The 57,003-nt window shown below is 49.6% G+C and carries 56 protein-coding genes and 2 tRNA genes (1 of these 58 only partly in view); 29 read left to right on the top strand and 29 right to left on the bottom strand.

Going from position 1 to position 57,003, the window contains the following annotated elements; all coding sequences use genetic code 11:
* From AB7S66_RS00625 to AB7S66_RS00545, 17 genes are all read right to left on the bottom strand, one after another.
* Window positions 1–17 carry the 5' portion of a hypothetical protein gene (locus tag AB7S66_RS00625; RefSeq protein WP_428517447.1) on the bottom strand. 1,144 nt of this gene lie to the left of the window's left edge, so only the first 17 of its 1,161 coding nucleotides appear in the window; it begins with the start codon at window positions 15–17; the stop codon falls past the left edge of the window.
* A gap of 28 nt (window positions 18–45) precedes the next feature.
* A complete protein-coding gene (gene coaE, locus AB7S66_RS00620; RefSeq protein ID WP_428517446.1) occupies window positions 46–651 on the bottom strand; it encodes a dephospho-CoA kinase in 606 nt (201 codons plus the stop codon).
* Entirely contained in the window at window positions 651–3,491 is a 2,841-nt protein-coding gene (gene polA, locus AB7S66_RS00615; RefSeq protein ID WP_428517445.1) for a DNA polymerase I, read from the bottom strand. The genes coaE and polA overlap by 1 nt, the downstream gene beginning before the upstream one ends.
* Window positions 3,484–4,266, bottom strand: a complete 783-nt coding sequence (locus AB7S66_RS00610; RefSeq protein WP_428517444.1) for an MBL fold metallo-hydrolase — start codon at window positions 4,264–4,266, stop codon at window positions 3,484–3,486. Before AB7S66_RS00610 ends, polA begins: the two co-directional genes overlap by 8 nt.
* On the bottom strand, window positions 4,263–4,592 hold the full coding sequence (locus AB7S66_RS00605; protein ID WP_428517443.1) for a hypothetical protein: 330 nt from the start codon (window positions 4,590–4,592) through the stop codon (window positions 4,263–4,265). The genes AB7S66_RS00610 and AB7S66_RS00605 overlap by 4 nt, the downstream gene beginning before the upstream one ends.
* Before the next feature lie 96 nt (window positions 4,593–4,688).
* Entirely contained in the window at window positions 4,689–5,324 is a 636-nt protein-coding gene (locus tag AB7S66_RS00600; RefSeq protein ID WP_428517442.1) for a hypothetical protein, read from the bottom strand.
* A gap of 54 nt (window positions 5,325–5,378) precedes the next feature.
* A complete protein-coding gene (locus AB7S66_RS00595; RefSeq protein ID WP_428517441.1) occupies window positions 5,379–5,999 on the bottom strand; it encodes a hypothetical protein in 621 nt (206 codons plus the stop codon).
* Between the two features lie 85 nt (window positions 6,000–6,084).
* Window positions 6,085–7,998: an NAD(+) synthase gene (locus AB7S66_RS00590; RefSeq protein ID WP_428517440.1), complete on the bottom strand. Its 1,914-nt coding sequence runs from the start codon at window positions 7,996–7,998 to the stop codon at window positions 6,085–6,087.
* A 12-nt stretch (window positions 7,999–8,010) separates the two neighbouring features.
* Window positions 8,011–9,153, bottom strand: a complete 1,143-nt coding sequence (locus AB7S66_RS00585) for a class I SAM-dependent RNA methyltransferase (RefSeq protein ID WP_428517439.1) — start codon at window positions 9,151–9,153, stop codon at window positions 8,011–8,013.
* Entirely contained in the window at window positions 9,137–10,882 is a 1,746-nt protein-coding gene (locus AB7S66_RS00580) for a M3 family oligoendopeptidase (protein WP_428517438.1), read from the bottom strand. The genes AB7S66_RS00585 and AB7S66_RS00580 overlap by 17 nt, the downstream gene beginning before the upstream one ends.
* A gap of 12 nt (window positions 10,883–10,894) precedes the next feature.
* A complete protein-coding gene (locus tag AB7S66_RS00575) occupies window positions 10,895–12,250 on the bottom strand; it encodes a sigma-54-dependent transcriptional regulator (protein ID WP_428517437.1) in 1,356 nt (451 codons plus the stop codon).
* On the bottom strand, window positions 12,247–13,572 hold the full coding sequence (locus tag AB7S66_RS00570) for a sensor histidine kinase (RefSeq protein ID WP_428517436.1): 1,326 nt from the start codon (window positions 13,570–13,572) through the stop codon (window positions 12,247–12,249). Before AB7S66_RS00570 ends, AB7S66_RS00575 begins: the two co-directional genes overlap by 4 nt.
* Window positions 13,573–13,593: 21 nt before the next feature.
* Window positions 13,594–14,775, bottom strand: a complete 1,182-nt coding sequence (locus AB7S66_RS00565) for an ABC transporter permease (RefSeq protein ID WP_428517435.1) — start codon at window positions 14,773–14,775, stop codon at window positions 13,594–13,596.
* Complete coding sequence (locus AB7S66_RS00560; RefSeq protein WP_428517434.1) at window positions 14,765–15,451, bottom strand: ABC transporter ATP-binding protein; 687 nt, start codon at window positions 15,449–15,451, stop codon at window positions 14,765–14,767. The genes AB7S66_RS00565 and AB7S66_RS00560 overlap by 11 nt, the downstream gene beginning before the upstream one ends.
* A gap of 5 nt (window positions 15,452–15,456) precedes the next feature.
* Complete coding sequence (locus AB7S66_RS00555) at window positions 15,457–16,578, bottom strand: efflux RND transporter periplasmic adaptor subunit (protein ID WP_428517433.1); 1,122 nt, start codon at window positions 16,576–16,578, stop codon at window positions 15,457–15,459.
* A 14-nt stretch (window positions 16,579–16,592) separates the two neighbouring features.
* Window positions 16,593–18,035, bottom strand: a complete 1,443-nt coding sequence (locus tag AB7S66_RS00550) for a hypothetical protein (protein ID WP_428517432.1) — start codon at window positions 18,033–18,035, stop codon at window positions 16,593–16,595.
* Window positions 18,036–18,129: 94 nt separating this feature from the next.
* Window positions 18,130–18,834 carry an SDR family oxidoreductase gene (locus AB7S66_RS00545; RefSeq protein WP_428517431.1) on the bottom strand — a complete coding sequence of 235 codons (705 nt, stop codon included), beginning with the start codon at window positions 18,832–18,834 and terminating at the stop codon, window positions 18,130–18,132.
* Between the two features lie 102 nt (window positions 18,835–18,936).
* Here AB7S66_RS00545 and ftsH point away from each other — a divergent pair, with 102 nt between their 5' ends.
* From ftsH to AB7S66_RS00525, 4 genes are read left to right on the top strand one after another with little or no spacing between them, the layout of a single operon-like run.
* Window positions 18,937–20,910, top strand: coding sequence for an ATP-dependent zinc metalloprotease FtsH (gene ftsH, locus AB7S66_RS00540; RefSeq protein WP_428517430.1), 1,974 nt, complete (start codon window positions 18,937–18,939; stop codon window positions 20,908–20,910).
* Window positions 20,907–21,851 (top strand): Hsp33 family molecular chaperone HslO, encoded by a 945-nt coding sequence (locus AB7S66_RS00535; protein WP_428517429.1) that lies wholly within the window; start codon window positions 20,907–20,909, stop codon window positions 21,849–21,851. The genes ftsH and AB7S66_RS00535 overlap by 4 nt, the downstream gene beginning before the upstream one ends.
* Window positions 21,848–24,082: a bifunctional 23S rRNA (guanine(2069)-N(7))-methyltransferase RlmK/23S rRNA (guanine(2445)-N(2))-methyltransferase RlmL gene (gene rlmKL / locus AB7S66_RS00530; protein ID WP_428517428.1), complete on the top strand. Its 2,235-nt coding sequence runs from the start codon at window positions 21,848–21,850 to the stop codon at window positions 24,080–24,082. The genes AB7S66_RS00535 and rlmKL overlap by 4 nt, the downstream gene beginning before the upstream one ends.
* Window positions 24,083–24,138: 56 nt before the next feature.
* Entirely contained in the window at window positions 24,139–24,762 is a 624-nt protein-coding gene (locus AB7S66_RS00525) for a CpXC domain-containing protein (protein ID WP_428517427.1), read from the top strand.
* On the opposite strand, the gene AB7S66_RS00520 is transcribed toward AB7S66_RS00525, so the two are convergent.
* The 3 genes from AB7S66_RS00520 to AB7S66_RS00510 all read right to left on the bottom strand — a co-directional run bounded on the left by AB7S66_RS00520 (window position 24,740) and on the right by AB7S66_RS00510 (window position 27,964).
* On the bottom strand, window positions 24,740–25,765 hold the full coding sequence (locus AB7S66_RS00520; RefSeq protein ID WP_428517426.1) for a 2-hydroxyacid dehydrogenase: 1,026 nt from the start codon (window positions 25,763–25,765) through the stop codon (window positions 24,740–24,742). The two genes, AB7S66_RS00525 and AB7S66_RS00520, sit on opposite strands and share 23 nt — an antisense overlap.
* Window positions 25,766–25,815: 50 nt before the next feature.
* Window positions 25,816–26,568, bottom strand: a complete 753-nt coding sequence (locus AB7S66_RS00515; RefSeq protein ID WP_428517425.1) for a Fic/DOC family protein — start codon at window positions 26,566–26,568, stop codon at window positions 25,816–25,818.
* Window positions 26,569–26,746: 178 nt separating this feature from the next.
* Window positions 26,747–27,964 carry a hypothetical protein gene (locus AB7S66_RS00510; protein ID WP_428517424.1) on the bottom strand — a complete coding sequence of 406 codons (1,218 nt, stop codon included), beginning with the start codon at window positions 27,962–27,964 and terminating at the stop codon, window positions 26,747–26,749.
* A 173-nt stretch (window positions 27,965–28,137) separates the two neighbouring features.
* On the opposite strand from AB7S66_RS00510, the gene AB7S66_RS00505 reads away from it, so the two are divergent.
* Both AB7S66_RS00505 and AB7S66_RS00500 read left to right on the top strand, forming a co-directional pair.
* Entirely contained in the window at window positions 28,138–28,719 is a 582-nt protein-coding gene (locus AB7S66_RS00505; protein ID WP_428517423.1) for a TIGR00730 family Rossman fold protein, read from the top strand.
* Between the two features lie 39 nt (window positions 28,720–28,758).
* Window positions 28,759–29,691: a YitT family protein gene (locus AB7S66_RS00500; RefSeq protein WP_428517422.1), complete on the top strand. Its 933-nt coding sequence runs from the start codon at window positions 28,759–28,761 to the stop codon at window positions 29,689–29,691.
* Window position 29,692: 1 nt separating this feature from the next.
* Here the strand turns inward: AB7S66_RS00500 and AB7S66_RS00495 are convergent, their stop codons facing one another.
* Window positions 29,693–30,601, bottom strand: a complete 909-nt coding sequence (locus AB7S66_RS00495; protein WP_428517421.1) for a nucleotidyltransferase family protein — start codon at window positions 30,599–30,601, stop codon at window positions 29,693–29,695.
* A gap of 221 nt (window positions 30,602–30,822) precedes the next feature.
* Here AB7S66_RS00495 and AB7S66_RS00490 point away from each other — a divergent pair, with 221 nt between their 5' ends.
* Window positions 30,823–31,128: a hypothetical protein gene (locus AB7S66_RS00490; RefSeq protein WP_428517420.1), complete on the top strand. Its 306-nt coding sequence runs from the start codon at window positions 30,823–30,825 to the stop codon at window positions 31,126–31,128.
* Here AB7S66_RS00490 and AB7S66_RS00485 read toward each other — a convergent pair.
* On the bottom strand, window positions 31,125–31,706 hold the full coding sequence (locus AB7S66_RS00485) for a hypothetical protein (protein ID WP_428517419.1): 582 nt from the start codon (window positions 31,704–31,706) through the stop codon (window positions 31,125–31,127). The genes AB7S66_RS00490 and AB7S66_RS00485 overlap by 4 nt on opposite strands.
* Before the next feature lie 196 nt (window positions 31,707–31,902).
* On the opposite strand from AB7S66_RS00485, the gene AB7S66_RS00480 reads away from it, so the two are divergent.
* Window positions 31,903–31,976 (top strand) — tRNA-Arg (locus AB7S66_RS00480).
* Window positions 31,977–31,992: 16 nt separating this feature from the next.
* Here the strand turns inward: AB7S66_RS00480 and AB7S66_RS00475 are convergent.
* Window positions 31,993–34,125: a beta-glucosidase family protein gene (locus tag AB7S66_RS00475; RefSeq protein ID WP_428517418.1), complete on the bottom strand. Its 2,133-nt coding sequence runs from the start codon at window positions 34,123–34,125 to the stop codon at window positions 31,993–31,995.
* Between the two features lie 70 nt (window positions 34,126–34,195).
* On the opposite strand from AB7S66_RS00475, the gene AB7S66_RS00470 reads away from it, so the two are divergent.
* The 6 genes from AB7S66_RS00470 to rpoN are packed head-to-tail and all read left to right on the top strand — an operon-like array spanning window position 34,196 to window position 38,748.
* Window positions 34,196–34,996, top strand: coding sequence for a TIGR00282 family metallophosphoesterase (locus AB7S66_RS00470; protein WP_428517417.1), 801 nt, complete (start codon window positions 34,196–34,198; stop codon window positions 34,994–34,996).
* 2 nt (window positions 34,997–34,998) lie between these two features.
* Complete coding sequence (locus tag AB7S66_RS00465) at window positions 34,999–35,415, top strand: SoxR reducing system RseC family protein (RefSeq protein WP_428517416.1); 417 nt, start codon at window positions 34,999–35,001, stop codon at window positions 35,413–35,415.
* Window positions 35,416–35,452: 37 nt separating this feature from the next.
* Window positions 35,453–35,989, top strand: coding sequence for a hypothetical protein (locus AB7S66_RS00460; protein ID WP_428517415.1), 537 nt, complete (start codon window positions 35,453–35,455; stop codon window positions 35,987–35,989).
* Entirely contained in the window at window positions 35,986–36,609 is a 624-nt protein-coding gene (locus tag AB7S66_RS00455) for a hypothetical protein (RefSeq protein WP_428517414.1), read from the top strand. The genes AB7S66_RS00460 and AB7S66_RS00455 overlap by 4 nt, the downstream gene beginning before the upstream one ends.
* On the top strand, window positions 36,602–37,345 hold the full coding sequence (gene lptB / locus AB7S66_RS00450) for an LPS export ABC transporter ATP-binding protein (protein WP_428517413.1): 744 nt from the start codon (window positions 36,602–36,604) through the stop codon (window positions 37,343–37,345). Before AB7S66_RS00455 ends, lptB begins: the two co-directional genes overlap by 8 nt.
* Window positions 37,345–38,748 (top strand): RNA polymerase factor sigma-54, encoded by a 1,404-nt coding sequence (gene rpoN, locus AB7S66_RS00445; protein ID WP_428517412.1) that lies wholly within the window; start codon window positions 37,345–37,347, stop codon window positions 38,746–38,748. The genes lptB and rpoN overlap by 1 nt, the downstream gene beginning before the upstream one ends.
* A gap of 71 nt (window positions 38,749–38,819) precedes the next feature.
* Here rpoN and AB7S66_RS00440 read toward each other — a convergent pair whose 3' ends face one another.
* On the bottom strand, window positions 38,820–39,119 hold the full coding sequence (locus AB7S66_RS00440; RefSeq protein WP_428517411.1) for an HPF/RaiA family ribosome-associated protein: 300 nt from the start codon (window positions 39,117–39,119) through the stop codon (window positions 38,820–38,822).
* Between the two features lie 235 nt (window positions 39,120–39,354).
* On the opposite strand from AB7S66_RS00440, the gene hprK reads away from it, so the two are divergent.
* From hprK to holA, 4 genes are read left to right on the top strand one after another with little or no spacing between them, the layout of a single operon-like run.
* A complete protein-coding gene (hprK, locus tag AB7S66_RS00435; RefSeq protein ID WP_428517410.1) occupies window positions 39,355–40,338 on the top strand; it encodes an HPr(Ser) kinase/phosphatase in 984 nt (327 codons plus the stop codon).
* The gene (locus tag AB7S66_RS00430) at window positions 40,338–40,601 is read left to right on the top strand and encodes an HPr family phosphocarrier protein (protein ID WP_428517409.1); all 264 of its coding nucleotides are present in this window, start codon (window positions 40,338–40,340) and stop codon (window positions 40,599–40,601) included. The genes hprK and AB7S66_RS00430 overlap by 1 nt, the downstream gene beginning before the upstream one ends.
* A gap of 3 nt (window positions 40,602–40,604) precedes the next feature.
* Window positions 40,605–41,225, top strand: a complete 621-nt coding sequence (gene lexA, locus AB7S66_RS00425; RefSeq protein ID WP_428517408.1) for a transcriptional repressor LexA — start codon at window positions 40,605–40,607, stop codon at window positions 41,223–41,225.
* The gene (gene holA, locus AB7S66_RS00420; protein WP_428517407.1) at window positions 41,222–42,256 is read left to right on the top strand and encodes a DNA polymerase III subunit delta; all 1,035 of its coding nucleotides are present in this window, start codon (window positions 41,222–41,224) and stop codon (window positions 42,254–42,256) included. The genes lexA and holA overlap by 4 nt, the downstream gene beginning before the upstream one ends.
* Here holA and uvrC read toward each other — a convergent pair.
* Window positions 42,253–44,103: an excinuclease ABC subunit UvrC gene (gene uvrC, locus AB7S66_RS00415; protein WP_428517406.1), complete on the bottom strand. Its 1,851-nt coding sequence runs from the start codon at window positions 44,101–44,103 to the stop codon at window positions 42,253–42,255. The genes holA and uvrC overlap by 4 nt on opposite strands.
* 62 nt (window positions 44,104–44,165) lie before the next feature.
* Between uvrC and AB7S66_RS00410 the strand changes: the two genes are divergently transcribed.
* On the top strand, window positions 44,166–45,410 hold the full coding sequence (locus AB7S66_RS00410) for an SPL family radical SAM protein (protein WP_428517405.1): 1,245 nt from the start codon (window positions 44,166–44,168) through the stop codon (window positions 45,408–45,410).
* 98 nt (window positions 45,411–45,508) lie between these two features.
* Here the strand turns inward: AB7S66_RS00410 and thyX are convergent, their stop codons facing one another.
* Window positions 45,509–46,330, bottom strand: coding sequence for an FAD-dependent thymidylate synthase (gene thyX / locus AB7S66_RS00405; RefSeq protein WP_428517404.1), 822 nt, complete (start codon window positions 46,328–46,330; stop codon window positions 45,509–45,511).
* 68 nt (window positions 46,331–46,398) lie between these two features.
* Window positions 46,399–47,121: a 16S rRNA (uracil(1498)-N(3))-methyltransferase gene (locus AB7S66_RS00400; protein WP_428517403.1), complete on the bottom strand. Its 723-nt coding sequence runs from the start codon at window positions 47,119–47,121 to the stop codon at window positions 46,399–46,401.
* 47 nt (window positions 47,122–47,168) lie between these two features.
* On the opposite strand from AB7S66_RS00400, the gene AB7S66_RS00395 reads away from it, so the two are divergent.
* Complete coding sequence (locus tag AB7S66_RS00395) at window positions 47,169–48,137, top strand: lipoate--protein ligase (protein ID WP_428517402.1); 969 nt, start codon at window positions 47,169–47,171, stop codon at window positions 48,135–48,137.
* Here AB7S66_RS00395 and malQ read toward each other — a convergent pair.
* Window positions 48,123–49,640: a 4-alpha-glucanotransferase gene (malQ, locus tag AB7S66_RS00390; RefSeq protein ID WP_428517401.1), complete on the bottom strand. Its 1,518-nt coding sequence runs from the start codon at window positions 49,638–49,640 to the stop codon at window positions 48,123–48,125. The genes AB7S66_RS00395 and malQ overlap by 15 nt on opposite strands.
* A gap of 106 nt (window positions 49,641–49,746) precedes the next feature.
* Here malQ and AB7S66_RS00385 point away from each other — a divergent pair, with 106 nt between their 5' ends.
* The 4 genes from AB7S66_RS00385 (at window position 49,747) to AB7S66_RS00370 (ending at window position 51,662) form a co-directional block, all read left to right on the top strand.
* Complete coding sequence (locus AB7S66_RS00385) at window positions 49,747–50,250, top strand: CarD family transcriptional regulator (RefSeq protein WP_428517400.1); 504 nt, start codon at window positions 49,747–49,749, stop codon at window positions 50,248–50,250.
* A 4-nt stretch (window positions 50,251–50,254) separates the two neighbouring features.
* Window positions 50,255–51,067 carry an IspD/TarI family cytidylyltransferase gene (locus AB7S66_RS00380; RefSeq protein ID WP_428517399.1) on the top strand — a complete coding sequence of 271 codons (813 nt, stop codon included), beginning with the start codon at window positions 50,255–50,257 and terminating at the stop codon, window positions 51,065–51,067.
* Window positions 51,064–51,543, top strand: coding sequence for a 2-C-methyl-D-erythritol 2,4-cyclodiphosphate synthase (ispF, locus tag AB7S66_RS00375; RefSeq protein ID WP_428517398.1), 480 nt, complete (start codon window positions 51,064–51,066; stop codon window positions 51,541–51,543). Before AB7S66_RS00380 ends, ispF begins: the two co-directional genes overlap by 4 nt.
* A 34-nt stretch (window positions 51,544–51,577) precedes the next feature.
* Window positions 51,578–51,662, top strand: a tRNA-Leu gene (locus AB7S66_RS00370).
* A gap of 59 nt (window positions 51,663–51,721) precedes the next feature.
* Here the strand turns inward: AB7S66_RS00370 and AB7S66_RS00365 are convergent.
* Window positions 51,722–51,865 (bottom strand): DUF4256 domain-containing protein, encoded by a 144-nt coding sequence (locus AB7S66_RS00365; protein ID WP_428517397.1) that lies wholly within the window; start codon window positions 51,863–51,865, stop codon window positions 51,722–51,724.
* A 443-nt stretch (window positions 51,866–52,308) separates the two neighbouring features.
* Here AB7S66_RS00365 and AB7S66_RS00360 point away from each other — a divergent pair, with 443 nt between their 5' ends.
* From AB7S66_RS00360 to AB7S66_RS00340, 5 genes are all read left to right on the top strand, one after another.
* Window positions 52,309–52,767: a hypothetical protein gene (locus tag AB7S66_RS00360; protein ID WP_428517396.1), complete on the top strand. Its 459-nt coding sequence runs from the start codon at window positions 52,309–52,311 to the stop codon at window positions 52,765–52,767.
* A complete protein-coding gene (locus tag AB7S66_RS00355) occupies window positions 52,739–53,293 on the top strand; it encodes a DOMON domain-containing protein (protein WP_428517395.1) in 555 nt (184 codons plus the stop codon). The genes AB7S66_RS00360 and AB7S66_RS00355 overlap by 29 nt, the downstream gene beginning before the upstream one ends.
* A 91-nt stretch (window positions 53,294–53,384) precedes the next feature.
* On the top strand, window positions 53,385–55,043 hold the full coding sequence (locus tag AB7S66_RS00350) for a hypothetical protein (protein ID WP_428517394.1): 1,659 nt from the start codon (window positions 53,385–53,387) through the stop codon (window positions 55,041–55,043).
* 318 nt (window positions 55,044–55,361) lie between these two features.
* On the top strand, window positions 55,362–56,375 hold the full coding sequence (locus AB7S66_RS00345) for a C4-dicarboxylate TRAP transporter substrate-binding protein (RefSeq protein WP_428517393.1): 1,014 nt from the start codon (window positions 55,362–55,364) through the stop codon (window positions 56,373–56,375).
* Window positions 56,376–56,471: 96 nt separating this feature from the next.
* On the top strand, window positions 56,472–56,957 hold the full coding sequence (locus AB7S66_RS00340) for a TRAP transporter small permease (protein WP_428517392.1): 486 nt from the start codon (window positions 56,472–56,474) through the stop codon (window positions 56,955–56,957).
* The last annotated feature ends 46 nt before the right edge of the window (window positions 56,958–57,003 follow it).

The following is a 57,003-nucleotide window of genomic DNA, read 5'->3' as shown; positions in this document are numbered from 1 at the left end:
AGGACGGACTTTTTCATTTCAAACCCTCGTATGGAAAAGATTTCATCACTGTGATGAAATTCGTAATCCTATGGTATCACAATAGGTTATGACTTGTCGATGAATTACCTTCTTTGAACGGTGATTACCCAATACCACCACATCCAAGCCTTTATCATCGGCCTTTGGAACAATATCCCACTGTGCATGTTCCCTCTCTAGAAAACGCCCCAGAGAGAGCCCTTCTCTCTCCTTACAGCGAAAAAAACGTAACAGCAACGGTGCCTTGATAAACAATATATGGTCACAGAGTGGCTCCAAGCCCATACGCTTAAGCAGTGCTGCGTTGAGAATGAGTGCAGGCTTTTGCTGTTCTTTTGCCTTTTGGATCAGGTGTTTGCATGCCTCAACCATTTTTGGATGGGTTATCGACTCGAGCTCCCTCAGCTTTCCCGGGTTGCTGAACACCAGCTTTCCCAAGGCCTTTCTGTCGACCTCTCCACTCTTTACAATCGCTTGGCCGAAGGCTTTCCTCAGAGCATCCTTGCTCTCATTGAGGGCATCATGGCCCAAGGAGTCAACATCGACCACTTGGCAACCTAAAGAAGCAAATATCTCTGCATACTGATCCTTGCCGGCACATGCCCTACCGGTCAATCCGATAACCATCATCAGTGGATATCTCCCCAGTTGTCCCCAACCTCGATACTGGTCTTGAGCGGGATACTGAGCTTTACGGCACCTTCGAGAGCTTCCCGTACTACCTGTTCTGTCTCTTCCACCTCATCCTCGGGCACTTCGAATACCAGTTCGTCATGAATCTGCAACAACAAGGTGGCCTTGAGTCCTTTTCCCTTGATAAAGGCCGAGACACGGATCATTGCAAGCTTCATGATATCGGCCGCTGTCCCCTGGATAACAGTATTTACCGCGATACGCTGCGCTTTCGCACGCTCGACGGCACTCCTGCTGTTGATCTCGGTGATGGTTCTCACATGCCCAAGCAAGGTCCTTACATAGCCATCCTTCTCTGCGCGGCTCCTTATGGTTTCAACAAAGGACTGTACCCGACTATAGCGTTGGAAATATTGATCAATGAATTGCTTCGCTTCGCTGTGTGAGATCTTGAGGTCCTTCGCCAGGCTATGGGTCCCCATACCGTACATGACGCCGAAGTTGATCGTCTTGGCAATCCGGCGTTGGTTGGAGGTTACCTCTTCGAGGGGAACATCGAAGATCAGGCTCGCGGTAGAACGATGTACGTCCACACCCTCTTCAAATGCTCTCTTGAGCCCTGGGTCATCCGCCATATGTGCCAATACCACAAGCTCAATCTGTGAGTAGTCAGCAGAGAGGAACCGATGGCCCTTCTTGGGAATGAACGCAGAACGGATTCTTCTCCCCTCTTCGGTCCTAACTGGAATGTTCTGTAGGTTGGGATCCTTGCATGAGAGTCTTCCTGTTTCAGTCCCTGTCTGGCTGAATGAAGGGTGAATCCTGCCGGTTTCAGCATTGATCTGGAGGGGAAGCTTGTCGATATAGGTACTCTTGAGCTTATTGAGCATCCGGTATTGCAAGATCAAGGCAACTTCCCGGTAGGTCTCCTGCAAAGGTTCCAGTACTTCAGTTGCAGTGGAGAATCCTGAGCGGGTCTTGGCACCGGTAGGAATCTCACGCTCTACAAAAAGCACTTCCTGCAATTGCTGCGGGGAGTTCAGATTGAAGCTATGCCCACAGATGGAGAAAATCTCCTCCTTGATGGCATCAATACGCTTCTCAAACTCCTTGGAAAGAGGCTCTATCCGACTTCTCTCCAAGTAAATACCCGCCAGTTCCATGTTTGCGATGATCAGGAGCAAAGGCATTTCAATCTCATTGAGCAAATCCAGCAAGCCTCTTGCCTTGAGTAGTTCCAGGAACACCTCATAGAGGCGGAAGGTCACATCGGCATCCTCTGCACCGTAAAATATCACTTGGTCCAAAGGGATGTCACTCAGCAATTTCCCTTTGGGAACAATATCGCTGTAGTGAACAGTCTTATGTCCCAGATACTTCTCCGCAAGATAGTCCATATTGAATACCGAGGTACTATCCAGCAGCCATGCTGCAACCATGGTGTCGAAGACAACACGTTTGGGAACCACCCCCCAACGCACCAATACCTTGTAGTCATACTTGAAGTTCTGCCCGATAAGCTCGAGTCTTCCACTCCCAAGATAATCGGCAAGTAAGTCACGCACCTCATCGAGCGGCAGGAGTTCCTTTCCCCCATGCACCAAGGGAACATAGTAAGCCTTCTCTGCCTCATTGGTGAAGGAGAAACCAATAACATCGGCAACCATCTCATCAATACTGGTTGTCTCAAGATCAAATGCTACCGGCTTCCCTGCCTTCTCATATGATGCAAGCAACTCAGAAAGCTCTTTGATGGTCGTCACGGCCTCATATGAACCGTTCTTGGAGGCTTTCTTCACAGGCTTCTCGGGAATGAATGAAGAGGCGTCCCCCCCGGAGGCCCGTCCAAGTTCCTTGAGGATGGTTCGCATCCCAATCTCCTGGAACAGGGGAATGGCTGCCTCATAGTCGACATCCTTGACCAAGTACTGGTCAGTGTCAAAGGTTTCGACATTGAACAGGTCACGCCTCAGCACGACCAGACGCTTGCTCAGATGCGCGTTCTCCTTTCCTTCCAACAACTTCTTCTGCAGACCGGGGGCAACCAGCTTTATATGTTCATAGATACCGTCAAGGGTACCAAATTGCTGCAAGAGCTTTGCAGCCCCTTTCTCCCCTATCCCTTTTACCCCAGGGATATTATCCGAAGAATCACCCAACAGGGAGAGATAATCGACTACCTGGGAGGGTTTGATCCCAAGCATCTCCTCAACTTCAATGTCTCCCATCAATTGGTAGAACTTTTCGTTCTTCTTCGCAGGTCTCAAGGCAAAGGTGTGTTCATCCACGAGTTGGAGCAAGTCCTTGTCACCGGTGAACATGATGGTGTCAATCCCATGGCGGGTCGCCTCCTCGCTCAAGGTGGCGATAATGTCATCGGCCTCATATCCCTCCATTGTGATGGAGGGAATCCTCAATGCCTTGAGGATGTTGTTGATAATGGGTACCTGAGTATGGAGATCCTCTGGTGCGGCATCCCTGGTTGCTTTATAGGGTTCATACATTATATGACGGAACGTCTTCTCCTTTCCGTCCATTGCAACCACCAGATAGTCTGGTGAGTATTCACGTATCAACTTCAAGACCGTGGAAAAGAATCCATATACTGCAGATATGTTGTTTCCCTGGGTATCCTGCATCGGATTCCTGAAAAATCCGTAGTAGGAGCGGTAGATCAGGCCGTAGCCATCAACTATATATAATTTCTTTCGGTCACTGAGCGTTGTGGACTCCCTCTTTTTCTCATCCTGCTTGGGAGGTACGGATAGTGGTCTACCCTTTGCCTCCTCCTGCAACTTCTCTTGATCAAAATCCTGACTGGAAAACAGTTCATCCATGGTATCCCCCTATGGTTAACGAGAGCGTATCATAAGCCACATGAATATGGGATGGAAGTTCATCTTCCAGCTTTTGATGGCTTATGTTATGGCTGATATGAGTGAAATAGGCACGCTTTGCGCCAACAAATTCTACAAAGGCCTTTGCCTCGAATACACTGTAGTGGGTCGGATGCGGCCAATACCGCAATGCACCCACAACTAGGGTATCGAGACCTCTAAAGTAGGGAAGACTCTCAAGCGGTACTTCGCTACAGTCGGTTGCATAGGCAAAGTCCCCAATCCTGAACGCAAAAATCTCCCGTTTGCCGTGCAGGATGGGAATGGGTATTACGGTGAAGGGTCCAATCTCAACCGCTTCATATGCCTTCATGGTATTGAGCTGGAGATGAGGGACCCCTCCGGCTACCTTGCTTCCGGTAAGCACATAGGGAAAACGATCCATGATTGCATGCTTTACCTCATCCTGGCAGTACACAGGCAATACTTGATCCTTACAGAAGACACGCAGGTCATCAATTCCATTGAAATGATCAGCATGGTCATGGGTATAAAGCACTGCATCAAGATGAGAAATATCAGCTCTAAGCGCTTGCAGGCGAAACTCCGGAGTGGTATCCACCAAGAGCGAGTGCTCGCCACTCCTTATGAGGATACTGGATCGAAAACGTTTGTCCCGAGGGTCGCTGGAAGTACAGACAGGGCATTTACAACCAATGACAGGAACACCATGGCTTGTCCCTGTGCCGAGAAAGATTACTTCAAAGGGAATCATTGGGCACGTTCCGTCAATTGCTTCACTGCAGATTCAAGGGCCTGTTGGCCATCCTTTGCAGCATCCTTCAGTTGCTCTTGGACCTCAGGGCTGGAAAGAAGCTCCTGCAATCGGGCAAACGACTCCCTCGAGAAATCTGGGTTGCCTTGCGCCTGCTCGCTGATCACATCCAGCACTTGGGCATTGACCGATCCTTCGCGGAGGGCAAAGCTGACACCAAGAAACTGCATTCCCATGCTGGGAATAAAGAAATACATCACAAAAAAGCTCAATACTGCTACAATTACAGCTGACAGAAATGCATGAAAAAACCCTCTTCTTGCCATGGTGTTCTCCTCTCACTACTCTACCATACTTGGACAAAGGCGAAAAGCAACACAGGCCCGGATTTCTCCGGGCCTGTAGGTAATACGCAGGTAATTTTAGAAGAGTGAGAACAGGAGAGAAACACCAACCTTGCCATCATCAATATCGGCATTGAAGAGGTCATCCACCTGTGCAGCATTCTTGAAGGTATAGTCAGTATCCAGGGTATAGTTCAAGCCGAGCATTATATTGCCCAGATTAAAGTCAACGGTGGCACGATAAGCAACCGGTGAATTCACAAATGCATCACCAAAATCATCCATGGATTCAACAGTACCTGTTTCTGCGATGATCTGTGCTTCCCCTGCATCATCAATGAGTACGCGGAAGCGTGGGCCCATGCCAAAGCCGAGGCGGGCGATCCCCAGAAGATCCATCGAGACACCAGCTGTGGTGAGAGCGGAAATTTCAGTGTACTCATCCAAGGTAACTTCATCGGTATAGTTTCCAAAGGTACCAACCACATCCACTTCAGCAATGAGTAGCTTCACGCGGAGATCAGCACCCAGGGTGTAGTTTTCAAAATCACTCATACTGTCGAAGTCATTATTATCAATATCCGTTCTGATACTACCAAGCGTCTGGTTGTACTGCGCAGTAGCACCCAAACTCAGATCAACAACAGCAGCACTCAGTGCTGTAGGTAGCATCACACACACGATGAGCAGTAATACCATGCTTTTTTTCTTCATTTCATAACCCCTTTTGTCATTTTCTTATGACACATTACTAATTGCGTTCATAATTTAGAACATTTTCAGTGTCAGCGCAAGGGAGAGGAAGGCCTTATCTATCGCAAATATTTCCCACCACTGGCTTGAGGTATACACTGAACCCAATGTTGCTTCGCTTTCCATCAGCCATCTGGCCCTGATTCCCACAGGGCCAACTTCAGAGCCCAAACCGATCTGAAGGTAGACCGGACTTTCAAACATTGCCTCACTAAAGGTCTTTTCCTCAGCATCAGCACGTTCTCCATCTGCAAGTTCATAAAATGAGCGTTGACTGCTTGAGGATGTCGGCATATAGGTGACACTGGGGCCAGCGCCGAACTCCAGGGCAAGTACCGGGCCAAGAACAGGCAGACTCACCGAACCCATTCCAATCAGGAGGACTCCCTGTGCATCATCACTACAGGTTATGGGGTAGACCATGGCCTGGCCTTGCAGGAATCCAAGACGTGCACTCAACTCCCCTGAGAACATCCAATTATCCGGATTCTTGAATCCAAGGGAAATATCACCTGCTTCTTCAAGTGAGTAGGTGGCACCGAAGCCGAGGCTTACGTTGAGTAAGCTCCTTGCTCCGATAGCGGAAGGAACCATGAGGATCATGATGAGTATGAGAATTAATGTACTTTTGCGCATACAGGCTAGCAACTCCTCACCTATATAACAGCTACGGGGCAAAGAAGCTACAAAAGAAATGCAATTTTTTTACTTGGTTCTTATATCACTCTGCTAGCGTTTCCAACTCTTGTTGCCAGAGAGCCACAGAGGAATCACTACTCATCCGCCAATCCCCACGGGGAGAGAGGGAGACCGATCCAATTTTCGGGCCATCAGGGAGACATGACCGCTTGAATTGCTGGCTGAAGAACCGTCGATAGAAAGTTTTCAACCAACCAAGGATGAAATCAGGCTCATAGATACCGGAAAAAGCATACTGGGCAAGACGGTATACCTTTGCAGGACTGTATCCGAATCGAACCACTTGGTAAAGGAAGAAATCATGGAGTTCATAGGGCCCCACAAGATCCTCGGTCACCTGGCTGATTGTTCCATCGCCCTTGGCAGGAAGCAACTCAGGGCTGACCGGGGTATCCACAACATCCAGCAATACTTTCTTCAATGAAGGCTCGCTGATCATGGCAATGTAGGCAACCAGATGTCTTACCAAGGTCTTGGGAACTGAGGTATTCACCCCGTACATCGACATATGGTCCCCGTTATACGTTGCCCAACCAAGGGCAAGCTCTGAAAGATCTCCCGTTCCGATAACCAACCCACCCCTCTTGTTGGCAAGATCCATCAGGACCTGGGTACGCTCACGGGCTTGGCTGTTCTCATAGGTGACATCGGTAACAGCAGGGTCATGACCAATATCCTTGAAGTGTTGTCCTACTGCCTTGGAGATGGAGATGGTCAATAATTCCACACCAAGCGCTTTGGCGAGCTTGGTGGCATTCCCCTTGGTACGCTTGGTGGTACCGAAGCCTGGCATGGTCACGGCAAGAACCCCACTCCTGGGAAGGTTGAGGGCATCGAAAGCCCTGACACAGACAAGCAAGGCCAAGGTAGAGTCCAGCCCTCCCGACAGCCCCACGATCACTTTTTTTGCTTTCGTGTGTTCGAGTCGTTTCTTCAACCCAAGGGACTGCAAGGTCAGAATCTTCTCACAGCGAGCGGTCCTCGTCTGCTCATCGGAGGGAACAAACGGATTCCTGTCAAACTTCCGGGTCAAGGAGCAGTGCCGCTCCTCAAGGGTAAAGGGTATGCGTTGATAAGCACGGTCATCGTAGCCAAAACTCTGCCTACGGATTCGCTCCAAGACAAGTTTCTGGACATCTATCTCTGTTACAAGGAGCGAGTCACTCACCCCACTCTCTTCAGCAAGCCTATGGCCATCCTCATAGATCAGGTTATGGGGAGAGAACACAAGATCGGTGGTGGACTCACCCTCACCTGCATCGCTGTAAAGGTACGCACAGAGCAGTCGAGCGCTCTGGGTCTCCACGAGGGAACGACGATACGCTTCCTTTCCGACCAATTCATCACTTGCAGAACAGTTGGTTATTACCGTCGCACCAGCAACTGCATGATCAGTACTGGGAGAGCGAGGAACCCAAAGATCCTCACACACTTCACAAGCAACCACCAACTCGGGAAGATTGGTACAGGTAAAGAGCAATCGAGTACCGAAGTAGGTACGCTGACCAAGAAATTCTATTTCAATATTCTCATCAGAGGGAACACGGAACCAACGTTTCTCATAATACTCAAGATAGTTTGGCAGATGTTGCTTGGGCACCATGCCTAGAATGCGTCCACCTTGGACTACCACAGCGCAGTTGTACAAGCGTCCATGAAGTGGAACAAGAGAGCCAAAAACCACCAGGAGGTCGCTGTTCCTGCTCTCTTCCACCACCTTGGCTATTGCATCAACAGCTCCGTTCTGTAAGGATTTCTGAAGAAAAAGATCGGCACAGGTGTAGGCAGTGGTTACCAGCTCCGGCAGTACGAGAAGCCGAACTTCCCTCTCTACTGCTGAACGCATGAGCGCAACAATGGATGCTGAATTGTATATGGGATCCGCTACGCGAACGGAGGCTGAGGCAACTGCACATTTGACAAACCCATCTTTCATGGTCTTTTCTCCCTACCGGTCAAGGATGGCAACGACTTCACTATGAAACGTCTGTGGATAGAGGTCGAACACCTTCACCTGGGTAAGAGTGTAGCCCTCAGAGGCAAATCGTTGCAAGTCTCGTCCCAGTGTAACACTGTTGCATGAGACATAGATGATACGACGGCTCTTCCAGGAAGCAATCAGGGAAGGGAGTGATGCATCGAGGCCAACCCTGGGGGGATCTACCACAACCGTATCCACCGAACCTTTCCTCTCCTTGGCCCAACGCTCAACCGGCTCACTATAGAACTCACAATCAGGAGTATGCCTCTTGGCGAGGGAGAGGCACTGCCTCTGTCGCTCGACAGCAATCACACGTCGACCTTGCTGCTGCAGAAAGGCACTGAAGGTCCCTACTCCACTATAGAGATCCATAACGGTATCACCCACTGCGTGGGATGCTACATAGCTGGTGAGAGCGGGAAGCAAGTACTGATTGGACTGGAAGAACACTGATGCCGCAACAAAGAAGGTATGCCCTCCCACCGTGGTTTTGACCACTTCATCAAGCAAGGAGACATCATCATCACCACAGAAAGCAGGAACCTCGATAAATCCGCTTCTCCCACCCTTGTTCGAGAACATCAGTGTTCTGGCTGCCTTGAACAACCGATCAGGGTTCTCAAGCAGTGCATTGAGTTTCTCACAGAGTATGGGACAATGATCAATGGGCACCAAGGACTTGCTTTTTCGCCCAAGGAATCCTACCTTGCGCGCAGCAATATCCACATGGAAGCGTACCCTGTTCCTGTACCCCCAAGCGGGACCTGTCTCAAGACGTTCTGTACGGAAGGAAGCTGGGTCAATCCCTCCGAGTCTCTTGATGTTGTCGAGGACAATGCCTTCCTTCAGAATCCCCTGAGCTTCATCCTTTGCATACTGGAAATCACAACCCCCACACACTCCCCAGTAGGGACAGGGAGGGGTAGTCCGCTCCTCACTTGCTTGAAGGATGGTTTGCAGGGTAGAGCGGATGTACCCTGCCTTCTCCTGGAAGTCCCCTAGCTCAACCACCTCACCAGGGAGCACATCCATGACAAGGATACGTTTTCCTTCCTCACTGGCAGCAAGGCCTGCTCCTCCCTGGATGAGCTTCTCAATCTGATAAGCCATCGGCAAATTCCTTCGCATAGGAGGCAATGACATCCATCGCTTCCTGCCAGAATGAGATATCAGCAAGATCGATCCCGGCCAATCCAGCCACCTCTGAGGCAGGCAGGCTGCCGGTTGCTCCAAGCAGTTCCTTGTAGGAAGCAGGAAAATCCGTACCTGTTTGTTTGCTCTGAGCCCAGAGTCCCAAGGCAAACAGCTGCCCAAACGCATACGGATAGTTATAGAAGGAGAAATCTGAAGAGTAGTAGTGCCCTTTCACCGCCCACATGTACGGATGGTAGACGCAAAGTCCATCCCCATATGTCCTCTTCTGGGCATCTTCCATCAGGGCTGAATATGCACTGGCGCTCAAGTCTCCCTCTTTTCGTCTACTGAATACCGCACTCTCAAAATAAAACCGGCTCAAGATATCGACACACACCTGCGTGGCATCCTGCAGGAAGTGTTCGATGAGGGCAAGTTTTCCCTCTTTGTTGCTCTCCTCCAATGCTCCCTGGAATACTAGGAACTCGCTGAAGATGGAAGCAGTCTCTGCCAAGGTCATCGGATAGGAACGTAGAAGGTTGCTCTTCTGCAGTACCACGTGGTCATGCCAGGCATGGCCCAGTTCATGGGCAAGGGTGGATACCCCATTATACGTGAAATCAAAGTTTGAGAGGATCCTACTCTGCTTTGCCAGGGGGAAAGCCGTATCGTAGGCTCCCCCTACCTTGCCCTTCCTGCTCTCGCTGTCAATCCATCGATTCCTGAATGCCTGGTCAGCAAAGGATCCCATCTCAGGATCAAAGGAACTGAACTGCTGGACGATGAACGCATGGGCTTCCTCATAGCTGAAGTGTTGTTCTTCCTTGCCCACCGGGGCAAAAAGGTCATAGAATGCACAGCTCTCCAACCCCAGTGCCTTGGCCTTGTTCTGCAGGTATCCCCTGAACATGGGCAGGTTCTTTTCAATGGTGGTGATCAGCGCATCAAGGATAGGACGGTCAATTCGTGACTGCATCAGGGAACGGTCAAGTGGGGAAGCATAGCCTCTCCTCGCATCCAAGGTGATGGTGGTTCCCTTCACTCCGTTCAGACTCGAGGCAAAGGCAATCTCATAGGCCTTCCATATCTCCAGCTCTTTCTCGAATGCTTTTTTACGGATACTCCTATCAGCATTGAAGGCTTCATTTCTCAGTTGGATAACAGTTTTCTCAGTTTGCTCATCCCAGGTAGTGGAAACACTGCTGCTCAATGCTTCCTGTAAACGGGAAAAGGCATCAGTACCGCTGCGGGCAAGGTCGCTGGCAAGATTTTCCATCTCCTCGCTCATCAGATGGCGCTGTTCTTCCAAGAGTTCATTCAGTGGGAATCGGTATGCTTCAAGGTCCCCACCTTCCCCACTTCGCTGGGCTATTTCCTCTGCCCTGGTGGCCAGAAAATTGAGAAAGGCAACTTGCATATGCTGAACCACCAACGAAGCTTCCTCAGTCTGGGAAACTGCCTTCATATACTCCTCATTTGCAGTATCGGTAGTAAGACATGCAGCACTGTATGCATCGAGATTCTCCAGGTAGTCAAGGATCAGCTCATAGGTAGAAATGAGCTCTTTCAAATCCTTTCTGGTATCTACAAAGCTTGCCTCAAGCTCTGTAGAAGCGGTGACCACCCATTGCAGGTCATGTTGAAATTCCTTGCTGGTGCAGCCAGGATAGATGGGATCCAAATCCCAGGTAGGTAATGCACTCACCTCTTTCGCTCCTTATAAATTCAAATCATATTCAGCAATCTTGTTGATCAGGGTCCTGCGGCTGATGCCAAGCTCTTGGGCTGCCCGTGTGCGGTTTCCCTCCCAGCGGTGGAGAGCCCTGATGATTGCGTCGACTTCTACATCCTTGAGACTCTTTGCCTCTGCTGGTGTTGTTTGGGGCTCATCCTTGGTCTGGGTATGGAGGGAGACCGATCCCCTCAGATCAAGGTCATCACACTGGATCTCCTCTCCACTGGTGAAAATCACTGCTCGCTCGAGAATATTCTCCAGCTCCCTGACGTTCCCGAAGAAGTCATGCTCGCAAAGCAGCTGCAGTGCATCTGCGGAGAACCCGGTTACCTTATGGCCCATCTGGCGGTTGAACCGCCTGAGGATTCCTGCGGCAAGCAAGGGAATATCTTCCCTTCGGTCCCTCAGTGGCGGTATGACAATGCGAACCACATTAAGCCGATAGAACAGGTCCTCACGGAATACCCCTTCCCTGACCTGTTGTTCCAGATCCTTGTTGGTAGCCGCAATAATTCTTGCATTGATGGGTATTGCCTCTGTACCACCGAGTCGGTTGATCCTGCGGTCCTGCAAGACCCTGAGAATCTTCACCTGCAGGGCAAGCGGCATATCACCGATCTCGTCCAGGAAAAGGGTCCCCCCACTTGCCAGTTCAAACATTCCTGTCTTGCGTGTTGCAGCACCGGTGAAGGCACCCTTCTCGTAACCAAAGAGTTCGCTTTCAAGCAAGTTCTCAGGGACTCCCCCGATATTGATGGCTACAAAGGGGCCATCTTTGACCGGGCTGGAAGCATGAATCTCGCGAGCCACCACTTCCTTTCCCGTTCCACTCTCTCCGGTTATGAGAACTGTTGAGGTAGTATCACCTATCTTGGTGATAACTTCCTTGATTTTCTTGATCGAGGAACTCTCTCCAACAAAAATCTGCTTATCATCCTCACGATTGTTCCGTGTCTCACTCTCAACCAAGTTCCTCAGGTGTTGTGCATCCACAAGTTTCTTCAAGCGGATGGTCAACTCCTCGGGGTCGAAAGGTTTTACAATGTAGTCTTGGGCCCCGTTTTTCAGGGCAGAGACTGCATCGGTAATCTCACCATGGGCACTGACCATGATGATCGGCATGCGAAACCCTTCTCCCCTGATCCAGCTGATCAGGGAAAGCCCATCCATTCCGGGCATCTTCAGATCGATGAGTGCAGCATCATATGCCTCTTCTCGAAGCATGCGTTGTGCCGAGAGACCATTCTCTGCACAATCACTTTCTATACCGTCGAGTTTGAGGTATTGCTGCATCAAATCCCGGATATTTGGTTCATCGTCAACAATGAGGATCTTCATTTTCTCGTTACTCCCATCAATTTGGCCGTATGGATGGACTTAGGCAGCACCACTTCTGCAACCGTACCACCCCCATCACGTGGATAGAGCCGTATATTTCCTCCCCTTGCCTTCACAAACTGTTGGCTGATGGATAGTCCAATCCCCGAGCCATGGATCTTAGTGGTGAAGAAGGGGTCAAAAATCTTCTTGGAGTCCTCTATCCTGATACCATCCCCACGGTCCATGACATAGATATGGACAAAATTCCGCTTATCGGTGGTTATGCGTACCTCTACTTGTGGATCACGGGTACTGCTGCTCTCAACGGCATTCTTCAGGAGATTCTCAAATACTGAACGTGCCCTGTCAACATCGATGACAATCTGTTGCGGAGAGCCACTCGAGAACCGAATGGGTTTTTCAAACCGCATCACCAAAGAGTTGAACAGCTCATTCAGATCAACAACAACTGGCTTGCCCAATGGGTTGCGAAGAAAGTCACTGACTTTGTTCGTAAGCTGGGTGAGCCTTCTGATCTCCTGTTCAATGAGCTTCAGTTCCCCGGCATGTTTTGCAGGAAGTGTCTTCTTGAGCAGGGCAAGTTGTATGGTGATGGCACTGAGCGGGTTCTTGATCTCATGGGTAAGGGTCCGTGCCGCTTGGCCAAGATTCACCAGGCTCTCTTGCTTTGCAATGGTCTCCCGATACCGGCGATTGTTTCGATAGATGGAAAGTACCAACAAGAAAAGGCCCACCAAGGTCAAGCTGGAGATTATACCGATAACCATGATGACCATCACCCGGTGGTTATAGTTCTGCCCGTCAAAGTGGAGATACAGGACATCAGGGAAGTCAAGGGGAGTGGGAAGCAACCCGTTCTCGGTAAGGGTAAGCTCGCCAGTGTCCAGGAGGATGGTAAGACGGCTGAATCGGATATATTCTATCATCCCCGTCTCTTTATTGAATGTCGCGGTCCCCGTATTCGAACCATCCTTGGGCAGAGAACCGCGAGAATCGAAGCGATCCAAGGGTATGGTCATCGGAACGTTGCCCAGGCTCAGCACCTTTCTTCCCAAGGAGTTGTACACACCAATGCCAGAGACATTCTCCTCCTGCATGGCCTGCAAAGCCTTGTTGGTGCTATCCTGCAAGGCAAGGAAAACCGAGTTGAATGCCCGCTCAGCCTCACTCTGCATCCTCAACTCTTCACGGTCAAGGAGAGCTGAGGTGAGAAATATCACCAGGGCGATCAAGACAATGAAGGCAAAAGCGAGTGAGGTGATGACGATGAAAGGTTCCTTTCCGTCAACAATCATCCACCTGGTTTTCTTTACAGTCAAGCGTATACTCCCCCGAGAATCCTATTCGTAATTAAGGGCATCAATCGGGTCAAGACGGGAGGCTTTCATTGCTGGATACCACCCAAAGAAGACACCGACAAACATGGAAAAACCCAACGCCAGTATGACCGAGGTATACGATAAATGCAACGACCAATTCATTACATTGGTCACAGCGTAGCTGATCAGGGCACCCAGGGCAATACCCAGCAAGCCCCCAATGATGGTCAGCGTGAGTGCTTCACAGATAAACTGCCCACGAATGACGTTTGGGCTCGCTCCCAGAGCCTTGCGAATGCCAATCTCCTTGGTACGTTCTGCAACCGATACCAGCATGATATTCATGATCCCAATCCCTCCAACCAGGAGACTGATGGCGGCAATAGCTGCCAGGAAAGCACTGAAGGTTCCAGTAATCTCGTTTGCCATATCTGCCAGACTTGCTGGGCTGAAGATATTGTATCCGTCACTTCCCACAATACCATCAAGGTATTCGGTCACCCTGTCAGAGACCTCAATGGTATCATACCCATCCTGGACTTTCAGGACATACGCACCCACACCAGAGGTGTTGGTGAAACGCTGTCCATAGGTGTTGTAAGGAATGAACACAGTATTGTCATAGGAGAGGTTGAATGTGGCATCCTTGCTCTCGAGGACTCCAACCACCAGATAGCTCTTCGCCTGGTTTCGGAACACACTTACATACTGGCCGACGGCACTCTGGTCTGGAAACAATTCCTCAGCAACATCTGAGCCGAGCACAATAACCTGGCGATAGTTGATATTGTCCATGGACTCAAAGAAACTTCCCTCGGCATATTCCAGATTCAGCACTTCACCATAGCTGGAGAGTACCCCGGAAACCGATGCACTGGTGGTCTCCTGTCCACTTCGGATCTGGGCACTGCTGTTGTTCTGGGGAAGTACAGTAGCCAATCCTCTAATATCCCTAAGCAGGGTATCACTGAACTCCTCATCAAAGGTACCACTCGAGCGCTGTGCATAGGAGGGATACACGGTAATCATATCCAAGCCACCTACGGCGATGCTGTCGGTAATACTCGTTGAGGCGCTCTGTCCAATGGTCAGGATGGCTACAACCGAAGCTACCCCGATAACAATACCCAACAGGGAGAGGGCTGTCCTCATCTTGCTGCCACGCATTGCCGAGAGTGCAAGTTTTATGTTCTCAAACAGCATAGCCTTCCTCCAGTTTCCCATCGCGCAGGTGTATCTGCCGATGGCATCGCATTCCCAGTTCCCGGTCGTGGGTAACCAGGATTACCGTCCTGCCTTCAGCATTCAACTCCTCAAAGAGTTCCATGATCTGGCTCCCGGTCTTGCTGTCCAGTGCACCGGTGGGTTCATCAGCAAGCAAGATTGTGGGGTTGTTCACCAATGCACGTGCTATGGCAACCCGTTGTTTCTGCCCACCAGAGAGTTCATTGGGACGGTGGTACATGCGGTCAGCAAGGCCAACCCGCTGTAGCGCATCAGCTGCCTTCTGCTTACGTTCACGAACCCCCATGCCGGCATAGAGAAGCGGGGTTACCACATTCTCCAGGGCTGTTAGCTTTCCCAGCAGGTTGAACTGCTGGAAAACAAAACCCACTTTCCGGTTTCTGATATATGCCAACTCAGTTTCATCCAAGCCGGCGGTATTCTCTCCATCAATATCGATCAGGCCACTGGTTGGAGTATCGAGGCAGCCGACAAGATTCATCATGGTTGACTTCCCGCTTCCCGAGGGTCCCATGATCGAGGTAAACTCTCCCTTCTTGATGGACAGGGACACCCCGTCCAGGGCTTTCACAATGAAATCTCCCATGACATAGTAGCGCCTTACGTCCTCAAGATGTATTACATTCTGTTCCATCTCTATCACCGCATTGGCCCTCCACCCATACCACCACCAGGACCACTCATGGAGACAAAGGCAGAGGCACTGGTATCGGTCTTCTTGATGATCAGGGTATCGCCTACCTTGAGGTCGCCACTGAGAAGCTGGCTGATCCCCTCGCCCAGGTACTTCACGGTAACAGGAACCGTTGTGGTACTTCCATCAGCCAATTTCTTGGTGACATAGCTGGTTCCTCGGGTACTCGTCACAGCACTCTGGGGAAGCAACACCAGTGTGGTTTCTCCCTCACTTGCAATCGTGCCTTCAAAGGTGAAGCCTGGGGCTATCTGAGTCGGAGGATCAGCAATGGTAAGTTCCACATCCATCACCCCGATTCCTTGGTTGGTATATCTTCCAAGCATTGGGATATAGGTCACCTTTGCCTCCACCGACGATGATGGATAGGAATCAAAATAGAGGGTAGCAGTCTGGCCAAGCTGCACATACTGCATATCAATCTCATCAATTTCGACCGTTGCCTTGAGCGCAGAACGGTCTATGATGGTCATTGCACTTGCTCCTGCATCAAAGTAATCTCCTTGGCTGACATTGACCTCTGCCACCACCCCATCAAAATTTGCATACGCCTTGGTGTAGTCCAGCCGATTCTGCGCCGATTGCAATCTCAACTCGGTCAGCTCAACCTCACGGTCGCTTCCGACCAGTTTTGCTCTCTCCAGTTCCGCTTCAAGATTTGCAACTTCGTACTTCTGGCTGGTATCATCAATGGCGATAAGTACGTCGCCTTTCCTGACCACATCCCCTTCCTCAACGAATACATCGGTAACCGTGCCAGTTGCTCTGAGGATCACCTTCTGGATGTCATAGGGTTCAACATAGCCTGAAAGATCTATGGTGGAGGTGAATGTGTTCTCATATACTTTTGCCTCAACTTCCTTAACGGCACTAACCGGGGCTTTTACCTCTGCCCAAGGCATTCTTCCGTTTTCATTGTAGAAGGTGTAGAGAAAGAGGCTGAAAAGGATCAGGGCCAAGACAACAAAGGTGGTTATCAATCGTTTCACCCGTTTTACACGGAGTTTTTTTCTCAGTTGGTTCCTCACTTGGTGTTCGGTATTCATTTCATTGGACTGCTTTTGCATGGAATGCTTCTCCCTTATATCTGCAAGATGCGAATTTCGTTTTCTAACTGCAAGCCTGATAGGAGCGTGACAGCCAGGTCATAGGCGTCCATCTCCACCGTAAAGGTTGCATCGTCCACCTCGCTCTTGGTGGCAAGACCACGCCGGGCCAGGTCCTGTTGCTGCCCCAACACTTGTTGGTGATAGTCCATCGTCTGTCCCAGCAACATATAGCTGAGGTTCCAGGAGGCTATCCTATTCTCGAGCGAAGTCACACTCTGCTGGTAATCATTCTTGGCATTGGCATACGCTATCTCAGCAAGCAAAACCTCGTTCTGCAACTTCTGGACTGTCAGGGAGTCGGTGGTGGAGGTAGGATTGTTGCTCCAATTACCACTGATACTCACGGTAGGAGTAAAGTCATTTTTAGAAATATCATAGGTCCCTTCAACCTTGCCTGTCAGGGAGAACTGCTTGCCGGACAAGGTAGCAGAGAGTTCCGGTGTAACGGTTTGTAGCGTAGAACTACTTACTAAGAATGCTGAATCAATTGATGACCCACCGATACCCCCACTTAGTTTCAGACTCTTGTTCTCAAACTCAGCCATCTTCAGCGCCAGGTCTTCCTTAGCCAGGGATAGGGCAAGAGACTGCATAAGCACATTGCTGTTCCCTTCCTCATTGCTGGAGAAATCGAGCACCGGTTCAGGAATTGAGTCCACACCTTCCCATGAGGAGCCGGTTATGGTGGCATACTGCCTCAGCAGAAGCTCACGTGAGGCCTGTAGACCCGAGAGCGTTGCCTCCTGGGATGCTATTGCCTGCTTCTGTGTCTCATGGGTAAGGCTTCCCTCCCTGATGAGCTTCAGCGAGAGGTTCTGCTCAAGGTCTAGACGGAGGTCTGCTATTTGTTTTTCTGTCTGCTTGATGGACTTCTCATTCTCCAACAAACTGCTGATCTGTTTGTAGATGGTATTCGTATAGTTCAGTTTACTGCTCTCATAGGAGCTGGTAGCCAATAGCTCTGTCTGCCGGTTTGCAAGGCTTTCACGATTATCGATGGTATAGCCGTAGGTAAGGGTGTGGCTCGCTGAAACCTTGGGCGAGATGGCAAAGGCACTCCCATTGGGCAAATAGCGCATCGTCCCTGTGGAAACGGTGATGGTGGTCTCTCCATCATCTGGAAGCAAGAAGGAAGCACTCACCCCTCCCAGATTCTCAAACTCATATGCAGAGGAGGCGGGGTCATAGGTAGCACTTACCTCTCCGCTACTGACAGTAATACCTACATTGTCTTCTGCTTGTGAAATGCTCTGGGTCAATAGTGCGTTGTTCTTGGTAATTTCCAAGTCCTGCATCTGGATACTCTCTCCAAGTGCCCTGGAAACGATATCCTCCAGTGACTGGGAGAATGCGGAGGTGGTTCCAATAATGAGTACCAAGCAAAGAACCATTCCTCGTATTTTTCGATTATGCATGAATATGCACTCCTTCTATAGTTATTTGTAATACCCCTAACTATCGTATTGAATCATATCAAGGGCAAGTACCATAGGACCATCTTCACCTAAACTACAAAAGTCGCTGTCCTCCGTCGACCGCAAGTTCCACGCCCGTGACAAAGGTAGCACGGAGCAAATAGGCTACTGCTTGTACAATATCAGGGGCAGAGCCGGTGTGCTTGAGCGGGAGTCGCTCTGCCATCTTTGCAAAGTAGGCATCATCACCACCATTGAGTACTGCTCCCGGAGAGATGGCATTCACCCGTAGCGTCGGTCCAAGGGATACCGCCAAGGTCTTGGTCTGGGCCAACAAGGCCCCCTTGGAGATATAGTATGCGCTGCGGCTTGCAGTGGGGGCCTCAATCTTGGTATCGACCATGTTAACGACCGACCCTGTGGCCCCACGCTCACGTAGATGTAAGTAGAGTGCCCTGGAAAGGAAAAAAGGAGCGGTGTTGTGAAGAGCCATCACCTCATCCCACAATGCATAGGTTGTCTCCTCAATGGAAAGGGAGGGAAAGACTGATGCATTGTTGATCAGGTGATCAACCCGGCCAAAGCAATCAACTGCTTTGGAGAAGATCGTCTGTAGTTCTTCCCTATTGGTAAGATTTGCCTGAACGATACGGCCATCGTCACCCAACGCTTTTGCTTCACTACAACTCATGTTGCAATGGATAACCACACGATACCCTTCCCCCAGCAGATGCTGGGCCATAGCAAGTCCAAGGCGCTTTGCGCCACCGGTAATCAATACAACCTGTTTCGTTTCCATATGCCCTCAACTATATAGGGCTTGTTGCCGAATGACAATTCTAGGGATATATTTATACTACAGATGGCCAGATAGCCGTCATCAACCAAGGAAATAGGAAACATGAGTAAAGACAATAAGGATTGGAAAGAAAAATTCAAGAAAAAATTGAATATTGAGCCAGGTGTCCATCTGGGAGAGAAAGAACCAAGAGGAGGAAAGAAGTTTACCTTCTCTTTCTGGTACTTCTTCATCATACTCTTAATGTTCATGGCACTGAATACCTACATGGTCAGCAGACAGAGCAACGTCACCCCAGTGGATTACAGCCAGTTCAAATCCTTGGTGGAAGATGGGACCATCCGTCGTGTCGCCATAGATGCGGAACAATACATCGGCTACCCCTTCACCAGGGACCAGGCTTTGAATGACTTGCAAACGTATACAACAAATCCCCAGATAGGACTGGAGACCAGCACCTACCTGCAATCTTTCAGCACATATAAGGTAGATGACCCTTCCTTTATTCCTCTCCTGGATGAGAATGGGATAGAGTACTATGCCAACGCACCAGAGAAACCAAGCATACTCTCATATGTCCTCTCGTATATACTGCCCTTTGTCTTCATCATTCTCTTTTGGCGCTTTCTCTTTTCAAAAATGGGTGGACAGGGAGGACAAGGAGTTCTCTCCTTCAACCAAAACAAGGCCAAGATCGTAGCAGAGGGAGACACCGGTGTACGTTTTGCCGATGTTGCTGGGGCCGATGAGAGCAAATATGAGCTGGAAGAAGTGGTGGACTTCCTGAAGCAACCTGAGAAATACACCGAGATTGGAGGAAAGATACCCAAGGGAGTTCTCCTGGTAGGACCTCCGGGAACCGGTAAGACCCTGCTCGCAAAGGCCGTCGCAGGAGAGGCCGGGGTGCCTTTCTTCAAGATGAGTGGAGCGGATTTCGTGGAGATGTTCGTGGGTGTTGGAGCTGCACGTGTAAGGGATCTATTCAGGCAAGCAAGGGAAAACAGCCCCTGTATCATCTTCATTGATGAGATTGATGCCATCGGACGCTCTCGCGTTTCTGCAGGAATGGGAGGAAACGATGAGAGGGAACAGACGCTCAACCAGTTGCTCGTAGAAATGGATGGTTTTGATTCACGTACCGGAGTGATCATCATTGCGGCAACCAACCGACCGGAAATCCTTGACCCAGCACTCCTTCGTCCAGGCCGTTTTGACCGACAGGTCCTTATCGACAAGCCCGACCTGGAAGGTAGGCTGGCAATCTTGAAGATCCATACCAAGCAAATAAAACTGGGTGATGATGTTGACCTGAGAAAGATTGCCCAGGGTGCGGCAGGTCTTTCCGGTGCTGATCTTGCAAACATTGCAAATGAGGCTGCCTTGATGGCTGTACGCCAAAACCGTAAAGTAGTGATGCAAGAGGATTTCGAGGAGGCAATCGAGAAGTCGGTTGCAGGTCTTGAGCGAAAGAGCAGATTGCTCAACGAGAAGGAGCGGGAAAGAGTGGCCTACCATGAGACGGGACACGCATTGACCGCTTTCATGACCGAGGGAGCTGAACCGGTAAGCAAGATATCCATCGTCCCCCGTGGACTTGGGGCCTTGGGGTACACCTTGCAGTACCCGACTGAAGACCGCTTCCTGCTCAGCCAAAGTGAACTCTTGGGAAATATCGACACCCTCTTGGGTGGTCGGGCAGCCGAGGAGGTCATCTACAATGAGATTTCCACCGGAGCAGGCAATGATATCAGCAGGGCAAGTGACTTGGTGAGGCGGATGATTACGGAGTTCGGCATGAGCGAGCGGTACCGGAATATCACCCTGCCTACCACCAACAGTGGCATTGCAGGAATATCGGGTGTACGTGAATACAGTGAGAAAGCACAGGAATATATCGACAGTGAGACCGCCCGGATTGTCGGGGAGCGATATGAGATGGTCAAGACAAAACTGAAGAAGAACAAGGAAGCCCTTCTCGCGATTGCAAAAGAGCTGCTCAAACAAGAGGTTCTCAGCGGAACAGAGTTCGAAGCTCTTGCAAAAAGTAAGGTCATTGACTACTCTGCATCCGTATGATCAAGAAAAAGATAGAAGATAGTAGTTTGCGTGAACATCTCGCTTCCCTGCCTGAAGATGGGCGCGAGGTGTTTTTTTTGCATAACGATCAAGTCCGTGTTACTGCAATCTCAGCGACCACACTTGTCAATCAGATGCGAGCCAACCATGAACTGGGGCTCCTGGAGACCTATGTATTGGGCCAGGCCTACCTTGCAGCCGGCCTTCTCAGCAGTACGGTAAAAGGCAATGACCGAATCCAGCTGACCATTGAGTGTGGAGGCCCCATAGCGGGTGTATATGTCGAGGCCTGGGCAGCAGGAGCGGTAAGGGGATATCTGAAACATAATCCAATCCCCCTTACCAAGCCTCTGGAAAGTTTGGACCTGAACGAACTCTATGGACCGGGCTTCATCTCAGTCTCAAAATTGCTGGAAGGACACAAGGCCCCCTTCACCGGACAGACCATGATGGCCTATGGCGATTTGGCCAAGGATCTTGCACTCTACTTCCAACAGTCAGAGCAGACCCCTACTCTTTTCAGCTTCTCTATTCACTTCAACAAGGAAGGACAGGTTACCGGTAGCGGTGCCCTGTTCCTGCAGGCAATGCCTGGGTGCGAGGAACATGTCCGCGAGAAACTCGAGGAACAGGCATATGCCCTTCCCTCCATCGGCAAGAAACTCGCCGAAGGGATGTCGATCAAGGAGTATGTAGAAGAACAGTTTGGGAGCTACGAACTCAGGCACCTGGCAAGACAGCCCCTGGGCTTCTCCTGCCCCTGTTCTCGCGAGCAATACAAAACGTACCTGAAGCAGCTGGATAAGGCAGAACAACAGGACATCCTGGAGCATGGCCCTTTCCCGCTTGAGCTGGTCTGTGTCAACTGCAACACCCACTACCATTACGAGAAATATGAACTAGATTACTTGTTCAGCGACGCAGAGGGAGAACCCAAATGATTTTCTTCGCCACTTCAGCCTTATACATGAACGACATAATTGAAGAGGAAGCCCGTAGGGCTGGTGCAACCGAGATCCGCAGCATCAGCGGTGGTGTTGAGTTCGTAGCAGACCTTGCCTCAGCCTACAGGTTCTGCCTTTGGTCAAGGACCGCTACAAGGGTACTCCTTGGTTTGTTCATGGATGACGATATCCAGAACGCTGATGAGCTCTACGAAGCATCACTGCAGATACCTTGGGAGGATTGGATAACTCCTGAACAGACCTTCTTGGTTACCGAGACGACGAAGAACTGCCGCTACCTGAAAAATTCCCACTTTGCAACAATTCGTGTAAAGGACGCAATTGTTGACCGGATCAGGGAAAAATTTGACGGTGAGCGTCCCATGGTAGACAAGGAAGAGAGCGATGTGGTGTTCCACGTACATATCGATGGAGATGCAGTCGCATGGTATGTAGACTTCTCCGGTCGTGGTTTATACAAGCGTGGTTACCGCGCCGCACAAACCGATGCAGTCCTCAGTGAGTACCTTGCAGCATCAGTGCTTTACCGCTCTGAGTGGAGGAAGGCCTTGGAGGCAGAAGAAACTGTTCCCACCCTGCTTGACCCTTTCACCGGAAGCGGCACGCTCGCCATCGAGGCAGCTCTCTGGGCAAGTGACCGTGCACCAGGATTGGTAACTGCCCGGAAGTTCAACTTCCTCAGCCTCCCCTTCCATGACCCGGATCTCTGGGACGATGTGGTAGATGAAGCTGTCGAGAGAGCTGAAAAGGCAAAGGACCGCAAGATCTCCATCCATGCATGGGATAATGATCCGAAGGCCGTGGCTATTGCAAGAAAGAACGCTGAACTGGCCCAGGTTGATCACCTGATCGACTTCCGGGTACAAGACTTCCTAACCCTTACCAAGGACGATGTTCCATCCGACCATGGCTACATCATCACCGATCCTCCCTATGGACTGAGAATGGAAAGTGACGGGGATCTTCGCTCTCTCTACCGAAAAATCGGCAGCCAGCTAAGCAGCCTCTTCGGAGGATGGAACGTAGCCCTGCTGTGTGGACAGCAAGAGCTGTTGAGCTATGTTGACATGAAACCCGACCGTACCAACACGGTAAACAACGGCGGAGTCACTTGCCAGATTGCGCACTACCATGTATTCACTCCGGAAGAACGACAGCAGATGATCGAACGTGCAATCGCCCGTAAGCAGGAACGACTTGCCCAGCCATTGAGCGAGGGAGCCCAGATGGCATACAACCGTTTGGTCAAGAACATTTCTGCCATCACTCCCATCATGGAAAGCCAGGGAGTCACCTGCTACCGTATCTATGATGCAGATATGCCGGAGTACAGTGCAGCAATCGATCTGTATGAAGGCAAGTATATCAGTCTTCAGGAGTATGCCCCCCCAAGCACCATTGAGGAAGAGGCAGCACTCAGACGATTGGGAGAACTCATTGATGCCACTGAACGGGCAACAGGTATTGATCGCGAACAGATCTACGTAAAACAGCGAACTCCCCAGAAAGGCGAAAAACAGTACGAGAAGATGGCAAGCAGCGACCGGTTCTACATCATCAATGAGAATGATGCCAAATATCTGGTGAACTTCACCGACTATCTGGATACAGGAATCTTCCTCGACCACCGTCCTATCCGCGCAGAGATTGCCAAGATGGCGGAAGGTAAGCGGTTCCTTAACCTGTTCTGCTATACGGGAACCGCCACAGTACAGGCGGCCAGGGGAGGAGCACTAAGCACCGTCAGTGTTGATGCATCCGCTACCTACCTTGACTGGGCTACGAAGAACATGGAGCTTAATGGTTTTACCGGGATGAACCACTTTTTCTATAGAAGTGATTGTATCGAATTCCTGTTCGATACCTACGACCGGTACGACCTCATCTTCTGTGATCCACCAACCTTCTCAAATGGAAAGGGACGGGATACATTCGATGTCTATCGGGACCAGGTTCGCTTGATCAAGGCTTGTATGATGCATCTCGATGAGAAAGGCACCTTGATCTTCAGCAACAACTTCCGGAAATTCAAGATGGATGAGCGACTTCTTGAAGAGTATGACATCCAGGATATTTCGAAAGATACCATTGCAGAGGATTTTGCCCGTGACCAGAAGATTCACCAGACGTACCTGATCAAGCATCGTCCAATTGCCAAGATCAAGCAGGTAAAACCCGCCCCCAAGAAGGTAATTCGAAAAAAATAGTCTTCCAACATGCTCCCTGGCTTCAGGGAGCCTGCTTTTGTTAGGAGTATTGCACTGTGCAAGACGTAACCATTACCTGCCCCCACTGTAAGAGGGAACACCCCCATACCCTCACCCCGTTCATAGACCTCCAAAAACAACCAAAGCAGAGATTGGGCATCCTTACCGATAGCCTCTTCAGTGTCACCTGTCCTGCTTGCAAGAAACAGTACACTGTGTTGCATGAACTGCTGGTGGTAGATGAAACTACAAAATGGGCAATAATGCTCATTCCAAACACCGAGCACGAGCAGGTGGATGGGAAGGTAACAGGTCGGGAGGACCTCGATTCCTATACGCTGAGACTCGTGAATACAACGGCCTCCCTGAAAGAGAAACTCCTGATCTGGGAGCAAGGCCTCGATGACCGCACAGTAGAGCTATGCAAGCTCTACCTCTCCCTCCAACTACAGGAAACGGAATACCAGCTCTTCTTCACGAAACAGGAAAAAGAGCTGGATACGCTGTACTTCACGGTTCTCAACAAGGATGGATCCCTTGAGGGATCCATCAGTTGTGAGCATGGTCTGTATAGTCAGCTCCACGTGAATGCAGTATCCTTCCCTCTCCAGAAAGGATACTTCACACGTATAGACAGGCAGTGGGCTGAGCAGAACATCAGAAACAGCGTTGCCCAGTAACCTTGTTGCAGGTATCGCACTGATAACAGATCTCATGCTCCATCACATCTCCCTTCACATAGCTTTCAATGCTCTTGAGCGTCGTGAGTGCTATATTCTGGAGCGCTTCCTTGGTAAGGAATGCCTGGTGACTGGTGACCAGTACATTGGGCATCGAGATCAGGAGCATGAGGATGTCATCATCAAGGATGGTGGCGCTTCTATCTTCATAGAAGAGTTCAGCCTCCTCCTCGTACACATCCAGTGCGGCACCTCCAATCTTCTTGCTCCGAATACCTTCCAAGAGTGCCAGGCTGTCAACCAAGGCACCACGGGAGGTGTTGATCAATACAACCCCGTCTTTCATCTTGGCGATACTCTCCCGACCTACCAGATGGAAGGAATCCTCTGTCAGGGGACAATGGAGACTTATGATGTCACTCTCCCTGCAAAGCTCCTCAAAACTGCAGTAGTCAACAGCAATCGATTCATTGGGATAGGGATCATAGGCAAGTATCCTCATGCCGAATCCCTTGCAGATATCGATGAATACCCGTCCAATCTTTCCAGTCCCCACGACCCCGATGGTCTTTCCATGGAGGTCAAACCCGACCAAGCCATTGAGACTGAAGTTGAACTCACGGGTCCGTACGTAACTGTGGTGGATCTGTCTCACCAGGCTCAGCAACAACGCCGTTGCATGCTCTGCAACTGCATAGGGTGAGTAGGCCGGAACCCTGACAATATGAATCTTCCCGAATGATGCCTTGAAATCAATGTTGTTGTATCCTGCGCAACGCATGGCAAGCAGACGTACTCCTCCTTGGTACAGATTCTCGATCACTTGTTCATCTATGGTATCATTCACAAAAGCACAGACCACCTCATACCCATGAGCGAGAGGAGCTGTCTTATGGTTGAGTTTCGATTCAAAATAGGTGATTTCCACCTGGTAGTCACCTGAGAAATGATCAAACCAAACCTTGTCATAGGGCTTGGTATCAAAAAACGCTATTTTGGTCATGAATATATCTCCCAATAAAAGCGAAGGGACGGAAAAACCGTCCCAATCTCTTACAGTACCACTTCTTCCAGCACATCGATCAACAGTTGGTAATCCCCGTCAATCGCGCTGATATCAGCTTCCAGCAATCGGTCCGGGTCGACCATCGACCAGTCGATGTCAAAACCCGCATGTACCGATAGCTGATAGAAAAACAGGCGAGCTGCCCTTCCATTTCCATCGCTGAATGGATGGAGGGCCTCTATTTCTCCCATAAAGAAAGCAAGATCGTTGATAAAGCTCTCCCGATCCAATCCTTTGAGGTAGTGTTCTTTCCTGAGACGGCTGAAAATATCCTCTGCTGCACTCTCGATAAACATAGGATGGCAGAAAACGGTTCTCTTTGCAGCAACGGTGGTACGGACCTGGCCGGCTGAGGGATAGACGTCACCGAACATTCTTCCATGAATGGTTTTCAGATAGTCAAAATCATAGGTATTATCTACCGACTCAGTAAGCATCTCTGCGGTACGCAAGTTTGCCAGGGATGCCTCCACTTTTTTCAGTTTTGATCGTTCCTTGATCGAAAAAAAGTTAACCAAGGTAGAGGTATCGGGATAGACAGAGAGCTCGTCTGAGGTTTTGGTGTACTGCATGGCCAGTCCATGTTCCTCAATATACCGCTGAACCAATTCATCTGCTGTAGCCTCTTCCTCCAGGATGGAACGTACACTTTGTTCCTCTTTCTCAGAGAATTCAAATCCTTCTGCCTCGTGGTTGAACCTGATGTAGTCGATGCATGCTTGCACACGGCCTGATTTCATAAAAACACTAACCATCCTTTTATCGCATCGGACCTTACATGGTCCAGTACAATAGTATCATGAAGGGAAAATGCCCCGTCTCGGTCTATGATATCCATACCAAAGAAGCGAGGTCAAGGCACAGGTGTAAGAAAAGAGCCCATTGCTGGGCTCTTTATCCAGGAATTTCTGTCTCTCCCTAGAAGGAGAAGCCCATATAGACAGTACCCTCAGCAAATTGTGGCATGCTGCTGGTCCCCTCGCTGAGAATGAGGCCGTACTTTGCGCTTGCTCCCATACTGAAGGTCTTGTTGAAGTGGTACTCCAACGCAGCCTTCGCAAATGCACCGTAGAGGAATTCATCCCCATTGTCGGTTGCCAATTCAGGACCCCAGGTGAGGAATCCACCAAGGCCGATATCAAAATCCGTCTTACCCATGCTGATATTGAGCATCGGTGCAACCGAGATGGTAATTGCATGATCAAAATTGGATAGAACTGTTGACAAGTCGAAAGCCAATGCATCAGTCGCAGCATTTCTCCACCCATAGGCGCTTTCAAGATACGGTGAATAAGCAAGACCAAGGTCAATGCCCAATCCAAGTGAGTCATTGAAGGTCACCAGGTTCTCCATGTGCACTCCGAGCTCAGCTTGCAGATTGTATCGGTGATAATTGTTCAGGTCAGGGTTCTGGAAGTTGAAGGTGCCACCCATGGTAAGGGTTGTGCGTGATCGGCTTTCCACTTCCTTCTTCTCTTCTACAGGCTCTTCAGCTACATGAACAGCTTCTTCTGCTGGTTCTTCAGCTACCACTTCCTCTGTTACAGGAACCGGCTCTTCAGCGACCACTTCTTCAGCTACAGGAACCACTTCTTTTGCCGGCTCTTCAGCGACCACTTCTTCAGCTACAGGAACCACTTCCTCTGCAGGCTCTTCAGCAACTACTTCTTCAGCTAGAGGAACCACTTCTTCTGTTGGTTCTTCAGCGACCACTTCCTCAGCTACAGGAGCTGGTTCTTCAGCGACCACTTCCTCAGCTACAGGAACCGGTTCTTCAGCGACCATTTCCTCGACTGCAGGAACAGGCTCACTGGCCACCACGGGAACTTCTTCCTCGGGCGGGAACATCGCTTCCGCCACCGAGATGGCGCTCTCACTGAAATGTACCCCATCATACGATTGCTGGAGGTAGAGCGTATGGTCTACCGTGCCATCAAGCCCACGTTCGGTGTAGCTGGTAACAGAAGAGTCAACTACGGTCCAGTTATCCTCTTCCTCCCCATCAACTTGGTAGCGGAAAGTTGTTACCAAGGGGTCTTCCAGCAACCACTCCCAGGTTACTACTACTGGAACAGCAAACAAGAATGCCGGTAAAAGTATCAATACAGCTAATACAGTAATGAATTTCCTTTTCATATCAATGAAACTCCTCTCTGCGACTCTTTGCGGGGCCACAGCAATCATAGTACAAAACCAACTATTGGTATCATACACTTCTGAAGTAATTATAACAAGCAAATGGACAATTGGTAACCCTACTTATTCACCATCTTGCCATGGATATGACATATTCTGTACCCTTCTTGCTTATGAAGGAACTACAAACACTTGCAGTATTTTGTGGAAGCAGCACAGGAACAAACCCTAGCATGGCGGAAGGGGCAGAAGAATTGGGTGCCGCTATGGCAAAGAAACACCTCTCATTGGTGTATGGTGGGGGAAATCGTGGGCTGATGGGTATCGTTGCCCAAAGTCTGTATGATCGTGGAGGGAATGTCATTGGAGTCCTCCCTGAAGCACTGAACAGGAAAGACGTCCGGCTTCACACTGTTGAAAACGAGCTGATCATCGTCCCCACTATGCATGAGAGAAAAGCCAAGATGTATTCACTTGCAGATGCATTTATTGCACTTCCAGGAGGAATCGGCACGCTGGAGGAAATCCTGGAAATCTTTACCTGGTTGCAACTCGGGTACCACCAGAAGCCTGTGGCCATACTCAATCTTGCGGGATTCTATGACCAACTTTTGGATTTTCTCTCGTACAGCGTAACGCAAGGATTTCTTAAACAGAATCATCTGGATGCATTGATCGTCGAGCAAGATATTGATTTGCTGTTCGAAAAACTAGCCAGCTGGAATCCACAATTGAGTGATAAACTCTCACCCTGAATGGTAGTAAAACGCTACCAATCAAGCTATGCTACACACATGACCAAACGAAATTACCATCTACTTGAACTTTTCTATATTGTACTCGGATCCTTTCTTACGGCCGCTGGCGTTGCTCTTTTCTCTTCCCCTGCAAGAATTGCAAGCGGTGGAGTAAGCGGTATTGCAATCATCATCTATCACACCCTTCGATTCGATACCGGTCTCTCTATTTTGGTTCTCTCAGTTCCTCTTTTCTTGCTCGGAGTTGCCATTTTTGGCAGACAATATGGGATGAAATCACTGCTGGGAACCGTCCTCCTCTCACTCTTCACCTCACTGATCAATGCATGGGTTGGCTATGACGGACTGCTTGACTACTCGAAGGATCTCTCGGTCTTGCTCTCGGCTATCTCAGCCGGGGTGCTGATGGGTTTGGGGGTTGGAATGGTTCTGCGCAGTGGAGCAAACACCGGGGGGACAGACATCCTCGCCCAGATTGTTGCACGGTTCACCCCGCTCTCCATGGGTACCGCACTCTTCCTGGTTGATGCAATCATCATTGCTTCCAGTGCCTTCATTTTCTCACTCGAAATGGCATTGTATGCAACCATGACAGTCTATATCGTAGGAGTAACAGTCGACAAGGTGGTATTGTCATTTGGCACCAGATCGGCCAAGACAGTCTTCATCATCAGCGAAAAGCGACAGGTCATCCAAGAAGAGATTCTCAAGGAACTGGGGCATGGGGGAACCATCCTCAACGGACAAGGAATGTTCACAGGATTGGACCGACCGGTCATCATGACGGTTGTATCAAACAACAAGGTCGGCGAGCTTACCAATATAGTGCACCGAGCCGATAGTCATGCATTCATGGTTGTACAGGAAGCATACAAGGTCCTCGGTGAGGGTTTCACCCCCATCGAGGAAGCTGCTTGGGCGGGTTCATCAGACGTCACCCAAAAGAGAAGCCGCGTGAAACGTCCCTAGCCTAGAGTTTCCAGAGCTTGTCTGGGTAATAACCTGAAGATACCTTCTTGGCAAGCTCATTCTTCACAATATCCTTATCCTCACTGTACGTCATTCCGAACCAGCTCTCCTGGGTGGTATAGAAGCGCATCTTCCCTTCCCCGGTTGTTACAATATTGCTGGCACCATTCGGTAGATAACACTCAGTCTTTTCACTGGTGATATGATCCTTGATGAAGGCGTCCCAGTAGCTGTTGAAGCTTTCAAAAGCAGTGGGTGAAAATCCAAAGAAATTCATGGAAACCCACTCCTTACCAGTAAGCACGATGTCACCGGAACTCTGGTGGCTGACCACCTTATCCCCTTCATATCCAATCTTGGTATGCTCTTCCATGCTTACAAGATAGCCATCCTTAACATTGCAGATAGCACGGCTGACTGTTCCACTCTTACTCATCGTATGATCGAGGACATACCCAACCATTGCATGCTCTTTGCTTCCTGGTTCCAGGTTCGCAAGGTGCCCTGCCAGGATAGCAAAGGCCTCCCTGCCATAGTAGTCATCTGCATTGATGACAGCAAAGGGCTCCTTTACCGTATTCTCTGCACAGAGAACTGCATGGATCGTTCCCCAGGGTTTCTTTCTGTTTGCTGCAAGTCGTTTCTGCTCCTCAGTGAGGAGTGCATCCTGGCTCTGGAAAACATAGGTGGCATCCATATTGTTTGCAATCCGGTCGAACAAACGTTCCCGGAAATCCTTCTCAATATCCTTACGGATGATAAAGACAACTTTCTCAAAGCCACTACGATGGGCATCGTAGACACCATAATCCAACAACGTCTCTCCATGGTTTCCTACGCTGTCAATCTGCTTGATGCCGCCATAGCGGCTTCCCATACCAGCTGCCATTACCAAAAGTGTTGGTTTCATGCTTTCTCTCCTCAAATCCGTACTCAGATGGTTTCATTCTATCTTCTCTGCCAATTACAGTCAAATGGAAGGTACCAATAGCCCTGGCCCAAGGGGCGGGGTATCTCACCTCGCTTTCCCAGCACTCGCTCGGTAATGGAACCATGGCTTCCGCTACTCTCGCTTCGTTGGGGAATGAAGAAACTGTAGTAAAACAGGGAACCGTGGAGTATGCTGTGTGCATGAACAATCGAGAATGGTACACAGATGCAATGCGTTTCTGTCAGTTATCCGCTTCTTGTGCAACCTGTCCGTATCAGTTGCTGACAGGCGCTTTTACCACACCTGGCAGCGAAAGCAGACCATGTTTTTCCTCAAAAGAAGCCCTGCTTGCATTGGATGCTTGGCTATCTGAAGAATATGCATACAGCGATGATGGTGTGGATATGGAAAGCGATGACCACAAGTGGCTCCAAGACCTCCTAAGGCTCCAATTCCATGAGGAAGAGAGTGAAGAAGACGCGTTTTTCGACGATGATCTCTTCTAGATTACTTCAATACTCAGCTGAATAGCTGCTGAGTACCACCCAGTTGCGTAGAGGTCTGGATCGAAGTCAGGAATCTCAGCAAGAATATCCCCTGTCTCATAGAGGATTGCATCGTTGTTGCCGTAGACTCCTCGCACACCCAAATCCTTTTCCATTGCTTGCTGACCAGCAACACTGACCGCGCGTGAGATATTGCTTGATACACGTACCGTAAAAGGTATCTCTGACGCTTGCCCTTGGAGCAAGGGTTCCCCCTCATCCAAGGTGAATGCAAAATATTCCTGGTTCCCGTCTTCACCAGGGCGGATGGCCAAGCGAAATTTACTGATGGTGTTATTCGATACCAATGTATACGAACCAACCCTGATGATACTGTTCCTGCTGGCAGAAAGGTTGAAGTCCAAGGCTGCCTCATTCTGTTCAACGCGGAAAATCTCGGTAACCGGCATTCTGCCTTCCATCCTGACACTGGTAAACGGAAGCGAGGCTGCAGCAAGGACTGCCCCTTCCAAAAGAAGGAAGAACAGGATGGGAAGAATGAACTTTAGACGGCGTATCATCCGATTTTGTATCATCATACAGAAAGTGTAATAATGCAAGTAACCCATGTCAAGAGTAATGATAATCCTTTTTCTATTACCGTAATCATCTTTAAGAAAATGTTATATTATTCTTTTTAAATAAACAATTTATTAATATATTATCTCATGTCATACGATTTCCAAGACCTGCTATTGACACGTGCCTTTCCTCTGCCGTAGGATACGGGTGAATGGGCTCGTAGCTCAGCTGGATAGAGCGTCTCCCTCCGGAGGAGAAGGCCGTGCGTTCGAATCGCGCCGGGCTCATCATGAAAGGAAGTCATCAAGGCTTCCTTTCCTTATATTCGACCACCTGATGCAATCGGATATCCCTACTGCTTGAACCAATCCTGATCTCATAGGGACCGTCATCGCTGACGAACCTCCAGGTATCGATATCCCATCGGGAGAAATCTTCTGGAGAGACAGAAAACTCAATCGTTGCCGTCTCTCCAGCATTGAGATACACCTTCTTGAACCCTTTCAGTTCCTGCTTCACCCGATAGATTTTTGCATTCAAAGGATGTATATAAAGTTGCACAACCTCTGCACCAGAAACATCAGATATATTGGCAAGAGAGAAAGAAACTACGAAATTTCCTTCTCCCTGCTCCCCCACCATCATATCATCATAGGAGAAAGCAGCGTAACTCAACCCATGGCCGAAACAGTACAGGGGGGCAGGTCCCTCGCTGTCAAACTGGCGATACCCCACCATGAGATTCTCCGTATAATCCGATGGGCTTACCTGGCGGATATTGGGGTCTCCCTGTCCCTTGTGTATTCTCGCAAGAGAGAACGCAGCATAATCCTTGGGATAGCTACGCATTGAGCGGTAGTCCGAGAGCGAGGAAGCAATGGAAAAGGGAAGCTTGCCTGATGGAGCGACATTCCCAAAGAGAATATCGTACAAGGCATCCGCCGTTGATGAACCTAGATAGGAAGTCCAGAGAATTGCCGAAACCTTGTCGGCAAACGGGGTGAGATGGAGCGCTCCCCCACTCTGCACAACAACAATGGTTCTCTTATTCAGTTTCGTTGCATGCTCTATCGAACGGAGCGTTGCACGGTCCAGCTCCCAAGGGCGATCGTATGCCTCTGACTCTTCGATATGGTTGAAACCAACGACCAGGACGACCGCATCAGAGGATGCGACAATTCTCCGGTATGATGCACGGTGATACCAATGCCGCGGCAAGCTGGTCGCATTGTCTTCCATCAAGGAAGCAAATGTCTTTGGTGGCGTTACCCACTGGATCATGGAAGAGCCTCCTCCTTGAGCCACCCGGAAGGCGTTGTCACCCCCTATACAGAGCTTCAGGGAAGGACCAAGTGGAAGTGCGGCATCCTTGTTTTTCAGGAGTACCACACCCTCGCGTGCCACTTGCAACGCAGTCTCTCGATGTTTGTCATTTCCTACCTTGAGAGCATGATCGGCAAGAGGGCAGTCGAACAATCCTGCCTTCTCATACGCAGTGAAGAGATGAAGCACCTTCCTGTCGATTGCCTCCTCTGTGACCACTCCCCTGGAAATGGCATCCAGTACCTTCTCCCTCTTCAGGTATTTTCCTCCAGGCATTTCCAGGTCGACACCGGAAGAGAGTACACCATCGGTACTGTATAAGGAATTCCAGTCGCTGATGACTAGCCCATCGAACTGCCACTCTCCTCTCAGGACTCCCTCCAAGAGATAGGCGTGCTCACTTGCATAGATTCCATTGACCTGGTTATAGCTGGTCATCACACCGAGGGAGCCGGCATCCAATGCATATTTGAAAGCAGGAAGATAGAGCTCCCTGAGCGTTCTCTCATCAACCACAGAGTTGGATTTATGCCGGTCATACTCACTGTTGTTGCAGGCAAAATGCTTGACCGTTGTAATGACTGGATGGGTTTGCACTCCCCTGATATATGCCCCTGCCATCTTTCCGTCCAGCAGGGGGTCCTCTCCAAAATACTCAAAGTTCCTCCCACAGACTGGAACCCGTGCAAGGTTCACCCCGGGGCCAAGCAAGACACCGATGCCCAAGGCACGACATTCTGATCCAATACATTCCCCTACCTGGGTAAGCAGAGATTCGTTCCAAGATGCTGCCATGGCAATGGATGCAGGAAAATCGGTTACCGGGGCATTCCATCCCCTAAGCCCTAGTGTTGCATCACTGGTCCATACCGGTTTCAGGCCAACACGCTCAATGCCCGGGATACAGAACTCATCCTGCCCACTGAGCAAGGTAATTTTCTCGTCAAGGCTCAGGATGGCAAGCAATTGTTTGGCCTTCGAAGGTTCCTTACTTGGAGGAAGCTTGAGATTCATCGGTTCATAGTCCTGCTGGACATCCCGGCTTTTGAGCATCTGTTGCATACGTATCTGGACTACACGTTTTCCCAGTTTCGAGAACCATCGGCTATACACGGGTCACCTCCAAAGGCAAGTATACCATGCACACTTGCCTTCGGATGGAAAAACTCGGTACTGTAGGTGCATGAGCATACGCGTACTCTTTTTAGGTGAGATAGTAGGAAGACCAGGGATTCAATGTGTCAAGGAAGCTTTGCGACCGCTAAGGTCAGAGAAGTCCATCGATTTGGTGATCGCCAACGCAGAGGGGGCAACCGGAGGTTTCGGTATTGGGCGAGCCCACAGCATGCAGTTGCTGAAGCTGGGCATCGATGTGATCACCGGTGGAGAGAAAATCTACTACAAGAAGGACATGGTGGAGTTCATTGCAAAGAATCCCAGCATCCTCAGGCCCGCAAACTATCCACAGCAAAACCCTGGGAGAGGTGTCCGCTTTCTTACAGTGAATGAACAGAAGGTATGCGTGATAAATATCCTTGGCAATGCAGACTTTCCCCGCACCCACCTCTCCAATGCCTTCAGCCTTGCCCAGCTCCTGGTGGACAAGGCTCAGGAAGAGGGGGCCATTCCCTTGGTACAGTTCCATGCATCCCCAACAGCAGAGAAACTCTCCCTGGGATTTATGCTGGATGGAAAGGCGGCTGCGGTCATAGGGACCCATACCAAGGTACTCAGCGCCGATGGGCGTATTCTAGGGGGTGGCACAGCCTATATCACCGACAATGGGAGATGTGGAAGCCAAACAAGCGTGGGAGGCTTCGATCCTGCCACGGAAATTGAAAAACAAATAGCACAGATACCGGTTCGCAGCCAAGAGTGCTGGGATGACCTAGCCCTGGTCGGGGTGATGGTGGATATCTCAGACGAGAAGAAGGCAACCTCCTTCGAGGTTATCCGCGTTCCGGTGGAACATGAAAGGATATAACTATGTATGAGATCGTTACCGTAACAAGAAACATCTCTCCTGATAAGGTCGAGGTTGTCTGCACCAGTTCAGCATGCAGCGGATGCAAGGGGTCTGCATTCTGTAATACCAAGGGGAAGAAGTTTGAAGCCTGGAATGAAAACAAGCTTCCCATCGACGAAGGACAGGAGGTTGAAATCTACCTCAAGCCATCAAGGACGATTGCCGGAACCTTGATCACGCTCATAGCCCCCTTACTGCTTTTTCCGGTTGGATATTTCCTTGCCGTTGCCGCAGGGCTGGGGGTTGGGGCATCCTTTCTCATTGCCTTGGGTAGCATCGCCCTTGGATTCGTGGGAGTCTGGCTCTATTTCAAGAAACAAGCGAACCACTACCTTCCTGTCGTAGCTTCAGTCCTCTCAGAAGAGAGGGAAGAATGAGATTGCTCAAAAGCGCTACGACGGTTATACTCAATACATGAGAAAAAGGCTTCTTGGCATGGTTCTTGCATCGTTTCTGTTCCTCTCCTGCTCCCTTTCACCCGAGCAGGAGGGAATGGTACGCTCTTTTACCTTGCCGGATCTCACCTTGAGAAACGCCACCTATGTATTGGCCCGTGGCAATGAACCACCGATTAAGGTCATCGCAGATGAGATCGACCTCTATGACCAGACGCATAAAGCCATTATTCGGGGTTTACACTTCTCCCAGGAGGATGAGGAAGGGAATCTGATCATCAGCGGGCATGCCGATTATGCAGAAGTAGACACCGAATATTACGATGCAGAAATTTCCGGATCTGTTTCTCTGGAAAAATATCCGGAGCACCTGCTCATTGAAGCAGAAGCCTTGAGCTGGATCGGGGACGATGAAATACTCCTCAGCAAGGGAGATACTCCTGTCACCCTGCTCTATGAGGGTGACAAGAAGGTACAGGGAACGGGAATGACTGCCACATTGGCAAGCTTCAGCGTTACCTTCAATGCAGTGCTGGAGGGAGTGATATCCCAATGAAACGAGCAATAATCATTCTCGCACTGCTGGTGTTTCCTCTCGTCTCCCTCCTTGCTGAGCCAATATCCTTCTCCGGGGGCTCAACCAGCATGCATATGCAACAGGGATTCGAGACCATCACACTCTCACAAGGGGCTACCATTACCAGCGGTTCGCTTCGTCTTGAAGCCGATACCATCGTCCTGACAGGGGAGTCATTCCGTTATGCCACCTGTAGTGGATCTGTTTCTCTCAATGACGAGGAGCGGGGAATATCCTTGCACAGCAAGAACCTTTACTATGACCGCCAAGAGGAATTGATCATCATTGATGGATACCTCGAACTGGACGACCAGATCAATGAGGTGATTGCCTCTGCATTCCACCTGGAGTTCGCCCTTGATGATGGAGTTGTCCTCTTGCAGGTCCAGGTCCAACTCTTCAAACACACAGACCGTGGTGCAATGGCTTGTAAAGCTGATTCCTTACGATTCAATCGGGATTCACAAATACTCGACCTTGAGGGGAATGCCACCATCGATTGGGACAAGGACCTCTATCAAGCACAGAAAATCACCGTCGATCTTACCACCGAAGCCATCACGATGGAAGGAGCAATCAAGGGGGTTGTCAATGGATAAGTTTACCAGCCTCCTTGAAGTACGGAACCTGGCAAAATCCTATGGAAAGAAAGAAGTTGTAAAGGATGTCTCCTTCTCCATGCACTCAGGGCAGATCATTGGGTTGCTCGGTCCCAATGGAGCAGGAAAAACCACTACTTTCTATATGATTGTAGGGTTTCTCAAGGCTCGCAAGGGAACCATTCTGCTCAATGGTGAGGATATAACAGAACTTCCCATGTACATACGCAGCAAGAAGGGACTGGCCTACCTGCCCCAGGAACCATCAATTTTCCGCAAACTCAGTGTGGAGGATAATATCCGTTTGGTCGCCCAAACAAGAAGAGACCTCAGCCACAGTGAACAGGAAGAGAAGGTTGAGCAGTTGCTCCATGAGTTCGGGATTGAAGAGATTCGCTCTCAGAAGGGATATACCTTGAGTGGCGGGGAGCGCAGACGTACCGAGATTGCACGTTCCTTGGCAAGCAATCCACAGTTCCTCCTGCTCGATGAGCCTTTTGCGGGCATCGACCCGAAGGCGGTCTTTGAGATCAAGCAGTTGATCAAGGCACTCGCAGCGAAGGGTATCGGTATCCTGCTTACCGACCACAATGTACGGGACACACTCTCCATCACTTCCTGCTCACATATCATCAATGCAGGGACCATCCTGGTTTCAGGAGGAAAGCAGGAGTTGCTTTCCAACCAGATTGCCAGGGATATTTATTTCGGACAAGATTTCGGGGAGGACACCTAATGGATTTTTCAGCACAGCTTTCACTCTCCCAAAAACAGCAACTCAAGCTTAGCCCCCAAATGCTTCAGTCCTTTGAGTTGATGACACTCCCGCTCACTGAGCTGCAACAACGAGTCAAGAATGAAATTGAATCCAATCCTGCTCTGGAAATACCCTCTTCCTGGGAAGTTTCCTATGAGCGGTTTGCCCAGCAAAAACAACAGAAAGAGTCCAGTGGGGTTGATGACAGTTACTCCGACTCTTCTTCCTACGGCAGCGATCGACCCGGTTATGACAATGAAGCAAGCGACCGAAGGCAGAAGTTCATGGAAAATGCTTTCTCCTCAGAAGAAACACTCCAGGAGCATTTGCTCAGCCAACTGGGATGTGAACCCCTGAATGAGGAAGAGTACGTCGTTGGAGAACTCCTGATAACAAACCTGGATGCAAATGGATTTTTCACTGAAGAACCTGATGTCTTGGTCCCTGTACATTTCCAGGAACACCTTCCCAAGCTTCTGACTATCATCCGCCAGTTCGACCCAACAGGCGTGGGTGCAAAGGATTGGCGAGAGTCTCTTATTCTCCAGGCGGAGGCTAAAGGGATGAGGGGGGAAGAGCTTGCACGATTTTCTGAATTGGTCAGGGATAATCTGGAACTGATGCGGGCAAACAAACAAGCCCAAGTTGCTAAGAACCTTGGCTTAAGCACGGAGGAGTTGGAAGACCTCTGGAATTTCCTGAAAACATTAACCCCTTTCCCGGGACAGGGGTTCTCCAGCGGGCCTGAGCAGTATGTCATCCCTGATGTTTCAATCAAGCAGGAAGAAGGCGAGCTTGTACTCAGGATGAATGATTCATCATTGCCTGATCTCCGGATCAATGCAGAATTTGAGCAACTAGCCCAAGAAGTAGGGGCAGCAGACGAGGCGAAAAAAGCACAACAGTATATCAACCAGCAGATCAAGAGTGCCAATGAACTGATTTTCCAGATACAGGTACGCAACCAGACGCTCTACAAGGTTGCCCAGGTGCTCCTTCGGGAACAGCGGGATTTCTTTCTCCTCGGCCCACAATATCTGAAACCACTCACCCAGAAGTCTGTAGCCCAGGAGATTGGGGTACATGAGACAACAGTAAGCAGGATATCCACCGCAAAGTGGATCGATACTGATTGGGGTATAATTCCCATAAAGAAATTGTTCAGCAGCTCAGTCGGTGCAGACGGCGCGGAGCATTCCAAGCAGGCGGTTAAGGAGATCATCAGGCAAATACTGGAGGCACATGAGGGCAAGAAAGCGCTCAGCGACCAGAAAATCTCAGACCTGCTCAAGGAACGGGGAATATCTGTTGCTCGAAGAACCGTTGCAAAATACCGAAACGAGCTCAATATCGATCCATCATTTATCAGGGGAAATGACTGACAGCAACCTCCAAGTGTAATGAATGGGGCGCCGAAGCGCCCCATCTCATATTCCCAATAGATTAATACATGTTACTTATGGTCTGTAATCTTACCTTTCTCCTTTCTTGCTACTGCCTCGATCTTGTCGGTTATCAGCTCGATACCTTCATAGAGTTCGTAGCAGTCATACGTGACCATCTTGACGGTACCCCAAGAAAAGTGAAGTTTTGCATCCAAATGATACCCCTGCCCTACCGGTTCACGGGTAATGGCAATATCCAGGTCATGGATATACCCCTCTGCAAACTGCAGCTTCTGGAGTTTCTTCTCCAAAAATTCACGCGTTGCGTCACTTGGGTTATAACGGATGCCTCTGACTGTCAAATTCATAAGCCCTCCTTTGACTATGGTCATACACTAAGGATAAGACTTGGAAAGTCAATCGTCAATGGACATTTGGCCCTGAGAATAGGCCTCCTGCCATAATTCCTGCACTATATTCCACTGGCATAAGCGTTTATTTTCATCTTTGCACATCTTCATAAAAACCTATTCTCCCGTTTTCCCCCTTGCGAAATCCTATCAACAATTGTATAGTAAAACAGTATATAGAGAGGAGTTGAGCATGCCTGATTTCACTGTCTTGGATTTGTTGGACCTGGACCTGAAGGAACACAATCACTTACGTCTTAGCTGCATAGCTGGACGCTCGGGGCTCTCCAAGCGAATTACCACCAGCAAAATCAGTAGGCCGGGGCTTCCTCTCAGCGGATTTTTCGAGGAATTCAGCAATAATTCCATTCAGGTCTTTGGAAAGGGTGAGCGAGCCTATCTGGACAAGTTGGAGGGTGAGCAAAATACCGATAGCATCAACAAACTCTTCAGCTATGACATTCCCTGCTGTGTATTTTGTGACAATAGTGATCCAAGCCCTCGGCTCATTGAACTAGCGGAGGAGACAGGTACTGTGATTCTCAAGACAGATCTCCTTTCGAGTGATTTTTCCAGGCGTTTGTACCAGACGCTTGACGAGGTATTTGCCCCTACCCAAACCATTCACGGTGTTCTTGTTGAGGTGTATGGTATCGGGGTACTGATCACGGGAGAAAGCGGAGTTGGAAAGAGTGAAACAGCTCTGGAGTTGATCGAGCGAGGGCACCGATTGATCAGTGACGATACGGTCAAGCTGAGAAATATCAGTGACAATTATCTCATCGGGATGGGAGAGAATCCCCTCCTCGCCCACCACATGGAGCTGAGAGGATTGGGTATCATCAATCTTGCCAACCTCTACGGGGTTGGCGCAATCAGGGACAGAAAGCAGGTGCAACTTGCTGTCCATCTCGAACCATGGGATGCACAAAAGAACTATGACCGGGTTGGGGAAGCAATACTGGAAGATATCTACCTGGGTATTGCCATTCCCAAGGTCATCATTCCTGTAAAACCTGGCCGAAACATACCGGTGATCATCGAGACTGCTGCCAGGAATGAGCGTCTGAAAAAACTCGGGTACTATTCAGCCAAGGAGTTCGACCAGAGTGTTCTCAAGTGGCTGGAGAGTGAGTCAGCACGGAAAATGTACTATATCAATGAGGAGACGCTGTGATGGTAACCAGAGAATTGAAGGTCCATAACCGAGCCGGCATTCATGCACGGCCAGCTGCATCGATCGTCAAGCTGGCCAATCAATACAAGAGTGATCTGTACCTGGAAAAGGATACAATGAAGATAAATGGGAAATCCATCATGGGGATCATCACACTGGGAGCAACACACCAGAGCTCCATCTTGATGACGTGTGATGGACCGGATGAACAACAAATGGCGGATGCAATTGAGCATCTGTTTGAAAACAGGTTTGAGGAGTAGCAGATGCGCGAACTTACCGATCGACAAAAGGCCATTGCAACCTTCATCAGTTCGTACATCAAGGAGAACAACTACGCTCCTTCCGTACGGGATATTGCTGATCACTTCCAGTTCTCAGTAAAGGCAGCCCATGACCATCTGAAAGCACTTGAGGCCAAGCAGGTGATAAAAACCACCGGAGGAGTCTCCCGGTCCATTGAAGTAATCGGTGAAGAGTTCTTCCCTCGTGACGAACTGATCCAGGTACCGGTCATTGGTTCCATTGCCGCAGGAGCCCCCTTGATGAGCGAAGAGAACACTGATTTTATTCTCAACATCCCTGCAACCATGTTGAGAACGACACGAAACACCTATTTTGCCCTGAAAATCAGGGGAGAGAGTATGATCGAGGATGGCATATACGATGGGGATATTGCCATCATCCGTAAATGTGATGTAGCTGAACGTGGGGACATAGTAGCTGCATCCGTGGGGGATGATGAACCGGGAATTACGCTCAAAGGGTACTATCCTGGCAAGGAAAGTGTAGAACTTCGTCCAGCCAATGCATCCATGGGCCCAATCATCACACGTTCTTGCAAGATTCACGGCAAGTTGCACCTTCTGATCCGGAACTATCGATGAGTGAACGAGCATATCTTCTACTCGGTCCCGAAACAGGGGCCAAGGAACAGGTTCTGAAAGATATCCGGGACAAGCTTAAAGAGGCTCATGGGGGGGAGATAGAGCTCAGCAGATTCTACCCTTTCGAAACCGAAAACGGGGAAATTCTCACTGCGCTGAACAACAACAGCCTGTTCAGTGAGCATCGTATGGTTATCTTGAGCCAAGCTGAGCAGCTTGGATCGGCCATGGTTGATTCCATTGCAAATTATCTTGCCCATCCTGTGGAAACAGCGACACTGATCATCATTTCCAGCGATCTCTATCTCTCACAGAAAATCATGAAGGCAATTCCCAAGAGAAACATACAAACGTTCTATGATCTGCTGGAAAACCAGAAGACTGATTGGATCAGGAATTTCTTCAGGAAGAGGGGGATCTCCATCACGGCCGATGGGATAGATCTCCTCATCGACCTCACTGAGGACAATACCCAGGAATTGCGCCTTATCTGCAACCAGCTGGCCATATTCTGGCAGATCGATAAACGCAGTCGCCCCATTGAGGAAGAAGATGTCGAGACCTATATCTATCATAGCAGACAGGAAGATGCATTCACCCTATTCCCCTTGATCGCCAGGGGCGACCTGAAACAGAGCATGCAATCACTGCACAGTATTCTTGGTAGTGGGGACAGCCAAAGCTCCATCCTCTTGGTGAATGGCTTGCTCTGGCAGTTCAGGAGACTCTGCTCACTCCAGGAGTTCATCTTCCAGGGCGGCAATGAGAGTGAGGCGTATATGCAAGCACATGTACAGGAAAAGAGTAGCCCGATCAAGAAACCCAAGGACAAAACCACATACAGGAATGCCTTGCAACGATTCGACCTCGCGTCCATCAGGAGGATAATCATTGCGCTGGGAGAAGCTGACCTTGAAATCAAGGAATCCGGCAGCGAGCTCACAGATCTGGTGTTGGAACGGTTGCTCTACCGGATCATCAAATGTCAGGGGAAACCCCTCAACAAGGCCAGCTTTGCCTCTCTGATCTAGAGAGAGAGCTGGCTCAGTATCCGCTTCGCAACAGCAAGGGAAATTCCTCCTTCCTTGCTCAGTTCCTCAGCTGACTTTGCCAGCATTGCTTCCAGACTTCCGTACTGTTTCATCAAACGCTCACTTCGCTTCCTTCCGATTCCCTCCACGGACTCCAGAACACGGAAGGAGGCTTCACGACTCCTTGCTGCTTGGTTTGCACTGGTGGCAAACCGGTGGCATTCATCCCTTACAGCGATTACCAACCGTAACGCCTCATTGTCCTCTGGGAGTTGAAGGTCCTCTCTCTCATCATCAAATACAATTGTCTCAAATTGTTCGGCCAGCCCGATGATGGGGATATCCACCATCCCCAGCGCATCGAGAATCTCCCGGGCAGCATTCACCTGGCCCTGACCACCATCAATGATCAGGAGTCCTGGACGTTCCAGATTCTCATTCAGGATCTTTGTGTACCGTCTGGCCACTGCCTCGCGTATGGATTCATAGTCATCAATCCTTCCCTCAAGGCTTTTAATGTTGTACCTGCGGTAGTTCGGCTTGTCTGGATTGCCGTCGCGGAAAGATATCAGGGATGCAACGGTGTACTTGCCATGCAACTGGGCAATATCGAACCCCTCGATCAGGGTTGGCGGGGCAGCAAGACCCAAGATATCGGCAAGTTCCTGCAGTGCCCTGGTGTTGTCCTTGCTCTTCAACCGCTTGTCCACATCACGGCTTGCATTTTCCCGCGCCATACGGAGTATCCTGTAGTGTTTCCCGTCAATGGGGAGGTTTACTTCCAGCCTTCCTCCCAGTTGCTCTGTGAAGTAACGCCTGATCAGATGCACATCGATCTCATGGGAGACATACAGGAACTGGGGAAGTTTCTGCCCATCTGCATAGTACTGTATCAGGAAATTCAAGAGAGTGTCTGTCTCCTCTCCAAGTGTCTCTGCACGATACAATGCACGACCGATCAACTGACCATCGCGCATTTGCATCAAGCTGATGGTGCACAAGGGGCCTCGCATCTCGATGGCTGCGTAATCCCTGCTCTCACTTGCGAAGTCCTGTACTTGTTGTCCTATCTGGATGGTCTTGATGGCAGCTATCTGGTCCCGTTTGGTTGCTGCTTCCTCAAAATTCAACGCCTTGGAGGCCTGAATCATCTCCTCCTGCAATCTTGCCAGGAGTGCATCGGTCCTCCCCTCCAGGAGATTCCTTACGGCAGTGACGGATTTCCCATACTCCTTCTCACTGACCAGCCCGGCGCAAGGACCCAGGCAAAGTCCAATGTGGTAGTACAAGCAAGGTCTCTCCCGCTTTCTCAATGGTGTGGAACATCTTCTCAGAGGAAACAGCTTTGCAATCAGATCAAGGTAGAGGTCAAGTTTTCCTGCATCAGGATAGGGTCCATAATAGGAGGAGCCATCATCAATGAGCCGCCTGGTCTTGAAGACCTTGGGGAACTTCTCGTTGGTAATTCGAATCATTGGATAGCTCTTGCCATCCTTGAGGGAGATATTGTAGTGGGGGGAGTACTTCTTGATGAGATTATTCTCAAGTACCAATGCCTCATACTCGTTACCGGTTATGATGTACTCGATGGAAGCAATCTTCCTTACGAGCGCTGCCGTCTTGGCACTCCTGTTTGCAAGGAAGTAGCTGGTTACCCTTTTGCGAAGATCCTTTGCCTTTCCGACATAGATGATGGACCCTTTCTCGTCACGCATCAAATAGACACCGCTATTATGGGGTAATTCACGTGCCTGCTTCTGGGGACTGTCCTGTTCTGCTGCTACGCTTCCAAGACTTTCCACCTCACTTGCCGGGGTATACTGCAATGCTTCCTCTTTCTTCTTCATCCTCCTTTGAGCATAGCCAGACAGTCTTGTTTTGGCAATGCTCAATCGATACAATACGGGTTATGAACCATTCTCTCTTTGCAACCCTTCCCACTGTGGAACAACGCTATCTCATGCAGCTTGATGAACGTTATCACTTCAGTTTCCAGCAGCAACGGCAACTTATTGAAAGCGCATGTGACCTTGCCATGTGGCAATTGGGTCCACTCGAGAAGTGGATAGATGAAGAGAAGGTGGCAAAACTGCAGGGGAAAGCCCAGGCAAAGGCCCTGGTTGCCGACCATCTGAATAAAATGCAGCAAGAGCGGGAGAAACCAACCAACTACCGGGATTTCAATCCTGATACGCGCCTTCCCGACAAGTTCCAGAGTCTTTTTGTCTCCTCTGACACCCTGATGGGAAGATGCCCTTGCCCGGTAGAGGGAGAGAAAACCCGTTGTTGCAATCTCAAGACCCTTGATGTTGTACAGCAGTGTGCGTTCGGTTGTTCCTACTGCTCGATTCAATCCTTTTACAACAGCCATGAGATAAAAGTGGTGGGGAATCTCGCAAAACGATTGCAGGAACTCAACCTTGATGAGGATACCTGGCATATCAGCACGGGGCAAAGCAGCGATTCCCTCCTTTGGGGCAATGACTATGGGACCCTCGATGCACTTTCCATCCTGGCTTCCCGTTATCCCAATCTCATCATTGAACTCAAGACAAAGAGCAAACGGAGTGATTATCTCAGCCTTGAGCTCCCACGCAATATTGTTTCCACATGGTCTCTCAATGCTCCAACGATCATCGAGAAAGAGGAACATTTGGCAGCTTCCCTCCAGGGACGGCTTGATGCGGCAAGAAGGGCAAGGGACAAGGGGAGAATCATAGGGTTCCATTTGCATCCCATGGTCTACTTCGACGGGTGGCAGGAGGAGTATGGTTCGCTCATTGAACAGGTAACAACCATGTTCCTGCCTGAAGAGTTGATGATGTTCTCACTCGGGACGCTTACATTCACCAAGGCAGTACTGAGACAACTCAGAACCGACCACTATCCAACCAGGGTACTGGACATGGCTCTCACTACAGCAGCGGGGAAATACTCCTATCCATTGGATACAAAGCAAGCGATGTTCTCATTTGCCTATGAGCAGTTCCCTTCTTCCTGGAAGCAAGGTTCTCCCTTTTTCTATCTCTGCATGGAGGACCCTTCGCTCTGGATGCCAACTTTTGGTTACTCATACCCCAGCGACAAGGCCTTTGAGGCAGCGATGAAAGCGTCCTACCAAGCATGTTTGGAAAGGAAGAGAGACAGGTTATAGCTTCAAATTTGTATTATGCCGCTGTTGACCAAACCATCTATACGAATAATACCCACTTTCCTGAGAAAATGGGCAGAGAAATTGCTGTTGCGGCAATCCTAGTCAAATTTCTTTTCAAACAAGTCCAAGGCCCTACCGGAAAGCGGGTTAGCTTCACCCTTGAGCATGGATTTGATTGCTTCCATCTCACTTTTACTGAACTGCTTCCCTCCAAGCTTATGCTCCTCGAATGCCTCGGTTGCGATCGGGCAGACCTTTCTCACCAGGTCAAGAATGGTCTGTGCGTAGATGCGGATTTCATATTGTGCATGGGCATCAAGGCGGAGCTGCAGGAAGTGGAACAGGTTATGGAGGTCCATCTGCCAGTACCATTCGGTGTAGAGGCTCAAGGGAAGATCGATCCGGCTGAGTTCCCTCGCGATACCCATATCCAGGAGTTTCTGGTAGGTATCATAGCTCCTTTTCTGGTCCTCGCTGAGAATGGCAAGTACCTTTTTTGCCATCTCTGGATCGACTGGCTCAGTGGTTCTTCCTTGCTTGTTGTCGTCGCTCTGGAAATTGATATGGGCAGGATCGGGCTGGTAGCATTCATCACTCATGACACTGTACCTTCCGCTGATCTCATTCACCCTGCCTGTACGGTGGCGGATCCACTGCCTGGCAACAAAAATCGGCATCTTTACATGGAAGGTGAAATTCACCTGTTCAAAGGGCGAGGTGTGGTCATTTCTCAGCAGGTAGTTGATCAAGCCCTTGTCCTGTCGGTAGGTCTTGGTACCACTTCCGTAGGAGACCCGTGCGCTCTGTACGATTCGCTCATCACTTCCCAGGTAGTCAACCAAGCGTACAAACCCATGATCAAGTACGGGGAACTCCTTATCCAAAATCTCTTCAGCAGCGCTGACGATGCAATGTGCCATAATGATAGTACTCCTTCCTGTTCCTGGAATATTGCCATGGTACAGGAATATCCCACTCTCGGCAACTTCTAGAGAAGCCCCATCCTTCCGAGCAGTACAGCCACCCCTGCACTGCAAGCTGTTTCAGTCCTCAGAATTCGCTTTCCCAGTGATGCAAACTGAAATCCATGTTCCCTGAAGAGCATTCGCTCCCTATCGCTGAACCCACGCTCTCCTCCAATGGCCAAGACAACAGGTTTCTTTTCCTCTATTTGAAACACTGAGAGCGGCATTCCCTCCCAGACATTGTCAAGGACAATCCTCTGGGTTTCTGGAGGAAGCTTGGTAATGGCATCCTCCAGTGAGGATGCGAACTGCAGTGAGCTTACCCCGCTCTGGCCACTTTGCATCGCGCCATCAATGAGGATGCTTTCATACTCCCCACTGGTGTAGAGATTGGCCTGTGCATAGGATTTCTCGGCAGTGTCGGTGGTACAAAGGATGAGGGAACCAACCCCGAGGCTGACAGCTTCCCTGAGAATCCTTCTCATGCTGATCGGCCTGACCTGGGCAACAATGAGTGTAACGGGATAGAGAGCGGATGCCTGCCCATCTTCTACTTCGTAGGTGAAGGAGATGGCATGCTCATCCATATTTGTGATGGTGGCCAACCCCTTGCTCTGGTTGATGACTCCCGCTTGGAAAGTATCACCTACGGCTAAATGAAGGATTTTCTTGATATGACGGGCCCTATGGTCTTTCATGGACAGTTCATTGGTCAGAGATAAGGTAGAAAAGAGGATGATGTTCATACAGGGCACTATAGCATAAGGGCTGGGAAAAACGGTAGACTGATGCCATGAAGAATGCAATCTACTTGGCGAAATCGCACGACTGCGCAGCCAATCTGGCAGGAGAGGCATACCTGATGAGTCTGCCTTATGAACATGTGTTGTATCTTTGGGTGAATGATCCCTGTATCGTCATCGGACGATACCAGAACCCGTTCAGTGAGTGCAACCTACACCGTATGGATGAGGAAGGAGTCCAGCTTGTGAGAAGGCAAAGTGGGGGTGGAGCGGTCTACCATGACCAGGGCAACCTCTGTTTTACCTTGATCGGGAACAAGGAACAGACCTCCAAGGAAGAGAACTTCGCTCTGATTCTCAAGGCACTTGCCTCTCTTTCTCTTGATTGCGAGCTCTCTGGCCGGAATGATATTCTTCTGAACGGGAAAAAGATCTCTGGCAATGCTTTCCAGACAACCGCTACCAAGTTCTGTCACCACGGGACACTGCTGATCAGCAGCGACTTGTCGGTAATGGGTAATTATCTTACCCCAAGCTCCACCAAACTGGCTTCCAAGGCAGTAAAATCCGTAGCATCCCGAGTTGGAAATCTTAAGGCAGGCAACCCAAGAATCACCAATGAGATGGTACAGGATGCGTTGATCGAGGCTTTCAAGGCAACCTACGGGGAGGCTGAGGTCCAGGAAATTGATTTTACCACCTTCCCTGCCGCACAGGAAAACTATCACCGGTTCGGGGACCGATCACAGATTCTCGAGCAGACGCCACAATTCAGCCACTCTTTCACCCATCGTTTCCCATGGGGTGAGGCTGATTTCAGGATACTGGTAGAAAAAGGTGTATTCAGTGACATTCTCATGTTCACAGACAGCCTAGATACCTCCATCGTAGATCGCATCAAAACACTCCTGGTCGGAGTTCCGTATGAGAAGAAAGCAGTAGAGGCGGTATTGGAAGAGTGTGAGCAGGACGATTGCTCCGACCTGCTCACCTATCTGCTAGATTCATTCTCTTCCTGATAATTCTATCAAGGCTCTGAGTCGGTCGACCCTCCATCCTTCCAGTTGGAGGGTTTCTGCTCTCCAGCTCCAGTTGCTTACCCCACAGGTGGAAGGGATGTTCATTCTTCCTTCAGCTCCAAGCTCCAGCCAATCCTGCAGGGGGAGAATGGCGTCCTTGGCATGAGAGAGCAGCATCTGCCTGATCAACTGCCAGACTATCTGGTCATCAGGACATTCAAGGTAACGCCGTACGGCATCCTTGGTTTGTCCATCCAAGCCGTCATACCACCCTCTGGAGGTATTGTTGTCATGGGTACCTGTATAAATGACACTGTTGCGCTCACAGTTGTGCGGAAGGTAGGCATTGCTTGCATCAAGCTTCCCGTTCTCAACCGAGAAGGCAAATTGAAGTATCTTCATACCCGGGAATCCATTGGAAAGCCTGAGTTCATCCACATCCTTGGTGATTACACCAAGATCTTCGGCAATGATGGGAAGGTCTTCCCCAAGATGTGCTTTCAGCGCAGAGAAGAACTCCTTGCCCGGCGATGGCTTCCAGGTGCCATTCATGGCAGTTTTCTCACCTTTGGGTACTTCCCAATAGGCAGCAAATCCTCGGAAGTGGTCAATCCTGATGATGTCACAGATCTCCAGGGTCTTCTCTATTCGCTTGATCCACCAGGAGAACTGTTGCTTTTGGTGGGCCCCCCAATCGTAGACAGGATTTCCCCACAGCTGTCCTTCATCAGAAAAGGCATCCGGCGGTACCCCGCTGGAGGCAGTCTGCCTGCCCTCTTCATCCATTTTCAACAACTCTCTGTTTGACCAGGCGTCCACACTGTCTGGGGCGACAAAGATGGGAATATCCCCGATGATCTCGATCCCTTTTTTGTTGGCATATCGCTTGACCTTTGCCCACTGTGTAAAGAAGAAGTACTGCTGTACCTGAATATTCTCGATTGCCTTTGCATGGTCCTTCTTGAGTTGTTGCAAAGTAGCCTCTTCCCGCAGTCTTACCTTCTTGGGCCAAATCTCAAACCAACGGGAATCGTTGTAGGTCCTGCAAAGCACCTGGTAGAGGGCATAGTCCTCCAGCCACCACTGGTTTTCCTGTACAAATTGCAGGTATGCTTCCCAATCTTTCTTTGCTGCCTCTCCAATAAAGGTTGCGGCAGCCTGTTCCAGGAGCGGTTCCTTATAGGCGCGTACGCTCCCATATTCTACCCGGTCTGGGGAAAACTCGGGATGGAAGAGCACATCCTCCACATCCAGATACCCCTCAAAGGCAAGTGTCCTGAGGTCGATCAGGAGTTCATTCCCGGCAAAGGTCGATCGGGCTGCATAAGGGCTGTCCCCATAGCCGGTAGGGCCTAGGGGAAGAATCTGCCAAAGACTTACCTTCGCTTGGGAGAGCAAGTCAATAAAGGTGAAAGCCTCATCACCCAGTGATCCGATTCCATGGGGTGAGGGAAATGATGTAGGGTGCATCAATACACCACAGCGTCGTATGTCATGTTTCATGCTTCAGACTATATAATATTCCTTTGCTGTTGGCTATCATGCAACAGGGAAGAGTTTGTTTTTGGGTGTTCTTGTTCTAACATGAAAAATAGGATATACTTGTGCTATGAATTCAGCCCAGGAAACAAAACAATTTGCCATCGGAGAACATGTAGTATATCCTCTCCAAGGCGTAGGCGTCATCAAGCGTGTTGAAGAACGAATGTTCAGAGGCGTCGCTACAATGTATTACGTGATCTACCTTGATATTTCCGATATGACGGTGATGATTCCTGTGGGAAAGTCTGAGGAGATGGGGATCAGGCCAATCGTAGGAGACAAAGAAGCGAAGCAGGCCATTGAATCCATTTCCAGCAAGTATGAACCTATGCCGGTAGATTGGAAAGTCCGGTATCAGATGAATGTGGATCTGCTTAGGCAGGGTTCCATCACGTCCATTGCGAAGGTGGTACAAGCACTCTATCATCGCAGCAAGATCAAGGAACTGCCGGTACAAGAGCGAAAACTCTATGATAATGCGCTTCGTTTGTTGATCGATGAGATCTCATTTGCCTTGAAAAAGGACAAAAAAGAGATTGAAATGCTTGTATTCTCCAAACTGGAGAAATAGTTCTATGCATTTTCCTCAACATGCAGTCATCGTGACCGCTGCCGGCAGCAGCGATCGTTTCAATGCGAACAAGCAACTTGGTGTCAAGAAGGAGTATCTCACCATCGATGGCCATACAGTGCTCTATCGTTCTGTTGCCCCATTTCTTGAAGTACCAGGGTGCCAGGTTATCATGGTAACCCATCCTGAAGGAATGGCTGACCAGTGTGCGGTTGCCCTGGAGGACCTGCTCCAACAGAATATGGTTCCCATCATACTCGTTCCAGGAGGAAGCGACCGACAAAAGTCGGTCTACAACGCCTTGAAGATGCTCTCTTCCATGGCCTTGGCCGTGGACTTTGTTGCAATCCATGATGGAGCTCGTTGTTTCCTTACTCCCGACCTGGTGATCAAGACACTTGCAACAGCTACAGTATTTCGAGGTGCAGTTCCTGCCCTGCCTGCTACCGATGCCCTGAAAATCATTGATGACAATGGAATTATCACCCACCACATAGACCGCACTCATGCTGTAGGGGTTCAGACTCCACAGATTTTCAAATACCCAGAGATCTGGGAAGCCCATCAGGCAGCAAAAGACAGTACCACTTCCTATGTGGATGATACACAGATCTTCACTGATTATGGACAGACAGTGGGTATTTGTGAAGGAACCCGGGAGAACAGGAAGATCACGTATATCGAGGATATTCCTGATGCTGAACAGCAGATAGAGGAGTACCTCCAGAACCTTGAGGAAGGCAAACGTAGCGCACTAGCTGCAAAAGCACTCCACCAAGCCATGGATGAGGTACAGAGGGAGAAGCAAACACTATGAGGATTGGCACTGGTTGGGATGTTCACAGCCTCGCAGAAGGAAGGAAATTCATCCTTGGTGGCATAGTCATTCCCAGTGAACAGGGGGAGGTTGCTCACAGCGATGGTGACGTCCTTGTCCATGCAATCATCGATGCAATCCTTGGAGCGTTGGCGAAAGGGGATATTGGGTCTCACTTCCCCGATACTGACCCAGCTTTCAAGGATGCTGACAGCCTGCAGTTGTTAACACATGTGCTGACGGAAGACCTCCCTCCCTACTCCATCGAGCATATTGATACCACGGTCATTGTCCAACGTCCCAAGCTTCGTGACCATATAGATGCAATCAGGGAGAATCTGGCGAAGACGATGCACCTCGAAATCAGCCAGGTTTCTGTCAAGGCGAAGACCGCCGAGGGAATTCTTGGTGAGCTTGGTACAGCGGAAGCGGTCATGGCCCAAGCAGTTGTCTTGATTTCCCAGAATCCTTGTTGACACAATCCAAACAAATATTCTATAGTTGCCCTGCGCCCAGATGGCGGAATTGGTAGACGCACTAGGTTCAGGTCCTAGCGGTCGTTAAGACTGTGCAAGTTCAAATCTTGTTCTGGGCAGAAAGGCAAACCTTTTACTATAAAGGGTTTGCTTTTTCTTTTGTTACAAGATGGCTACCTTACACCTTCAGCAAACCCCTGAATCCCCTGGATGCGTAGTAGGAATCAGCTCCGTTGTGATAGAGAAACACCCTATCGTAGCAACAGTCCCCATAGCACTGGGAGAGTGGGTGACCATTTGTCTCTAGAATGAAAGGTATCAATACCTCAGGGCAAGCCCTGAACCCAGGAGGCGTTGCCTCCTTTTCCGCCCCAAGGGATAGGGTATCTCACCCTGCTTTCCTTGCACTCGCTCGGGAGAAGAACCATCATGATGGTTCCTTTCCTCTCGCTCCGTTGGGAAATGAATCATCCAAAAGAATTGCATCAGGTCCACATGTTGATGTATTGACCACAATATAAGCTGAATATTAATTCAGTCTAACAATAGGTGCTATACCTGTACTGGAGGTTCCAATGAAACGAAGCATATTCCATCTTGGATTTTTCCTCTCCCCTCCCCTCTCATTCCTGTCATCCTATATCTGTACTCTGTAGGTGCGCTTGCCGACTCATATATTCAGTGTCAATCATATTTGGTGTCTACGCTTTCGTACTTGTCTGCAACCAGTTTTACTTGGCCTCACAACCGCCCTGGATAGTGTCTTTGCTGGGAGCCAAGCATGTCCGTACATTGCATGGAAGTTCTCCACTTGTAATCACAGCCCTTGTTCTACTGCATGCAGGACTCAAGCTTGCCAATGGATTCACCCTCTCCACTAGCCAGGCTCTGCTTGGACAGGTTGCTTTCATTCTGTTGTTTGTGGGGATAATCTCCGCATTGCTCTTCTTTTCCAACACCTTGCTGACCAAGCAAAAAAGGTTTGCACAAATAAGGGCAAGCACCTATGAGAAGACCGGACTCACCCACCAGAGGGTGAGAGCGATGCACAACCTTATGGTGGCGACAGGACTGGTGGTTCTGTTCCATGTACTGCAGGCATCCACCTCGTCTTTCTCCTACAACCTTATGGGGACGGCAATCCTCGTAACATGGATGGCCTTCACCCTTCTCTCGTATGCTGCATACCGTCTCAATGGGAGAAAATCAAGGAGATCACCATGAAAAACATCTTGCATTCCTTATACTATTGGTACTTTCCACTCTACCGCTGGCAGCCGGGATACTCCCGTTTTCCCAGAAGGATCCAGCAGTTGATGGAATTTTTGGCATCAATGAGTACCCCATGGAAGTGCAGCTCAACAATATGCGCATCGGATATGCCCTGTCCAGGGATTCCAGGCATCTGTACTTTATCCAGGATGCTCCCACCACAGGATGGGTCTCAATAGGTCTCGGTTCAAACAGGATGCATGGAGCGCATATCATTATTGGATTCGATGCCATTTCCAATCAAGTCATACGAGAAGATACCGGCCGTGGCCACGGCCACAGCCAATCCCAGAGGCAGATGCTTGTACAGAGCAAGATCAAGGAAACGGGAGGAAGGACCACCATGGAGTTTACAGTTCCTGCCTCACAGTTTGACTCGCTGAGAAATCTGAGCCTGATTGCAGCCTATGGCTCCAAGGATGATCTCAGGAGCAAGCATGTCAGTTATGACAGCCATACCATCAGCTTCCTAAGATAGGAAAATAGCATCCGCCACCGATAAAGACAACTTTCTTTTTCCTCCCTATTCGTTTAAAATACTATGCATATAGTCTCCAAGGATATCGTGCATGAAACGACTTGCCCTTACACTCAGTGCCCTGCTTCTCAGCCTTCCTCTCTTCGCCCAGAGTTTTTCATCTGCGCGTATGATACCTCTCTCCTCTCCCCTGTATGATGAGGTTGACTTGCTCTACCGGTTCGATGGGCTTGCCCTACCCTCGGCATCCAGGCCATGGAGCAGCGGAGAGGCAAAGCTGCTGCTGGAGAGAATTGCCAACACAACCCAGCACCGTGATCTGCTGGACCAAGCAACCCGGAGGATCGAGGATAAGCAGATGAAAGAGGTTTCCCCCACCTTCAGCTACCTCCTCTCCACTACGGTAAACCTGGAGGGGTACGCGCACAGTAATACCACTCGATTCACAACAGCGTATGACTGGGTCTACAGCGTCGATGAGCGAAAGCCGTTGTTCCGGTTCAGGATGGAGATGGGATACTCTAACAGGTTCTATTTCTCCACTTCTGTCGATATCGGTTCTTCAATGGCACATGACAATGATGACAACCAAGACTATATAGTCGACATTGGTGCATTGTTTACCGCAAGTGATGATGTTTTCTACCAAGCCGAGGCTTACAAGTTTACCAGCCAACTGATGAGCAACTTGCTTATCCCCGGTGACAAGGCCCTTGCTGACTGGCCCCAGGAGTCACAGTTCTCGCTATCAGGAAACTGGTGGTCGCTCACCACCGGCCGGGGAGCCTTGAACTGGGGACGGGGAGAGAGTGGGAATTTCGTGCTGGGCGACCATATTGCCAACCACAACCACCTCAAGGCAACCTTCTTCGCGGAGCAGGCTAAACTGGAGTTCCTCTATCTCTTCCTGCCAAACCCTATCGGCAAAGGGGAACAACGCATTTTCCTCGGACACCGAGGAGAAGCTCAGCTCAGCTCTTGGGCACGGATTGCGGTAACCGAGAATGTGATGTACCAGGGAGAGACCATACAAATAGCCTACCTCGATCCTACGTACATCTATCACAATCTGTATGATGCAAAACACCTGAACGCCATAGCCAGCATAGAGTTGGACATGACAATACTCCCGGCCTTGTCGCTGCATGGCCAGTTTGCCTTGGATCAGTTCCAGCTTCCCAACGAGACCGATACAAGCACGGCAAATGCACTTGCAGGATTGGTGAACCTCTCCTACAGCTGGCATCAAAGCGGATACTGGACCGCCAGTGCTGAGTTTGCGACCACTGCCCCTACATTCTACCGCAGAGACGGAATCGACTTTTTATTTGCCCGTGGACTCCACAATAACGGGCAGCCAATCCTCATAGACTACCTGGGGTACCAGTATGGATCGGACAGCCAGGCATTCGCGTTCAACCTTGCATACCACAGCCTCTCATCGTTCCGCGTGGAGTTCAACACCACCATCCTCAGGAAGGGACAGGTAACCTATCTCACCAGCCACCATGACCCACCGGATAATACAGAGGAGCCAAACATCAAGGGATTCGCCCCATCGGGGGATATCATCACTGAGTACCTGATTCTCGGTCTCAAGGGCATCTATGCAAGCGATTGGATGCAGGACCTGTCCTTCCATGGACAGGTGAACTGGATCGGGAGACGCACGTTTTCAAAGATTACAGGAGAGGAATCAGACCCCCACAGCGACCTTCAGCTCATCCTCGGATGCTCACTCACGTTCTGATTTTTACCACCTATCCAACTAGACAGGAGAGGATGGCATTGGATCAGTGAAAATTAGTCTGCTTATAAATTACCATGTAAAACTTCCCTTGTTACGTTCATACACGTGTTTATTATTTTAACAATTTTTACTTATATATTTATCACTTTTCTCATAAATATTGATAAATTTTAGTGTAATATACTGCTTTTCATACTTTTTTCATAAAAACTGTTTTGATATTTGGAAATTCATCCCGTGTGCTAAAGAAATAAGAGTTGTAGAAATAAAGCTTAATTCTGCTTAATCTTAAACTCAAAATGCATTCAGGAGGAATGAATGAAAAAAGTTCTGTTTACCCTATTGGTACTGGCTCTGGTAGCCATGCCGGTCATGGCCCAAGGAAGCAAGGAAGCTGCAAGTGGAGACGATTATAAGCTCGTATTGAAAATGAGCCACGTATTCGCACCCAATGAACAGCTGACAAAATCCCTCGACATTGTTGTCAAGAATATCAGCGATCGCACCAATGGTGCAATTGAGATACAGCACTACCCACAAAGCCAGCTGGCTGTCTACAAGGACGGAGTTGAGCAGGTTGCCCGTGGTGCAGACTTCATCAGCGTAGAGGACCCATCCTACCTTGGTGACTATGTTCCGGATTTCAACGCCTTGGTTGGACCTATGCTCTACAAGAGCTTTGACGAGTATGAGTACATGATCCAGACCGATCTGGTGAAAGGCATGCTGAAAGAACTGGAAGAGGAGCATAGGATCAAGGTGCTTGCTCTGGATTACATTTTCGGTTTCAGGAACATGAAGACCAACAAGGTCATTACCACCCCTTCTGATCTCCAGGGCATGAAAATCAGGACTCCTGGCAGCCAGTTGTTCATCGACACCATCAATGCAATGGGTGCAACCGCTACCCCGCTCGGGTTCAGCGAAACCCTCAGTGCAGTACAGCAGGGTGTTGTTGACGGCCTGGAAGGCACCATGGATGCGTATGGATCCAACGGCAGTGCTGAAGTTGCCAAGAACATGGCATTTACCCAGCATTTCCTAGGGACCTGTGGCGTATACATCAATGCTGATGTCTTCAACGCAATTCCTGAAGAGTATCAGGCCATTATCCAGGAAGAGTTCACTGCTGGTGCCCAGCACATGATCAGTGAGATCTCCAACAACTATGAGGCCACAAAAGCCAGACTCGAGGCTCAAGGCAACAAGTTCAACGAAGTTGACTCTGCTGCATTCGCCGCTACCGTTACCAGCGTCTATGAGAACATGAAGGGTGTCACTCCTGGCATCTATCAGATTCTGCAGGACGAATTGGCCAAGATGCCCAAGTAAGTGTATCTGTCCTATACAGGTCGAGGATTGTCGGTGTATGCTACAAAACACTGGTCGTCTTCGACCTGTACTTTATGTTCAAGGAGAACGTGATCAATGCACAAAGCCGTAAAGAAAGTGTTATCCAACCTTGAGCTCATCATCGCCAGTGCTGCTATCATTGTCACCACTGTCTTGGTCATGCTCAATGTCTTCACGCGCTACTTCCTGAAAACCGGTATTTACTGGTCAGAGGAAGTTGCGACCGCCTGCTTTGTATGGTCGGTCTTCATAGGCGCTGCTGCAGGGTACAAGCATCGAGTCCATGTAGGAGTCGACATGCTGGTCAATCTCTGCCCTCCCAAAACAAAGAAAACCATCACCATCATCGTTGATCTCGTCCTTTTGTTGATCAACGGATATATAACCTATATCGCAGTCATTTATATCTCGCTCTCCTATAAGAAACCCACACCGGTACTGGGCATTTCGACTGCATACATCAGTTCGTCAATTCTCGTCAGCTTTGCTCTGACCACCATCTATTCAATCTATTTTCTGGTCAAGGATATCAAACAACCTACACAAGGAGGTACCACATGATTGCCTATCTTCCCATCATCCTGGTATTCATCCTGTACTTCTCAAG

Source organism: Sphaerochaeta sp. (assembly GCF_050178175.1).
Classification (GTDB): domain Bacteria; phylum Spirochaetota; class Spirochaetia; order Sphaerochaetales; family Sphaerochaetaceae; genus Sphaerochaeta.
The sequence above is the reverse complement of the archived record's forward strand: the minus strand, read 5'-3'. Positions and strand labels throughout refer to the sequence as shown.

What these genes read in the sequence shown, in the direction of transcription:
- AB7S66_RS00550 (WP_428517432.1), bottom strand. Translation starts at nt 18,035, where the DNA reads ATGCATAATCGAAAAATACGAGGAATGGTTCTTTGCTTGGTACTCATT.
- AB7S66_RS00380 (WP_428517399.1), top strand. Translation starts at nt 50,255, where the DNA reads ATGCATTTTCCTCAACATGCAGTCATCGTGACCGCTGCCGGCAGCAGC.
- AB7S66_RS00495 (WP_428517421.1), bottom strand. Translation starts at nt 30,601, where the DNA reads ATGAAACCAACACTTTTGGTAATGGCAGCTGGTATGGGAAGCCGCTAT.
- AB7S66_RS00455 (WP_428517414.1), top strand. Translation starts at nt 35,986, where the DNA reads ATGAAACGAGCAATAATCATTCTCGCACTGCTGGTGTTTCCTCTCGTC.
- AB7S66_RS00485 (WP_428517419.1), bottom strand. Translation starts at nt 31,706, where the DNA reads ATGATGATACAAAATCGGATGATACGCCGTCTAAAGTTCATTCTTCCC.
- AB7S66_RS00505 (WP_428517423.1), top strand. Translation starts at nt 28,138, where the DNA reads ATGAAGGAACTACAAACACTTGCAGTATTTTGTGGAAGCAGCACAGGA.
- rpoN (WP_428517412.1), top strand. Translation starts at nt 37,345, where the DNA reads ATGGATTTTTCAGCACAGCTTTCACTCTCCCAAAAACAGCAACTCAAG.
- AB7S66_RS00590 (WP_428517440.1), bottom strand. Translation starts at nt 7,998, where the DNA reads ATGAAAGATGGGTTTGTCAAATGTGCAGTTGCCTCAGCCTCCGTTCGC.
- rlmKL (WP_428517428.1), top strand. Translation starts at nt 21,848, where the DNA reads ATGATTTTCTTCGCCACTTCAGCCTTATACATGAACGACATAATTGAA.
- AB7S66_RS00610 (WP_428517444.1), bottom strand. Translation starts at nt 4,266, where the DNA reads ATGATTCCCTTTGAAGTAATCTTTCTCGGCACAGGGACAAGCCATGGT.
- hprK (WP_428517410.1), top strand. Translation starts at nt 39,355, where the DNA reads ATGCCTGATTTCACTGTCTTGGATTTGTTGGACCTGGACCTGAAGGAA.
- AB7S66_RS00340 (WP_428517392.1), top strand. Translation starts at nt 56,472, where the DNA reads ATGCACAAAGCCGTAAAGAAAGTGTTATCCAACCTTGAGCTCATCATC.
- polA (WP_428517445.1), bottom strand. Translation starts at nt 3,491, where the DNA reads ATGGATGAACTGTTTTCCAGTCAGGATTTTGATCAAGAGAAGTTGCAG.
- AB7S66_RS00470 (WP_428517417.1), top strand. Translation starts at nt 34,196, where the DNA reads ATGAGCATACGCGTACTCTTTTTAGGTGAGATAGTAGGAAGACCAGGG.
- AB7S66_RS00350 (WP_428517394.1), top strand. Translation starts at nt 53,385, where the DNA reads ATGAAACGACTTGCCCTTACACTCAGTGCCCTGCTTCTCAGCCTTCCT.
- uvrC (WP_428517406.1), bottom strand. Translation starts at nt 44,103, where the DNA reads ATGAAGAAGAAAGAGGAAGCATTGCAGTATACCCCGGCAAGTGAGGTG.
- ispF (WP_428517398.1), top strand. Translation starts at nt 51,064, where the DNA reads ATGAGGATTGGCACTGGTTGGGATGTTCACAGCCTCGCAGAAGGAAGG.
- holA (WP_428517407.1), top strand. Translation starts at nt 41,222, where the DNA reads ATGAGTGAACGAGCATATCTTCTACTCGGTCCCGAAACAGGGGCCAAG.
- AB7S66_RS00430 (WP_428517409.1), top strand. Translation starts at nt 40,338, where the DNA reads ATGGTAACCAGAGAATTGAAGGTCCATAACCGAGCCGGCATTCATGCA.
- AB7S66_RS00565 (WP_428517435.1), bottom strand. Translation starts at nt 14,775, where the DNA reads ATGCTGTTTGAGAACATAAAACTTGCACTCTCGGCAATGCGTGGCAGC.
- AB7S66_RS00400 (WP_428517403.1), bottom strand. Translation starts at nt 47,121, where the DNA reads ATGAACATCATCCTCTTTTCTACCTTATCTCTGACCAATGAACTGTCC.
- malQ (WP_428517401.1), bottom strand. Translation starts at nt 49,640, where the DNA reads ATGAAACATGACATACGACGCTGTGGTGTATTGATGCACCCTACATCA.
- AB7S66_RS00560 (WP_428517434.1), bottom strand. Translation starts at nt 15,451, where the DNA reads ATGGAACAGAATGTAATACATCTTGAGGACGTAAGGCGCTACTATGTC.
- AB7S66_RS00555 (WP_428517433.1), bottom strand. Translation starts at nt 16,578, where the DNA reads ATGCAAAAGCAGTCCAATGAAATGAATACCGAACACCAAGTGAGGAAC.
- AB7S66_RS00440 (WP_428517411.1), bottom strand. Translation starts at nt 39,119, where the DNA reads ATGAATTTGACAGTCAGAGGCATCCGTTATAACCCAAGTGACGCAACG.
- lptB (WP_428517413.1), top strand. Translation starts at nt 36,602, where the DNA reads ATGGATAAGTTTACCAGCCTCCTTGAAGTACGGAACCTGGCAAAATCC.
- AB7S66_RS00460 (WP_428517415.1), top strand. Translation starts at nt 35,453, where the DNA reads ATGAGAAAAAGGCTTCTTGGCATGGTTCTTGCATCGTTTCTGTTCCTC.
- AB7S66_RS00355 (WP_428517395.1), top strand. Translation starts at nt 52,739, where the DNA reads ATGGGAGAAAATCAAGGAGATCACCATGAAAAACATCTTGCATTCCTT.
- ftsH (WP_428517430.1), top strand. Translation starts at nt 18,937, where the DNA reads ATGAGTAAAGACAATAAGGATTGGAAAGAAAAATTCAAGAAAAAATTG.
- AB7S66_RS00605 (WP_428517443.1), bottom strand. Translation starts at nt 4,592, where the DNA reads ATGGCAAGAAGAGGGTTTTTTCATGCATTTCTGTCAGCTGTAATTGTA.
- AB7S66_RS00500 (WP_428517422.1), top strand. Translation starts at nt 28,759, where the DNA reads ATGACCAAACGAAATTACCATCTACTTGAACTTTTCTATATTGTACTC.
- thyX (WP_428517404.1), bottom strand. Translation starts at nt 46,330, where the DNA reads ATGGCACATTGCATCGTCAGCGCTGCTGAAGAGATTTTGGATAAGGAG.
- AB7S66_RS00600 (WP_428517442.1), bottom strand. Translation starts at nt 5,324, where the DNA reads ATGAAGAAAAAAAGCATGGTATTACTGCTCATCGTGTGTGTGATGCTA.
- AB7S66_RS00595 (WP_428517441.1), bottom strand. Translation starts at nt 5,999, where the DNA reads ATGCGCAAAAGTACATTAATTCTCATACTCATCATGATCCTCATGGTT.
- AB7S66_RS00465 (WP_428517416.1), top strand. Translation starts at nt 34,999, where the DNA reads ATGTATGAGATCGTTACCGTAACAAGAAACATCTCTCCTGATAAGGTC.
- AB7S66_RS00490 (WP_428517420.1), top strand. Translation starts at nt 30,823, where the DNA reads ATGAACAATCGAGAATGGTACACAGATGCAATGCGTTTCTGTCAGTTA.
- coaE (WP_428517446.1), bottom strand. Translation starts at nt 651, where the DNA reads ATGATGGTTATCGGATTGACCGGTAGGGCATGTGCCGGCAAGGATCAG.
- AB7S66_RS00515 (WP_428517425.1), bottom strand. Translation starts at nt 26,568, where the DNA reads ATGAAATCAGGCCGTGTGCAAGCATGCATCGACTACATCAGGTTCAAC.
- AB7S66_RS00410 (WP_428517405.1), top strand. Translation starts at nt 44,166, where the DNA reads ATGAACCATTCTCTCTTTGCAACCCTTCCCACTGTGGAACAACGCTAT.
- AB7S66_RS00585 (WP_428517439.1), bottom strand. Translation starts at nt 9,153, where the DNA reads ATGGCTTATCAGATTGAGAAGCTCATCCAGGGAGGAGCAGGCCTTGCT.
- AB7S66_RS00545 (WP_428517431.1), bottom strand. Translation starts at nt 18,834, where the DNA reads ATGGAAACGAAACAGGTTGTATTGATTACCGGTGGCGCAAAGCGCCTT.
- AB7S66_RS00385 (WP_428517400.1), top strand. Translation starts at nt 49,747, where the DNA reads ATGAATTCAGCCCAGGAAACAAAACAATTTGCCATCGGAGAACATGTA.
- AB7S66_RS00520 (WP_428517426.1), bottom strand. Translation starts at nt 25,765, where the DNA reads ATGACCAAAATAGCGTTTTTTGATACCAAGCCCTATGACAAGGTTTGG.
- AB7S66_RS00395 (WP_428517402.1), top strand. Translation starts at nt 47,169, where the DNA reads ATGAAGAATGCAATCTACTTGGCGAAATCGCACGACTGCGCAGCCAAT.
- AB7S66_RS00510 (WP_428517424.1), bottom strand. Translation starts at nt 27,964, where the DNA reads ATGAAAAGGAAATTCATTACTGTATTAGCTGTATTGATACTTTTACCG.
- AB7S66_RS00575 (WP_428517437.1), bottom strand. Translation starts at nt 12,250, where the DNA reads ATGAAGATCCTCATTGTTGACGATGAACCAAATATCCGGGATTTGATG.
- AB7S66_RS00345 (WP_428517393.1), top strand. Translation starts at nt 55,362, where the DNA reads ATGAAAAAAGTTCTGTTTACCCTATTGGTACTGGCTCTGGTAGCCATG.
- AB7S66_RS00535 (WP_428517429.1), top strand. Translation starts at nt 20,907, where the DNA reads ATGATCAAGAAAAAGATAGAAGATAGTAGTTTGCGTGAACATCTCGCT.
- lexA (WP_428517408.1), top strand. Translation starts at nt 40,605, where the DNA reads ATGCGCGAACTTACCGATCGACAAAAGGCCATTGCAACCTTCATCAGT.